The organism is Phyllobacterium sp. OV277, assembly GCF_900104355.1.
Classification (GTDB): Bacteria; Pseudomonadota; Alphaproteobacteria; order Rhizobiales; family Rhizobiaceae; genus Phyllobacterium.
Genome location: NZ_FNIY01000016.1, coordinates 1 through 56742, shown reverse-complemented (window position 1 = coordinate 56742; position 56742 = coordinate 1). Strand labels below are relative to the sequence as shown.

Annotated in this window: 44 protein-coding genes and 1 pseudogene; 21 read left to right on the top strand and 24 right to left on the bottom strand. The window is 54.3% G+C overall.

Translation table 11 applies throughout. The features are described from left to right. Both BLU05_RS25140 and tssH read right to left on the bottom strand, forming a co-directional pair. On the bottom strand, positions 1–92 hold a 92-nt coding region (locus BLU05_RS25140), incomplete at its 3' end, for a type VI secretion system tube protein Hcp (RefSeq protein ID WP_175540726.1). A gap of 81 nt (positions 93–173) precedes the next feature. After that, positions 174–2816, bottom strand: a complete 2643-nt coding sequence (tssH, locus tag BLU05_RS25135) for a type VI secretion system ATPase TssH (RefSeq protein WP_091886560.1) — start codon at positions 2814–2816, stop codon at positions 174–176. Between the two features lie 281 nt (positions 2817–3097). On the opposite strand from tssH, the gene BLU05_RS25130 reads away from it, so the two are divergent. The 8 genes from BLU05_RS25130 (at position 3098) to tssG (ending at position 12016) form a co-directional block, all read left to right on the top strand. Further along, entirely contained in the window at positions 3098–4213 is a 1116-nt protein-coding gene (locus BLU05_RS25130; RefSeq protein ID WP_091886557.1) for a type VI secretion system protein TssA, read from the top strand. A 119-nt stretch (positions 4214–4332) separates the two neighbouring features. Continuing rightward, complete coding sequence (gene tssB / locus BLU05_RS25125) at positions 4333–4854, top strand: type VI secretion system contractile sheath small subunit (protein WP_091886554.1); 522 nt, start codon at positions 4333–4335, stop codon at positions 4852–4854. Next, complete coding sequence (gene tssC, locus BLU05_RS25120; protein ID WP_091886552.1) at positions 4855–6336, top strand: type VI secretion system contractile sheath large subunit; 1482 nt, start codon at positions 4855–4857, stop codon at positions 6334–6336. A 128-nt stretch (positions 6337–6464) separates the two neighbouring features. After that, positions 6465–7913 carry a type VI secretion system contractile sheath large subunit gene (gene tssC, locus BLU05_RS25115; RefSeq protein WP_091886573.1) on the top strand — a complete coding sequence of 483 codons (1449 nt, stop codon included), beginning with the start codon at positions 6465–6467 and terminating at the stop codon, positions 7911–7913. Beyond that, complete coding sequence (locus BLU05_RS25110) at positions 7910–8722, top strand: type VI secretion system accessory protein TagJ (RefSeq protein ID WP_091886549.1); 813 nt, start codon at positions 7910–7912, stop codon at positions 8720–8722. The genes tssC (BLU05_RS25115) and BLU05_RS25110 overlap by 4 nt, the downstream gene beginning before the upstream one ends. A gap of 3 nt (positions 8723–8725) precedes the next feature. Next, positions 8726–9217, top strand: a complete 492-nt coding sequence (gene tssE / locus BLU05_RS25105) for a type VI secretion system baseplate subunit TssE (protein WP_091886546.1) — start codon at positions 8726–8728, stop codon at positions 9215–9217. Continuing rightward, entirely contained in the window at positions 9210–11012 is a 1803-nt protein-coding gene (tssF, locus tag BLU05_RS25100; RefSeq protein WP_091886543.1) for a type VI secretion system baseplate subunit TssF, read from the top strand. The genes tssE and tssF overlap by 8 nt, the downstream gene beginning before the upstream one ends. Next, the gene (gene tssG / locus BLU05_RS25095) at positions 11009–12016 is read left to right on the top strand and encodes a type VI secretion system baseplate subunit TssG (RefSeq protein ID WP_091886540.1); all 1008 of its coding nucleotides are present in this window, start codon (positions 11009–11011) and stop codon (positions 12014–12016) included. The genes tssF and tssG overlap by 4 nt, the downstream gene beginning before the upstream one ends. A 6-nt stretch (positions 12017–12022) precedes the next feature. On the opposite strand, the gene BLU05_RS25090 is transcribed toward tssG, so the two are convergent. Genes BLU05_RS25090 through BLU05_RS25080 form a run of 3 tightly spaced genes read right to left on the bottom strand, consistent with a single transcriptional unit; the run spans position 12023 to position 15235 of the window. Continuing rightward, the gene (locus BLU05_RS25090; RefSeq protein ID WP_091886537.1) at positions 12023–13987 is read right to left on the bottom strand and encodes a serine/threonine-protein kinase; all 1965 of its coding nucleotides are present in this window, start codon (positions 13985–13987) and stop codon (positions 12023–12025) included. Then, positions 13987–14769, bottom strand: a complete 783-nt coding sequence (locus tag BLU05_RS25085) for a PP2C family protein-serine/threonine phosphatase (RefSeq protein ID WP_175540753.1) — start codon at positions 14767–14769, stop codon at positions 13987–13989. Before BLU05_RS25085 ends, BLU05_RS25090 begins: the two co-directional genes overlap by 1 nt. 55 nt (positions 14770–14824) lie before the next feature. Next, positions 14825–15235 (bottom strand): DUF1036 domain-containing protein, encoded by a 411-nt coding sequence (locus tag BLU05_RS25080; protein WP_091886532.1) that lies wholly within the window; start codon positions 15233–15235, stop codon positions 14825–14827. A 158-nt stretch (positions 15236–15393) separates the two neighbouring features. On the opposite strand from BLU05_RS25080, the gene tagH reads away from it, so the two are divergent. Then, positions 15394–16491, top strand: coding sequence for a type VI secretion system-associated FHA domain protein TagH (gene tagH, locus BLU05_RS25075; protein ID WP_175540752.1), 1098 nt, complete (start codon positions 15394–15396; stop codon positions 16489–16491). A gap of 15 nt (positions 16492–16506) precedes the next feature. On the opposite strand, the gene BLU05_RS25070 is transcribed toward tagH, so the two are convergent. Continuing rightward, positions 16507–18789 carry a peptidoglycan DD-metalloendopeptidase family protein gene (locus tag BLU05_RS25070; protein WP_091886527.1) on the bottom strand — a complete coding sequence of 761 codons (2283 nt, stop codon included), beginning with the start codon at positions 18787–18789 and terminating at the stop codon, positions 16507–16509. A 74-nt stretch (positions 18790–18863) separates the two neighbouring features. Then, positions 18864–20264: a caspase family protein gene (locus tag BLU05_RS25065; protein ID WP_091886524.1), complete on the bottom strand. Its 1401-nt coding sequence runs from the start codon at positions 20262–20264 to the stop codon at positions 18864–18866. Positions 20265–20490: 226 nt separating this feature from the next. Here BLU05_RS25065 and BLU05_RS25060 point away from each other — a divergent pair, with 226 nt between their 5' ends. From BLU05_RS25060 to tagF, 6 genes are all read left to right on the top strand, one after another. Continuing rightward, positions 20491–21846: a type VI secretion system-associated FHA domain protein gene (locus BLU05_RS25060; protein WP_091886521.1), complete on the top strand. Its 1356-nt coding sequence runs from the start codon at positions 20491–20493 to the stop codon at positions 21844–21846. Between the two features lie 111 nt (positions 21847–21957). Further along, positions 21958–22476, top strand: coding sequence for a type VI secretion system lipoprotein TssJ (tssJ, locus tag BLU05_RS25055; RefSeq protein WP_091886517.1), 519 nt, complete (start codon positions 21958–21960; stop codon positions 22474–22476). 18 nt (positions 22477–22494) lie between these two features. After that, positions 22495–23832: a type VI secretion system baseplate subunit TssK gene (gene tssK / locus BLU05_RS25050; protein ID WP_091886514.1), complete on the top strand. Its 1338-nt coding sequence runs from the start codon at positions 22495–22497 to the stop codon at positions 23830–23832. 4 nt (positions 23833–23836) lie between these two features. Continuing rightward, positions 23837–25216 carry a type VI secretion system protein TssL, long form gene (tssL, locus tag BLU05_RS25045; protein WP_091886511.1) on the top strand — a complete coding sequence of 460 codons (1380 nt, stop codon included), beginning with the start codon at positions 23837–23839 and terminating at the stop codon, positions 25214–25216. Further along, positions 25213–28791, top strand: coding sequence for a type VI secretion system membrane subunit TssM (tssM, locus tag BLU05_RS25040; RefSeq protein ID WP_091886508.1), 3579 nt, complete (start codon positions 25213–25215; stop codon positions 28789–28791). Before tssL ends, tssM begins: the two co-directional genes overlap by 4 nt. An 80-nt stretch (positions 28792–28871) precedes the next feature. After that, positions 28872–30269: a type VI secretion system-associated protein TagF gene (tagF, locus tag BLU05_RS25035; RefSeq protein ID WP_175540751.1), complete on the top strand. Its 1398-nt coding sequence runs from the start codon at positions 28872–28874 to the stop codon at positions 30267–30269. Positions 30270–30326: 57 nt separating this feature from the next. On the opposite strand, the gene BLU05_RS25030 is transcribed toward tagF, so the two are convergent. Then, the gene (locus tag BLU05_RS25030; protein WP_091886502.1) at positions 30327–31145 is read right to left on the bottom strand and encodes a hypothetical protein; all 819 of its coding nucleotides are present in this window, start codon (positions 31143–31145) and stop codon (positions 30327–30329) included. Beyond that, positions 31142–32278, bottom strand: a complete 1137-nt coding sequence (locus BLU05_RS25025) for a LysM peptidoglycan-binding domain-containing protein (RefSeq protein WP_091886500.1) — start codon at positions 32276–32278, stop codon at positions 31142–31144. Before BLU05_RS25025 ends, BLU05_RS25030 begins: the two co-directional genes overlap by 4 nt. A gap of 227 nt (positions 32279–32505) precedes the next feature. Here BLU05_RS25025 and BLU05_RS25020 point away from each other — a divergent pair, with 227 nt between their 5' ends. Next, positions 32506–32877: a DUF3592 domain-containing protein gene (locus tag BLU05_RS25020; RefSeq protein ID WP_091886497.1), complete on the top strand. Its 372-nt coding sequence runs from the start codon at positions 32506–32508 to the stop codon at positions 32875–32877. Between the two features lie 227 nt (positions 32878–33104). Here the strand turns inward: BLU05_RS25020 and BLU05_RS25015 are convergent, their stop codons facing one another. From BLU05_RS25015 to BLU05_RS24985, 7 genes are all read right to left on the bottom strand, one after another. Further along, positions 33105–34091 carry a bifunctional helix-turn-helix transcriptional regulator/GNAT family N-acetyltransferase gene (locus BLU05_RS25015; RefSeq protein WP_091886494.1) on the bottom strand — a complete coding sequence of 329 codons (987 nt, stop codon included), beginning with the start codon at positions 34089–34091 and terminating at the stop codon, positions 33105–33107. Positions 34092–34202: 111 nt separating this feature from the next. Continuing rightward, positions 34203–36218: a putative 2-aminoethylphosphonate ABC transporter permease subunit gene (locus BLU05_RS25010; RefSeq protein ID WP_091886491.1), complete on the bottom strand. Its 2016-nt coding sequence runs from the start codon at positions 36216–36218 to the stop codon at positions 34203–34205. After that, a complete protein-coding gene (locus tag BLU05_RS25005; RefSeq protein ID WP_091886488.1) occupies positions 36202–37317 on the bottom strand; it encodes a putative 2-aminoethylphosphonate ABC transporter ATP-binding protein in 1116 nt (371 codons plus the stop codon). The genes BLU05_RS25010 and BLU05_RS25005 overlap by 17 nt, the downstream gene beginning before the upstream one ends. Positions 37318–37440: 123 nt before the next feature. Beyond that, positions 37441–38463 carry a putative 2-aminoethylphosphonate ABC transporter substrate-binding protein gene (locus tag BLU05_RS25000; protein ID WP_091886570.1) on the bottom strand — a complete coding sequence of 341 codons (1023 nt, stop codon included), beginning with the start codon at positions 38461–38463 and terminating at the stop codon, positions 37441–37443. 272 nt (positions 38464–38735) lie between these two features. Continuing rightward, the gene (phnY, locus tag BLU05_RS24995) at positions 38736–40193 is read right to left on the bottom strand and encodes a phosphonoacetaldehyde dehydrogenase (protein WP_091886485.1); all 1458 of its coding nucleotides are present in this window, start codon (positions 40191–40193) and stop codon (positions 38736–38738) included. Between the two features lie 18 nt (positions 40194–40211). Next, positions 40212–41468, bottom strand: coding sequence for a phosphonoacetate hydrolase (gene phnA / locus BLU05_RS24990; RefSeq protein ID WP_091886482.1), 1257 nt, complete (start codon positions 41466–41468; stop codon positions 40212–40214). A 27-nt stretch (positions 41469–41495) separates the two neighbouring features. Beyond that, a complete protein-coding gene (locus tag BLU05_RS24985) occupies positions 41496–42695 on the bottom strand; it encodes a 2-aminoethylphosphonate--pyruvate transaminase (RefSeq protein ID WP_091886480.1) in 1200 nt (399 codons plus the stop codon). Positions 42696–42861: 166 nt separating this feature from the next. On the opposite strand from BLU05_RS24985, the gene BLU05_RS24980 reads away from it, so the two are divergent. Then, complete coding sequence (locus BLU05_RS24980; RefSeq protein ID WP_091886477.1) at positions 42862–43734, top strand: LysR substrate-binding domain-containing protein; 873 nt, start codon at positions 42862–42864, stop codon at positions 43732–43734. Here BLU05_RS24980 and BLU05_RS24975 read toward each other — a convergent pair. The 8 genes from BLU05_RS24975 to BLU05_RS24940 form a co-directional block, all read right to left on the bottom strand. Further along, entirely contained in the window at positions 43731–46208 is a 2478-nt protein-coding gene (locus BLU05_RS24975) for a GcvT family protein (protein WP_091886474.1), read from the bottom strand. The two genes, BLU05_RS24980 and BLU05_RS24975, sit on opposite strands and share 4 nt — an antisense overlap. Before the next feature lie 86 nt (positions 46209–46294). Beyond that, positions 46295–47089 carry a DeoR/GlpR family DNA-binding transcription regulator gene (locus BLU05_RS24970; RefSeq protein WP_091886565.1) on the bottom strand — a complete coding sequence of 265 codons (795 nt, stop codon included), beginning with the start codon at positions 47087–47089 and terminating at the stop codon, positions 46295–46297. Positions 47090–47204: 115 nt separating this feature from the next. Next, positions 47205–48278: an ABC transporter ATP-binding protein gene (gene ugpC, locus BLU05_RS24965; protein ID WP_091886471.1), complete on the bottom strand. Its 1074-nt coding sequence runs from the start codon at positions 48276–48278 to the stop codon at positions 47205–47207. Positions 48279–48286: 8 nt separating this feature from the next. Continuing rightward, complete coding sequence (locus tag BLU05_RS24960) at positions 48287–49099, bottom strand: carbohydrate ABC transporter permease (RefSeq protein WP_244518548.1); 813 nt, start codon at positions 49097–49099, stop codon at positions 48287–48289. Positions 49100–49110: 11 nt separating this feature from the next. Next, the gene (locus tag BLU05_RS24955) at positions 49111–50013 is read right to left on the bottom strand and encodes a carbohydrate ABC transporter permease (RefSeq protein WP_091886468.1); all 903 of its coding nucleotides are present in this window, start codon (positions 50011–50013) and stop codon (positions 49111–49113) included. Between the two features lie 66 nt (positions 50014–50079). After that, entirely contained in the window at positions 50080–51291 is a 1212-nt protein-coding gene (locus BLU05_RS24950) for an ABC transporter substrate-binding protein (RefSeq protein WP_091886465.1), read from the bottom strand. A 121-nt stretch (positions 51292–51412) separates the two neighbouring features. After that, positions 51413–52309 carry a sugar phosphate isomerase/epimerase family protein gene (locus tag BLU05_RS24945; protein ID WP_091886463.1) on the bottom strand — a complete coding sequence of 299 codons (897 nt, stop codon included), beginning with the start codon at positions 52307–52309 and terminating at the stop codon, positions 51413–51415. Between the two features lie 11 nt (positions 52310–52320). Further along, positions 52321–53343: a Gfo/Idh/MocA family protein gene (locus BLU05_RS24940; protein WP_091886460.1), complete on the bottom strand. Its 1023-nt coding sequence runs from the start codon at positions 53341–53343 to the stop codon at positions 52321–52323. A gap of 164 nt (positions 53344–53507) precedes the next feature. On the opposite strand from BLU05_RS24940, the gene BLU05_RS24935 reads away from it, so the two are divergent. The 4 genes and pseudogenes from BLU05_RS24935 to BLU05_RS26355 all read left to right on the top strand — a co-directional run. Then, the gene (locus BLU05_RS24935; RefSeq protein ID WP_091886457.1) at positions 53508–54536 is read left to right on the top strand and encodes a LacI family DNA-binding transcriptional regulator; all 1029 of its coding nucleotides are present in this window, start codon (positions 53508–53510) and stop codon (positions 54534–54536) included. A 508-nt stretch (positions 54537–55044) separates the two neighbouring features. Next, positions 55045–55221: a DUF4167 domain-containing protein gene (locus tag BLU05_RS24930; protein ID WP_348271777.1), complete on the top strand. Its 177-nt coding sequence runs from the start codon at positions 55045–55047 to the stop codon at positions 55219–55221. 469 nt (positions 55222–55690) lie between these two features. After that, positions 55691–55999: a hypothetical protein gene (locus tag BLU05_RS24925; RefSeq protein ID WP_175540750.1), complete on the top strand. Its 309-nt coding sequence runs from the start codon at positions 55691–55693 to the stop codon at positions 55997–55999. Positions 56000–56509: 510 nt separating this feature from the next. Then, a pseudogene (locus BLU05_RS26355) lies at positions 56510–56742 on the top strand (hybrid sensor histidine kinase/response regulator); the annotation flags it as partial.

The following is a 56742-nucleotide window of genomic DNA, read 5'->3' as shown; positions in this document are numbered from 1 at the left end:
TTAAAATGAATGGCTTCGATATCCATCCACTGTTTATGCGTTTCCTGGGTCGCATCACCCTTGATTCCGTCAATCTGCAAGTAAATCGGCATTGTCTAAGCTCCTTGAGTCAGTAGGACTTGCGGGATATACCCTCTCTCTGGAATTGCCCAAGTAGAACACGGGCAACATATTCACCCCCTACCATCCTTTTGTGACGGATGTTCAGGCGGATCCTGCAATAGTTTCACCGGGTCAATGGAAACAAGAAACCCCCCGGCATCATCTGTATCTACATGTACAACTTCCGGATGTAAATTCTCCAGTGTCAATTCCAATATATTGCGAGAAAGTTTTGGAAGCAACTCACGTGATATTGTTGATTCAATCGCTCTCGCACCAGTTTCCACAGCCTTGGAACGCGCAATGAGCGCCTCTGTCGCTTTGTCGGAAATGGAAAGCTCTGCCTTGTAAGAATCACGCAAGCGCTTGCGGACCTTGTTGATCTGCAATTTCGCAATCATGGCGAGAACTTTATCATCCAGAGGCTTATACGGCACGATTGTTACCCGGCCAAGAAATGCCGGCTTGAACTGCCCAAGTAACTCAGGCTGCAACATATCAACCAAAGCTTGGCCTTCCGGCATCGTATCGGGATCAGCGGCAAGAGCTGTCAAAGTATTCGTGCCTGTATTGGCTGTCATCAGGATGGTCGTATTCTTGAAATCGATGTCCCGGCCTTCACCGTCCTTCAACATACCCTTGTCGAAGACCTGATAGAAAATATCCTGAACACCCGGATGTGCCTTGTCGATCTCATCGAGAAGCAAGACACCATACGGCCGTTTGCGCACGGCTTCGGTGAGTATGCCGCCCTCTCCATAACCCACATAGCCGGGCGGCGAGCCAAGAAGAAGTGAAACTTTATGCTCTTCCTTGAACTCCGACATGTTGATGATCGTCAGATTCTGGTCACCGCCATAAAGCATCGTGGCAAGCGCAAGAGCTGTTTCAGTTTTACCAACACCTGACGTTCCGACCATCAGGAAGACACCTGGCGGGCGCCTGTCGTCACCAAGATTGGCGCGCGCTGTGATCATTGCATCCGAAATGAGGGCAATAGCCTGATCCTGCCCGACGACGCGCTCCTGAAGGCGCGCTTCAAGTGTCTGCACGGCTTCAACAAGACTGCGCACAAGGCGGCCCACGGGAATGCCGGTCCAACGGGCAGTCACGGCTGCAACCGTTTCGCGGTCAACCACGCGATGGATCAGCGGTGACTCTCCCTGCAGCAAGCGCAGTTCCTTCTCCAGCAACCCAAGCTTTGGCCTGTTTCCCGGCTCGTCAAAGGCATTTTCGACCTTGTCGGCGACATCAACGAGAGATTTTTCCTGCTCCAGCCGCGTGGTAAAGGCCTTGGCTGTGGCCTCCAATGTCGCAAGCTGGGTCTCAATCTCCACAAGACGTTCACGACCGGTCGTTGTTTCCGGTTCAAGCTCTAACCGCTGTTTCTCAAGATTCAGCAGATCAATCACCCGATTCGCGTCCTCGATCTGGGCTGGCACAGTGGCACGGGAGATAGAGACCGCTGCGGCAGCCGTATCGATCAAACTAACCGCTTTATCAGGCAACTGCCGCCCTTGAATATAACGCATGGACAGCGAAACAGCCGCCCTTATCGCCTCATCGCGGATTTTTACCTGATGGTGCTTTTCAAGCGCAGGTACGAGACTGCGGACCATGCGCACCGCCGTCTCTTCGTCAGGCTCATCAACCTTGACGACCTGAAACCGGCGGGTCAGCGCCGCATCGCGCTCGAAATACTTCTTGTATTCTGCCCATGTTGTTGCAGCGACAGTGCGAAGCTCGCCGCGTGCCAGCGCAGGTTTCAACAGGTTGGCAGCATCGCCCTGCCCTGCCTGACCGCCCGCACCAACCAGACTATGTGCCTCATCGATAAAGAGAATCACAGGAACAGGCGAGGACTTGACCTCTTCGATAACGCCCTTCAACCGGCGCTCAAACTCACCTTTGACACCGGCGCCCGCTTGCAGGAGACCGAGATCAAGCGTCAGCAATCGAATATCACGCAGCATTTCTGGAACGTTGCCAGCGACCACCTCAAGGGCGAATGCCTCAACGATTGCTGTCTTGCCCACACCTGCTTCGCCAACGAGAATGGGATTGTTCTGTCTGCGGCGAACCAGAATATCGATCAACTGGCGCAATTCTGCCTCGCGGCCAACAACCGCATCAATTTCGCCGTTGCGGGCCTGTTCCGTCAGATCAATGGTGAAGGCTGACAGGAACTCTTCGTCTCCACCACGCGCCTGTGCCGTGTCTCCGGACTGGGCTTTTGGTGCCAGCGGCTGCTCTGCGCCGCGCTCTTCCATCTGGCGTTCCAGCTCGCCAAGCCTGATATCTCGGGCCGAGGGCAAGGAATTGATGGTCGTGGCACGCAACGTGCTGTCGGACAGCAATGTGTGGAGAAGATCGAGTATCCCGATGCTCGTACGTCCGCTTTGCAGCGATGCGGCAATCCAGGCCTCCCGAATAACGTCAATAATGCTGGTGGAAATGGCAGGAGCAGCGGTGTTGTCTCGCGGATATCGCCCGAGAGCACGATGAGCCTCGGCTTCCAACGACGCCAGATCGCCTCCGCTACGCTGAACAACCTCGCGAAAACGATCGCTCTTGTCATTCAAGGCAAGCAGCCAATGTTCGATCTCGACATTGGAATGATTATTCCTGACCGCAATAGCAACGGCCTCTTCCAGCCCGACAACCATATCGCCATCGAGCTTTTGAACCAGCCGCCTCAGATCCAGTTTTGGCATGAATTACAACCCTGCTCCCGCTTTCGTCGCATGCACAATAGAAAAATCCACAGCAGGAAATCAATCGCCAAAGCGCGATAACTGGAAATGCCAACCATGAAATAACAATGCCCCACGATATATGACATATCCATATCACTAGTGCATTATTGTTCGCACATCGGCACTATGGGCCTTTGAAACCAGTGGCGATAGCTGTCATATGCCAATGTTCCATTTGACATATTCTTCCCTTAAGGTCCAAAACGACGTTACAGAGTTTGTGTATTTGGGTTTTGCGAATGAATAACTATGAAATTCTCGGCGTGGCGTTCGCAGGAGACAATCCTTGCGGAGTTAACTTAAGAACTGACAGTACACTTGTCTCTGTCTATCAAGCCATCCGGGATGCCCGCTCAACAGCCCGCTCCGAAGACAGGACAATCGAAAATCCCGCTATCATCAGCCAGGATGATGAGCGCAATGTGAGAAACGCTGCACCTTTTGTCCATAAGCCGTCGAGCCAATGGCGCAACGTCCATGACCTCTCTTTCGAAGCCTTATCCCTGCATACGAAAGATATCGAAGTATTCTCGTGGCTTATGGAGGCTGCTGTACGCGTCGAAGGGATCAACGCTGTCGCCGAAATACTTGTTGCATTCGACAGGGTGATCAAAGAGCATTTCAGCCAGATCCATTCGATTGACGATGAAGATATATCGGACAAACTCGCCCCATTGACCGGCCTCAACGGCAGTCAGGATGACGGAACGCTTGTGCGCCCGCTGCGGCTGGTTTCGCTGCTTCCAAACGAGAGTTACGGCAGACTCAGCCTTTGGGCATATGATCAGGCATTCCGCGATCTTTCGGGACCCGATTGGGGTGAATTCCGCGACGCGCTCGAACATGTGGATGTGCATGGCTTCAGCCGCAACAAGAACGATGTGCTGCGCTCGCTCGCAGCTCTGGCCTCGATTGATGAATTTCTGACGCAGGAAAGCGGCAGCAATGTCGGCGCATTTTCCGTTTCCAGGATACAGTCGGTTCTGGACTCTATCAGTGGAGCTTATCACGAGATGGAAAAGTTCATCACGCAAGCGATCCCAAGTACACCCGCGGTTCCAGAGGTCACGAATTCAGCGCAGCCGGTCAAATCCGGCGTACAAGCACAGGCTCCTGTCGCTGTCGGCGTCATTCAAAACCGCGAACAGGCTTTTGATCAGCTCTTGCAGATTGCTTCGTTCTTTCGCACGAGCGAGCCAAATTCAGCTATTCCGCTTGCCCTGGAGACACTCGTTCGCCGAGGACGGATGGACTTTCTGCGCCTTCTGGAGGAACTTATCCCCCAAGATGACCTGCGTCGCGATGTTCTTCTGCGCGCTGGCATAGACGCCAATCAAAGACGAGAAGGAAATTGATTGGTTAAGCTGTCAAAGTATAAGCCGCATCCATTGGTTGAGAAAATAGTTGCTAACTCGAAATGGTTTGCAATAATCCCCCCACTTCTTAAGAAGCACACATAGGCAGGAGGCATCAATTGGCCAGCGTTCACGACAAACTCGAAAGAGTCCGCAAGCCGAGGGTACACATCAAGTACGAAGTTGAAACCGAAGGTGCCGTTGTCGAAAAGGAACTGCCTTTCGTTGTTGGCGTTCTTGGCGATTTCTCGGGCAATCCATCGGAGCCGCTGAAACCATTCGGCGAGCGCAAATTCGTTCAGATCGATCGCGATAATTTTGACGATGTGATGCGCCGCATGACCCCGGGGCTGAATATCCGCGTGGAAAATACCATCGAAGGCACGGGCCGGGAGATGCCGATCTCGCTCAAGTTCGAAAAACTTGACGATTTTGAGCCCGCTTCCATTGTCGATCAGGTGCCCGCGCTCAAATCCTTGCTGGATGCGCGCAACCAGCTGCGCGATCTTCTGACCAAGGCTGACCGTTCGGAAAACCTGGAAGTTCTGCTTGAACGCATTCTGCAGAACCAGGCGGATCTGAAAAAACTTGCTGCAGAGCTCGACGAACGTAAGCCTGACAGCGAAAAAGGGGCGAAATAAATGGCGACCTCCAAGAGCGCACCGCAAGGGACGACAACGACCGTTGTGACGGAGAGCCTGCTTGACGAAGCAATCTCCGCAACCAAGCAGACGTCCGCAGATCGCACGGAGCAATTGCTGCGTACCCTGACGAGCGAAGCTTTGAAGGGTACGGTTTCCTACAACCGCAATCTTTCTGTTACGATCAATAACGCGATCAAAAAGATCGACGAACTGCTGTCAACGCAGGTCGCCGAGATCATGCACAATGAGGCTTTTCGCAAACTTGAGGGCAGCTGGCGTGGCTTGCGCTATCTCGTTTACAACAGCGAAACCAGTGCAAATCTCAAGATCCGCGTATTGAACGCCAGCAAGCGTGATCTGTCCCGTGATCTGTCCAAGGCGGTTGAATTTGATCAGAGCAAGATCTTCAAAACCATCTACGAAAGTGAATTCGGCATTGCCGGTGGTGAGCCGTTTGGCGCTCTCATTGGCGATTATGAGTTTGGCAATTCGTTTGAAGATATCGAAACACTGCAGAATATGAGTTCTGTTGCTGCGGCAGCATTTGCTCCGTTCATTGCGGCAGCTGGCCCGACACTTTTTGGCTTCGACGATTTCACGGAACTGTCCAAGCCACGCGATCTGGAAAAGATTTTCCAGACCAAGGAATATATCAAGTGGCGGTCATTCCGCGAGAGCAGCGATTCCCGCTTCGTCACGTTGACGATGCCGCGTGTTCTCACGCGCATGCCTTACGGCCCGGCAACATTGACCATTGATGAATTCGACTTCAACGAAGCCATCAAATTTGGTGACAATGCTATGGACCACGGCAGCTATTGCTGGTCGAACGCCTCCTATATCCTTGGCTCACGTCTTACCGATGCTTTTGCCAAAAATGGCTGGTGTACAGCTATCCGCGGCGCGGAAAATGGCGGCAAGGTCGAATCCCTGCCAGTTCATGTATTCCAAAGCGATGACGGCGACACGGACACAAAATGCCCGACGGAAATCGGCATCACCGACCGTCGTGACGCTGAACTCGGAAAGCTGGGCTTCCTGCCGCTTTGCCATTACAAGAACACTGATTATGCCGTTTTCTTCGGTGCGCAGACGACCCACAAGCCTGCAAAGTATGATCGTCCGGAAGCCACGGAAAATGCTGCGATTTCGGCTCGCCTGCCTTACATGATGGCGACGTCCCGGTTTGCGCATTATCTGAAGGTGATTGGTCGTGACAAGATCGGCTCCTTCATGGAAGCGGAAGATTGCCAGGCATGGCTCAATCGCTGGATCAACAACTACGTGAATGCGAACGACGATGCCGGCCCGGAAAATCGTGCGGCCTACCCGCTGCGTGACGCCCGTGTTGAGGTCAAGCCCGTTGCCGGCAGCCCCGGTTCTTACGAAGCAATCGCATGGCTTCGTCCATGGCTGCAGATGGAAGAGCTGACAACATCGCTGCGCATGGTCGCGCGTATCCCGAAGGCGCGCAACTAAGCAATATCCCGGCGCACACACATTCGCGCCGGGAACCATGGCATTGAATGAATCGGCCGCCTTGCACAAACGGTGTACAGGCGGTCTTTCTTCCCGCACATTTGGAAGAATTCAGGAGTGATGATTTCGTGATATCCGAGAGTCTGACACCGGATTCAAAACGATATGAGACTCGTCAACCATTTTCGGATGCCGCCGCGCCGGTTGCGACCGCTACACCTGATATTCGCTTTCAGATTGACAGCCTGATTGATGCCATCGATCAAACTTTGACCGCGCAGGTCAACCGGATCATCCACCACCCCGAATTTCAACGATTGGAAGCGCTTTGGCGCAACCTCTACCAATTGATTCAGCAGCCAATCGGTATAAGCCCGGTGCAAATCCGGGTTTTTTCCGCCAAATGGAAAGAACTTGCCCGCGATATTGAACGGGCTGCGGATTTTGATCAAAGCCGTTTGTTCGAACTGATCTATTCGCAGGAATTCGACATGCCGGGCGGCCAGCCTTACGGCCTCCTGATCGGGGATTATACGATTGCCGCAGGTATCAATCCAACAACCGGCACTGACGATATCGCCATTATCGAAGGTATTTCCAGTGTCGCCGCTGCCGCGTTTTCTCCATTCATTTGTGCGGCTGATCCATCGCTTCTCGAAATCGAGAGCTTTGCCGATCTCGACCGCCTGCCTGATCTCTCCTTCCTGCTCAAACCGCAACGATCCGCCCGCTGGAATAGGCTGCGCAACGCATCCGACACGCGATTTCTTGGGCTGACATTGCCCCGGATTTTGGTCCGCCGGCCTTATCGGACCAACGATATTACGCGTAAGGATGGGTTTTTCTTTCGTGAGGAGATTGACCCGAAAGGCAATAATCTGCTCTGGGGCAATTCCTCCTTTGCCTTCGCCTCGTTGGTCCTGAGAGAATATGCCTCCTCGGGCTGGTTCGCGGACCTGCGGGGGGTGCGGGAAGATGAGCTCAATGGCGGTCTGGTGGATTCGCTGCCCTACATTTCGTTCCCCACGGACAAGCATGATTTTGCCGCCCAGCCGCCGATCGAGCAGCGCCTCAATGCCGAGCAGGAGCAGATATTAAGTGAAGCCGGCTTCGTGCCGCTTGCCACCGTACCCTACACGCCGCATCTGGTGTTCAATTCCAATCAGTCCGTCCACAAGGCGGCAAGATATGAATCCGAAATTGCCAATCGCAATGCGCGCATAGCTTCCATGTTGCAATATGTGCTGTGTGCCTGCCGTTTCGCCCATTATCTGAAAATGATCATGCGCGAAAACGTCGGCCAGATTGCAACGTCCAACAGTTTGCGCGACACGCTTGAGAAATGGCTGTTTACCTATTGTATCGGCAACGACGATGCCGACAGTGTCGTCAAGGCGCGGCATCCGCTGCGATCAGCCTCCGTTGAAGTCCGGGAAATACCGGGGCGCCCGGGTGTTTACGGCTGCGTTATGCGGCTACAACCGCATTTTCAGCTCGACGACGTAACAGCAAGTTTCCAGCTTCTCGCCGATATGAACAGCAAATCTGACCAGTCCAGTAAGGGTAAAGCACAATGACGAACGCAACAGGAAGCGTTTCCAATCTCATCGAGTCCGGCGACCTTCAAGGCGCGATAAACGTAGCGCTGTCGATCGCCAAAATACGGCCGACGGATGATGCTGCCCGGCGACTTCTGATCGATCTTCTGATCGTAAGCGGCGACTTTGAACGCGCCGATAAGCAAGCTGACATTCTTTCAAAAACGATTCCTGATTTGGCAATGGGACTGGCCCTTCTGCGCGGCCGGCTGCGCGCATCCGATGCACGCGCCGCCTGGTTTGAAACCGGTGCTGTACCAGCGTTCCCCGATGGGCCAAGCGAACATGATCAGCTGGCAATGAAGAATGCACTGGTTCTCGAAAAAAGCATAACGGGGACAAATGGCGAGGCCACCACCCCCTTTCCGGAAAATGTCATCCATGGCTCGGTCAGGATCGATGGCCGCACTGCAACGTCCTTCCGGGACCTTGATGATCGCATTCCGCATGCCATCGAAATTCTCAACACGAACGGCACCTATATGTGGATCGATTTCAACCGGATCAACCGGATCGAATTTCAGCCGGTTCAGAGCGTGCGCGATCTGACGTGGCGACAGGCCTTGTTGACCCTTCGCGATGACTCTCAGTCCGAAGTCATCATGCCAGCAACGTATTTCTCACGCGATGTCAGCGATGCGATGAAGCTTGGACGGGAAACCGACTGGGTGGAAGCCGGGGGCGGCCTGTTTGCGGGCAAGGGTCAGAAATGCCTGCTTGTCGATGATGATGTCATTGGACTGCTTGATATCATGTCGATCGAATTCATTCCTGAGCCGGCGAACTAGAATATGGCCGTAAGCAGCAGGATATCCTTTGAATCTGTTCTCGATCGGCTTATGGATCACGACCCTGATATGACGGTCGATCAACCTTTGACGCCGCGCGAACAGATCAACCGCGTGCGGGAGAATATCCGCCGGGATATCGAAGCGCTGCTGAATGCCCAGCAATGGCCCCGCAGCATTGAAAAGGAATTCGAAGAGCTTCAGACCAGCCTTCTGCGTTTTGGCACGCCGGGATTCCATGGACTTATGCTGGCAACGACCCAGCAGCGTCTGCATCTTGCCGAAGCGATCAGAAAAGTCATCGTTGCTTTTGATCCGCGATTGGCGCGGGTGCGCGTCGGTCTCGGCAAGAGCCGCGGCGATCAGGATCGGGTTCTCGATTTGCGCATAGAAGCGGAGATGCTGCTTCCTGACGGTGTGGAAGCCATTGTTTTTGACACGTCGCTTGATCCGGCCACGCGGCATTTCCTGATTGGCGGCGCACATCATGGCTAACCGCTTTCTCAATTGGTACAACAGTGAACTTGGTTCCCTGCGCAAACGTGCAGCAAGATTTGCACAGCAACATCCAAAGGTGGCCGGCCGCCTGCGTCTCACACCCGAGGCTGTTGACGATCCGCATGTGGAACGCCTTATTCAAGGCTTTGCCTATACCGCAGCCCGTATCCGGCAGAAGATTGATGATGACTTTCCGGAACTGACCGAAACGCTGCTTGAAGCCCTGTATCCGCATTATCTGGCGCAGCTTCCTTCAATGTCGATTCTGAAATTTGACCCTTCCGCTCAACAGGATGAGTCAATTGTTCTGCCGCGGGCGATGGTCGTCGATTCTGAACCGGTTCGGGGGGATACCTGCCGCTTTTCCACGACACAGGAACTGACGCTGAGCCCCGTCGCAATAACCGATTGCAAGCTTGCGCAACCACCATATGTTGCACCGCCCGTGCAAGATCTGTCTCCCATGTCATGCCTGTCAATCAGCGTAGCGACAACGGGACCGGTGGATAGCGTTGCAAGCCTTGATCTGGACCGGCTGACATTCTTTATCCGGGCGCCTTTTGCGACGGGGGCCGCTCTTTACGAACTGTTGTTCAACCACACCATAGGCATAGCAGTCGGACGACATCGCGAAGACAAAGCAGCCTTGCGCCTACCTCCCAACGCTCTGAAGCCAATCAGCTTTGATTACGACAAACGGATGCTTCCCTATTCCAAACGAAGCTTTCCGGGTTTCCGATTGCTGGCCGAATTCTTTGCCCTGCCTGAGAAATTCCTGTTTTTTGAGCTGAGTGGATTGAAGTCTTTTCTCGGCAGTATACCGGGGAAAGAGTTTCACCTCTTTTTTTACCTCGATACATCGGCAAATACGCTTGTTAATGCGGTGGATTCGACGAGTTTTGATCTGCACTGCACACCCGTGATAAATCTGTTCGAGCAGCGTGCTGAACCAATTTCTGTCAACCATATGCTTGACGAATATGATGTGCTGCCTGACGCCCGCTACAATTCAACCCGCGAGATATACGCCATTGAGCGCGTTGACATTGCTGACCAGAAGGGCCAGCGCAAGGAGGTCCCCCCCTTCTTCGGCCGCAAGAAACAAACCAATGAAAGCCGGGCAGACATATTCTGGCAGTATAAACGCGACATTGGCGAGGACAATAAATCGTTCAAGGCAAAGCTGCGGTTTGTCGATATGAACCTCAACCCGGCTATGCCGGAGGATCATCTCGTCGCCTCCGTCGATACGCTGTGTATCAATCGCGGTTTGCCCGAGCTTCTGCCATTTGGCGGCGGACAACCCTATTTCAAGACGCAGGCAACAATCAGCGAAATCGGCAAGATCAATTGCCTGCTTCCTCCGACGCATACACACCGGTTTGAATCAGAGGGTGAATCCTACTGGAAACTCATATCGCATCTATCCCTCAATCATCTTCCGCTCACCAGCGGTGATCCGGAAATCCTGAAGAGCATGTTGCGGCTCTATGATTTCAGGCATGCCCCTGAAATGCGCTCGATGATCGAGGCGATATCCTCTGTGACCAGCCAGAAGGCAACCGCACGCCTGAAGGACGGGACCATTGCCAGCGGCGTCGACGTGACGATCGAATTCAACGAGGCCCTGATGGATCGCGGTGTCGCCTATCTTTTCGGATCAGTCCTGTCGCACTTTTTCGGGCTCTACGCATCAATCAACACATTTGCACGACTGACGGTGCGGCTCACCGGTCTTGCATTGCCTGTTGTTCGCTTCCCGCCCCGCACAGCCGATGAGGTGCTGTTGTGACAGACGCACAACCGGGATCTCTTCTTGATCGGCTGAAAGCAGATCCACATCTTTTTGACCCAGATGCGGCGCATCTGCTTCTCGAATTGGCGGGCGAGAAAGCCACGTCCACAATCTCGCTGACATCCCACGCAACCCATAATCATGCCGCAACGGCACTTTCGGGGGCTGAAAGCCGGGGCGAAACAGTGAGTATTCATGCAAACTATATCGGACTGGTTGGTCCGGTAGCAGCATTGCCATCGGTCTATACAGACCGGGCTCTTGACGAGAAGCGCCGACGCAGTTCGAGCTATTTCGATTTTCTCGAGGTTTTTGCGGCCGAGCTGCGCGGCATGTTCTTTGCCAGTTCGAGAAAATACCGGCTTTCCAGCCTGATCCAGCTCTTTGGTATCGGTTCGAAAAACAAGGTTACACGAAGCATTTACTCGCTTCTGGGGCTTGCAGCGCCAAAGCTGATCGAAGGGTTAAAGATTGAACCCGAAGTACCGCTATATTTCTCCGGTTTCTTTGCCAATCAGCGGCGAACAGCGGTCAATCTCAGACTTATGCTGTCCGAATTCCTTGGCTACGAAGTTGCCGTTCATCAATTTCAAAAGCGTTGGCTTGCAGTTGACCCCTCGGAGCAAACGCAATTAGGCAGCAACAGCCGGGATAATGCCCTGCTGGGCATCACAGCAATTGCTGGTTCTTCCTATGCGGACCGCAGAAGTGCGATCCGGATTTCCATTGGTCCGTTGCGATACGGCGAATATCTCTCGCTTATGCCAGCCCGGAAGAAGTTTGCCGAATTGACTGAATTGGTGCGCCTGTATTGCGGACCTTCCCTGTCATTCGAAATTCAGCTTATTCTGGCCAAAGAGGATATTCCCGAGGCACGCTTGCAAGACGGATCACCGGTTGGCCGGCTTGGATGGGATTTGTGGGTCAGACAGGCCCCGGCCGCCAAAGACAGCGCAGATGCAGTATTTGATCCTGATAAAACCCTCCAGGCATCAGCCTGATACGGCTCATCCCTGCTGGCGGAAATATTTTACAGTCACAGCAGGCTTTCCGGATTGTTGTTGCAACTTCGCCGCAAGCCCCTTGAACGTATCCTTGCCACCGATCAAGTCGAGCTTCTCATCGGATTGAATCGCAATGAGCATATAGGGAACGGAGGCGTCCTTTTGCGGCGCAGCGAGATTGAGATTGATGACCGTATTATCGCCGCGACGCGTTGTGTTGATTGTATCAACAGTACCGTCTTGGCGCACGAGAAGCACCTGAACGTTTTTCTGCTCGATTCCGCCAAGGGTTGCGGCTAACGGATCAGCAGGCCCCAGAACCTCGTTTTTAAGGACGAAGGCCGCTTTGCCCGCATTGACAGGCACGGCAGCCAGAAATGCCAAGGCATCACATTGTGCATCCGCAATCTGCCGCACATTGATTGTCGGCTCGTAACCAAACTTGCTGATGAAAGCGCGCTCCATCTCGACGAATGGACCAACCCTCTGAGCAAAACCTTCAATATTTATTGTTCGGGGTGCGGTAACTGTGCCGTGGGCAAAGAAGCAGGGGCCACCGGCAAACTGTTTTATCCAGTCCGCCTCCGTCATGGCGCGTTGCGGCTGCGAGCCACCGCTGTCTGGTGGTGGTTCGTCATGCTTTTGCTGCTCACCGGACGCCAAATTTTCTGGCTTTTGCCCCGCTTCAGGAAGCGTGTTAACTGGCTTTTCGTCGCCCGCATTCTTTACATCCGGCTTGGCTTCCACTGTAGCCGTTGGCGGTTTTTCCATCGTGGTTCCAATTGGAGCTTCCGGCTCTTTTACAGGTTTCACCTGATCGGCTTGTGGTTCCGGTTTAGGTTTGACGCTGTTTGGATCGGCATCAAGCTTGAATTCGGATTTGCCTGACGGCGTTGCAGGCTTGCTCGTCTTCTGCGCCGATAAATAGGCTTTGATTTTCTCCTGATAGACAAAGCTGTACCAGCCTGCGCCACCCAAGGCGACCAGCAGGCAAGCAAGAACAACCCATTTACCGGAGGTCCCTTTGGCACCGGACTGGCCGGATGGAGTTTGTCCACGTCCGTCTCTCAACGATGCTGAAATCTGTGAGCGCCGTGAGTAGGTATCTTTTGTTGTTGGAATCATCGGTCGCAACGCGTCGATGATTTCATCCTTCTTGGGTCTGAGCGCGGGGCTTGGCTGCAACATACGTTGAATGATGGACCGCGCCGCCGGGTGGATTGTCGAAAGATCCGGAACCGATTGACGTTTTCTGACCACATCGGCATGGGTACCGCTCATATCGAGCGGGGTGCCACGAAGGGCCGCAGCAAAGACCAGTCCCAGACTGTAGATATCACTCGGCTCGTGTACATCACCGCCGAACAATCCCAACTGCTCGGGCGAAACGTAATTGTACTTTCCGGCAAAGCTCCCGGCCAGAAGCGTGCGGTCTCCACCAATGCCGAGCCTGGCAATACCGAAATCGATGAGTTTGGCGCCCTCGACATTCCCGCCAGACAAAATGATGTTGTCGCAGGAGATATCGCGGTGAATGACGCCGCGTTCATGGGCAACTTTGAGGCCCGATGTGATCCGACTGATCAGCTTCGCAGCTTCAGCCAGGCTCAAGGGCCGATCCCTTATGCGCTCATACAGGGAGGGCCCCTCCACGAGTTCCATCGTGAGATAGGCGGTATTGGAAAGCCGATCAATCGAGAAAACGTGATAGCGAACAATTGCATCATGCCCCAGAGAATTGAGAATAGAGGCTTCCTGCTTGAAGAGCGAAATAACCTGCTCGTCACTGGCAAGGTGTGGCAGAATAACCTTGATGGCGACCTCGTCGAGTGTCTGGATGTTATGGCCTTTATAGACCTCTGACATGCCACCGACTGCGAGAAGTTCTGTCACCTCGTAGATATCATTCAGCCGCGTTCCGGGCTTGATGCTTCCGGATTTTTGACCGGATTCGGTTTGTTCACGCATTATGGCCGACCATCATGGGCTGGGGCTACGCGATAATTGACAACCACCACCGTAACATTGTCGCTCCCTCCCCGCTCGAGCGCACTGTTTATCAGTGAATTGCATGCAGTTTCTGGCTCTTGCGACAGGATGATGTCCTGAATTTCCAACGCGGAGAGATGCGCAGTAAGGCCGTCGCTGCAAAGGATGAATGTATCTCCATCCTTCAATTCACCACTGAGCAAATCAAGATGAGGAAGCTCGTGAACACCTATGGCATGCAGAATGACATTCTTGCGTTTGAAACTGGCAGCCGCCGCTGGATCAAGCGTACCATCGTCGATCATCTGTTGTACTTCCGTATGATCCTTGGAGATCTGGGTCATCCGGTTGCCGCGGTTGAGATAAAGACGGCTGTCACCTGACCATACGACCGAAAAATGCTGGCCCGTAACAAGCAATGCAACCAGCGTCGATCCCATGACACCCAGTCCATGCTCGCGTGCCAGATTGCGGATATCCTGATTGACACTAAAAATGTGATCGTGGAAATCCTGAACTTTTGCCTCGTGGACTGCATGATGCCCGACGCGTCCAGCCGCTTGCACGATCATTGACGCCGCGACATCGCCGTGGGAGTGGCCACCCATGCCGTCGGCAACAAGCCATACCCCGTTTAGTGGCTTTGAAAGAAAGCGATCTTCATTGACCGGCCGCACGCGACCCGTATGGGACATCGCATGGGAATCAAACCACCCGGCTGAATCCTTTGCTTTGGTCTTGTTGCGCGTTGGAATGGTCATGTCTCTCGCTTGATAGCAGGTCATGGGTTAAAGGGCATTCTACCAATAATTTCTTCTAGGGCCGGTCAGTCAGAAACAATGTCCAGTTATCAGATGATTGGGTATCAACTTCCTTGAATACGCCTCGCAAATGATTGCGCTGCCAGCAAGCGTCTTTACCGGTAATCTGAAACTTTTTCGTATCAACACACAGAGTAACGGCGCCGTCCAGAATGGGCCTGCCCTGAACATCAATGGCATGAACATAGATATAGCGGTTTGAAAGTTTTGACTTTATGACATCAGCACAGCGATTGGCGGCTATGGCCCACCAGCCTTCTGTCCGCATATCCCCGCCCACCTGCTCGCCGATTGCAACATTGGCAACGTCGGCAGTCTGGTTGCACACGGTGAAAGCCGCTTGCGCAGCTCTGGGGGCTGCGAGTAACAATGGGGCAGTCAAAAATACAACAAACCAACTCGTCATTCCGAGATTGAAACGATGTATTCCTTTGCTCTTGCCGCAACCACCGTATCGAATTTGGTCTATCATCAAAAAAGATCCGCATCCAAATCGCTATACTCTTGGTATCCAACACTTTATTTGAATAGTCTATGGCCAGACAACAAATGCCGGAGAAGCGGATGCGACTTGTGCTGAGGTTGGAGAATCGTTCCCTGCATGGAGACGATATTATTCCGGAGTTCATAACAGACCAGCGCTCCTTCATCATCGGTCGTTCGGAAGATGCTGACTGGTCCCTGCCTGACAGAAGCCGTTTCGTTTCGACGAAACATTGTCAGATCTTTTACGACGACAATGCGTACTGGGTAGAAGATCTGTCGGCGAACGGCCTTTTGGTCAATGGCGACGAGCTGCAGAAGGGTGCGCGGCGCATCCTGTTAGCGGGTGATCTTGTTGAAATCGGAGCCTACCAGCTCCGCGTATTTCTTGAGCAACCACGGCCTTCCGAGCCATTGCTTACAGCGGAACAAACCGTCTTTATTCCCCGGGGCGCCGAAAGTCCGCTGCGTGAGATGGAAGATCGAACCATGTTTCTTGGGGCTGTGCAAAGTCCACCCACACAGCCAACCCGTTCAGTTCAGGCCGTTCGCGAGCCTCCAGCCCCCGTCAAACCGCGACCATCCACCGGGCCCTCCCATTCGCGCGAACGGTTTATCGAACATTTTGCCATTGGAGCAGGAATTGATCCCGATGTGCTCGCAGGCCGCCATGATGACGAATTTGCCGAACAATTGGGCCAAATTTTCCGGGCTGTGGTACCCGGCCTCACCCAGTTGCTCACCGCTCGCGCCCAAATGCGTGCCTTGATCCGCAGCACCAAGCAGACCGTTCTGAAATCCGACGGCAACAATGCGCTGAAGTTCATTCCCGAAACGTCGGCCGCACTGGCCGCTTTGTTTGCAGCAAACAAACGTGAATATCTGGATGCAACGAATAGCTTCAGCGAGGCCGTTGACGATCTCAAGCAGCATGAACAGGCGGTATTCCAGGCCATGCAAACCGCGCTCTTCCGCTTGCTGAACGAGCTGTCACCCGACGCAATCGAAGCATCAGGGAAAAGCTCGTTTCTCTCAGGGAAAGGTGCCCGTTGGACCCGCTATGTCAACGCCTGGAACGAACGGAACGAGCCTTACGAGAATGGCATTCTCGATGTTTTCCTGCATTATTTCGGTGAGGCCTATGACGAGAAAATCGGCAAACAGAGAACAACCGACTGAATAGCGAATGCCATCTCAACCTTGCAGCTTGGCAAGCATCTCATTAATCCCTGAACTATAGGAACGGAAGCGCGATGCCTTGATCCGTGCTTCCCGATAAACTGGCGAAGCCTGTGCGCCTCCCTGGCCAGACATCTTCCGGTTGGACCACTCAACAATCCATCCAGCGGTCTTGCCATAAAGGAAGGGGTTGGCACCGAAAACCGATGTATCCAACAGGGAACTGAGCTGCGTGTCAGGCGAGGCTGACAGCACCGATACGGCACCGCCACCGCCAAGAAAGTGAGCGAGATAGAGATTACCGGCAGTACCGGCAATGCCTGAGGCTTTCAGCGTTGCTTCGTTCTCATTGGCAAGGTTCATCACCATTTCCGTTGCCAGAGTCGGGTCCGACTTCAGGGCCAGTAACTCACTTACGCTCATTTTCGAAACGAGATCCGCCCTGTAGGAACTCATCATGCGCAACCAGGTGCTATTGATGAACTGCCCCAGACCGCTGGCGGATGATAATGGGTTAGCAGCGTTGGGATTGCCGCCGCTTTCCACATGAATAATCCGCTGTACGAGTTTTTCCGCTTCGCCATCCAGACCGATTTCGCTGTAGCCATAGCCCAGCGGGTCTACAAGCCCGCCATTTGCCAGCAACTCGAAATGCAGATGCGGTCCGGTGCTGAGGCCCGTCGAGCCCACAAATCCGATGGTCTGCCCTGCTTTGACAGCCTTGCCGACGGCAATCCCATTCGCAAACCCCTGAAGATGCGCATAATGCGTCTCCCGATTTCCCGCATGGCTGATCTTGATGAAATTGCCAAAGTTTCCATTGGTACCGGCAAAACTGATTGTGCCGTCAAAGGAAGCGTAAACCGGCGTCCCTGCAGGCGCCGACCAATCCACGCCTTCGTGGAACTTGACCGATCCAAGGATGGGATGAACGCGTGGGCCAAAGCCCGAGCGGAAAACGCCCTTGACCGGCAGGATGAAACCTTCAGCACCTCCCAATCCGGACGTGGTATCGCCCTCGGTCATACAGGCGTAATCGCCACCGCGCTCCGGGCGCATCAAATAGCATTCCAGATTTTCGCCACCGCGTCGGACCGACACATACAAAACACGTCCGCTCTCGCTGGCCTTGTCACGCGGCGTTTCGGAATAAAGCAAGGATACTTTGTCCTCCGGAGAAATGAATTTCCCCAGATCATAGAGCCGTGACATCCGCATGATGGTCTCAGTGATGACATTGATCGGAATATCATTGCGGATACCAGCACTATAGATGCCGTCCATAATGCGGAAGTTTTGATCGAGCTTTGATCCGTCTCCACCATTGGTCAGATCGTTCCAGCTCTCACCCTTCCAAGGATCGTCGATCTTCACATAGTTGCCGTCATCGGCACGGGCTAGACTCCCGATCAACCCTTCGCTGCCATAAAGCGATATCTGGACTGGTGCTGTCGCTCCATTCAGTGAATCAACGAGCGCCGTTCGCCAGACCGCAAGATAACCCGGACGAAGCACCTGAATATTCAGCGATCTCGCTACCGCCTCGGCGACGCGCGCTGTTTCGGCTTGCGTTGTGTGCCCATCCGCAAGAACATCCTTCACATTGCGTTCCGCAAGGACCTTGATTACGAATTGCTGATTCTGCGGCGGGCGTTTCTTCTCGCTGATAATGTCGACGCTGTTTGAACTGCCCGGGGATGAAGCACCAATCTGGGCTGTCTCACTGGGTGAAACGCCGCCCTCCCACCCAGCGTCCGATGACGCGGTATCGCTTGAAGGAACGGGTTGTTCGGGAGCTTGCGGCACAACTGGCGGTGTCGTCGATATCTCGGGCGCGGATTGCATAAGAGCAAAGTCCTGCGGGGTGGCGGGTAGCGCCGTCATTAATCTTACGGAACTCGACAGCATTGTGTCCGATACAAAATAGACCGAACCGTCAATTTCAGAACCGCTATTGTTCTTCTGAAAACGTATTTCGCTTTTGTGCGGCCTTGGTTTTTCATTGTTCACAGACTGAAGCAGAAGCGCATCACGCCGGTCATCTGTCGCCGACAATTCAAACTCGCCATCCTTGCCGGGCAGTTGAACTTCACCCTCAGGGATAACCAATGTCTCGTTTGTCAGGTCATCGGGCATACCAAGAAACTTTGGCAGGTAAAGAAACGCTCCGACTGCCACCCCGGCGAAGGCGACAAGAGCAAGCCCTTGCCATATGCGGCGCCTATTGCGACGCTGCCGTGCCAGTTTCTTGGCGCGCTTGAAATCCTGACTTAGCGTATGGAGCTCTTCTCCACGCATGGATCAACAACAAACGGAACAGGGTACCCGATATGCGGGCTGGGCTCCCCGATCTTTGACGTCGAGTTCAAACATCAGCGATAGACACCACCAATAAGACTTCCACGCAGGCTTTTCTTAGGAGGAGCGGCAGGTTCGACAGGTTTAAAAACGCGTTGCGGCTCGGGATCAGAGTCCGCTACGACACGGGCTGCGCGCGGTTTGACCGGAATCCTTGGACCGGGCTTGGCCGGAGCGACAGCCTGACGCGGCGGCTCGTAGACACAGACGGACGATGGTTCGCGCTTCACGTTTTCATAGAGAAATTGAGTGGGGCCTGTATCGGCGGTCTTCATCTTTTTGGTTGCCCAATAGCGCTGCGCTGCTTCGCGTGAGCTTCCGCCCCACACGCCATCAGGATCAGACGTGTAGCAGCCTACCCGTTGCAATTCGTTCTGAAGCGTAAAAACAAAATCTTCCTGACCGAAGATTTCAACGGGCGCCTCCGGCATAATGATGATGGGATTCATACCGGTCTGCGGATTGATAGCGGACGGATATCCGGGATCAGGTGTAAGATTAGCTGCCGGGCCCCGTGTCGCATCGCCTAAATCGGTCCGGCGTGTCAATCCCTGATCAGCCTGCGAGCCTGACTGGTCCAATGCTGCAACTTGCTGTTGACCTTCACCTTTGACGCCGCCCGATGGCTCCGAAAAATAGAACTGCTGCTGCAGCGAAGACTGTTCCCAGGGAATTTGCTTATCAAGCGTTGCCATCTTCACATCATTTCGAACCTTGATCATAAGGTCGGAGATGCTAAGGCCTGGTGTCTTGATGTGATCAACCAGCGCCTTGGTAAATGGGCTGTATGAACTTTTGCCATCGTAACTGATGTTGCCGGGCTGGGTGGCAAAGGCCACATACACACCTGCACCCGCTGTAACCTGAGCCAGACCGGCATTCACCGATCCACCGTCGGGAAGAGGATTGTTGCGGCATGCGTCAAGGAAAACAAGTGTCTGGCGCGTGCGTTGCTGGATTTCACCAATCACTTTGTCCAAGCTGATTGTTTCATCCAGAATCCGGGATCTGTCATTCAGGCGAGCATCAACAGGCACCAGATAGTTGACGCCATTCAATTGAAACCCGTGTCCGGAGAAATACACAAGCGCGACATCCGCTGTTTCGGCCTGCGTCTTGAATTCATTGAATATCCGGTCAAATTCATCGCGCGTCGTGTCGTTTGCGGGAAAAACGTCAAACCCCTCATCGCGCAATGCAGCCGAAATTGCCTGAGAATCATTGGCCGGATTGACCAGCTTCTCGACATATTGATAGTTTGTATTACCGACAACGAGCGCGATGCGCTTGTGCCCGCTAACAGCGATTATCTCAGCGCGCGCAATCTGCGTAACGAAAAGAAACGCAAGGCAAGCCAAAACCACACGCAAAGCGTGCGGAAAAAAACTGCGTGGGGTTGGCGCATAAGGCGTCAATCGACTATCTCTTCAGCTCATTGGGCTTGACCGGACGGGCTTTGTCCAGCTTACTCCGGTTGCTGATCTGATCACTTGCAGATCGTTCTGGATACGCAAAAATAGCCTATTTCCTGCTATACTTGCAACTATGTTGTGTTGGAAACTAAAATTGCAAGGCTTCAATATTTGCTAGTGATCGGGCAAATAGAGCGAATACTGTGATGGCTACCTGCAGGAATAAACCATGCGAATTGAACTTCAAGCCCTGAGCAATCCCAACGATACGTCATTCAGCGGTTCAATGGTGGTTCAGGATGCGCGATTTACCATCGGCCGGGGTGAAAATTGCAGCTGGGTAATCAAGGACAGTCGCCGCGTCGTCTCCAAACATCATTGCACGCTGGAGCAGCGCGACGATGGTGTTTTTCTGATCGACAAGAGCACCAACGGGGTCAGTGTTGGCGGTATTGCCGTCGACCGCCAGTACGGACAGCGGCTTTCGGATGGCGACACCATTGAAATCGCCGATTATCGTTTTCGCATAGCAATCCAGAAGGCCGGGGCGGTTCGGCCCCAACAACAGACAAATAGTGCGGATCTCCTGTCCGGACCGAGCCTGACATCTATCCTGTCTGATATTGCGCCGGGCGGCGTTAGTGCCACGAGTAAACTCCCCGGCGAAAGTCACGACGAACTTTTTGATGGTCCGGCAAAACCAACGTCGCGCGAAGCGCTTGGCGCGGTCGACATAGGGTGGGATGGCCCTCCCGTTACCGAAGTCGACATTGTCAAGCCATATCGTGCTAGCCGTCCATCCGCGCTCGCGGATCGAATCGAACAGACGCCAACGGCCAATTCGCTGTTTGATCTGCCGATTGTTCGTCCGATCCTCCCCGATAATTGGGACAGTGATGACGAGGAGCCTCTTTCCACCGCACCCGTGACGCCTCCGGCTTCGCATACTGCACCTCAGCAACAATTCGTGCCTGCTCCCGTCGAGAAGCCGGTTTATGCGGTTCAAATCGAACCACAACCGATACCCTATTCCGATTCCAAACTTGTGACCGCGTTTCTTGAAGGTGCGGGGCTCGACACAGCCTCCCTGCCAGATATCGACCACGAGCAGCTGATGAGAAAAGCTGGTGCAGTGCTCAAGATAGCGTTTGTTGAGCTTTATGAGATGCATGTCGGGAAAAACGCCTCGGCGGCACGTCTGGAGCTGGAAGGCATTGTCGGGGAAACGCCATGGATTTTCTCATTGGCGGGACAAAAGAATGATCAGCTGATGGACGGTATTATCGAGTTTATCGGTGAAGCGGAGCCAGCCGATATGAAGCTCATCGAGCGGGATTTCCAATCGATTATCAATTATCAGACCGCCCTTTCAGCTGCAGTTCTCGACTTTATTGGCGAGATACAACAGGCCATCGATCCCGCGGCGCTTTCCACCAAAGCAAAGGCAAAAGCCATTCCAGCACTGCGCAAAGCCGCACTCTGGGACGAGTTTCTGGCATCTTCCACTCTTTTTGAGGGCCAGCAGTCAGGCAAGCCAAAGCCCGCCCTGATGAAACTTCTGCGTAAGTTCTTTCCCCAACCGTGAATCTTCACGATCAAGATTACGTTGACGTGATGCTGTGTTATCTGCAAGTTACAGCAGGTTCACAACCTTGGATTGGGCAAATGTCCAACTATAGAGCATTGGGAGATTAGTATGCGTTTTGAAGCGCTTGAGGCACTCACAAATTTCCGCAGTCACTCGATGTTTCAACGCCGTATTTTTCAGGCAGCAACCATAGGGATGGGCCTATTTCTGGCAGCCTGCACATCCACCCCCGAAGCAAGCGGGCCGAAATATCAGGACCCCATTTCGACGACCGTGTCGGCCAGCGCAACCGCAAATCCGTCTCCGTCAGGCTCGCCTACTCCGACAGCGGTCGAGATTTTCGTTTTGAAATCACCCGGACGCTTTCAATCCATGGATTACTTCCAGCTGAAGGGCGGTAGCGCACTTGGAGATGATCTGGTTGAACGCAAGACGGTTTCGGTGCGGCCGGGACAGTCGACGGAACTGACTGTCAATCCGGGCACTGAGGGTGCATATGTTGGGGTGATTGCCGGGTTCCGTGATATCGAGAACGCACGCTGGCGTGCGCTGACACCGATTTCCGGCGCAAGCCGATTGACTGTTTCGGTTGGCAAGCTCTCCGTCAGCGCGTCCGCAGGCCATTAACCAGTACGGTGTTTATTGATGGAACATGACAATCGCGTCGTCTGGTCGGAAGGCATGTTCCTTCGGGTACAGCATTTTCAACAGCAGGACCGCTGGACTGAAAGGCTTGTCAAATCGGTCGTTCGTGAACTCGTCAAATTCCCTTGGGGTATTTCGCGTATCACGATCAACGAGCAGCTCCTCGGCAATGGAATGTTCGCGCTGTCGAGCGTGCGCGGTGTCATGCCCGATGGAAGCGTGTTCGAAGCGCCCGGCCCCGTAGACCTTCCCCCGGCATTGAGACTGGAGGAAGGCACGAAGAATGTCTTCGTCTATCTTTGTCTGCCCATGCAGCAGCCGGGACTTGCTGAAATTGGTGGTGAAACCGCCCCCGGACGCAACGTCCGTTATGCGCGCCAGAAATACGAGGTGCAGGATACGAACGAGGGCAGCTCCATTGCGGCGCTTCTGGACGTCGGTCGTTTTCGTTTGAGTTTTCTTTTGTCCGATGAAGAACTGGCTGGATACGACCGTATCGCTGTCGCGCGGATCGTCGAGGTCCGGCAGGATCAATCCGTTGTCCTTGATGACACCTTTATCGCACCATCGATCAATTGCGCAGCGCAGCTTCAGCTTGAGAATATTGTTACCGAGCTTCTGGGCATTATGTCTCATAGGGCGGAAGCAATCGCCGACCGCATGGGCGATCCATCAATCCGCGGTACGGCAGAAGTCTCGGATTTCCAGTTTCTTCAGGTACTTAACCGGAACGAGGCAGTCTTTCGCCACCATCGCGAGAATTTGAGCTCCCTGCATCCCGAGACACTCTATGTACTATGTGCACAGCTTGCAGGTGAGCTTTCAACATTCACCAAAGAGCGGCGTCGCGGATCGGTGTTTCCGGGATATCGCCATCTCGACCTGCGCGGTTCATTTGATCCGGTTTTGTTTGATCTGCGTGAATCGCTTTCCTCTGTTCTGGAACGGTCAGCAATCGAAATTCCTCTCGACGAGCGCAAACACGGCGTGCGGGTCGGTACGATCACTGATCGCAGTCTTCTGGTCGGCAGCGGCTTCGTATTGGCGGTGCGTTGTGACATGCCATCGGAGGCTCTGCGCAGCACCCTGCCCCGGCAGATCAAGGTCGGCCCGGTTGAACGGATCGCAGAACTCGTCAATGTCGCCCTGCCGGGTATAGCGGTTCGCCCGCTGCCGGTTGCACCGCGCCAATTGCCCTATCGCCCCGGAACAAGCTATTTCGAACTCGACCGCGATGGCGCCTTGTGGAAGCAACTCAGCACGTCCGGCGCTATCGCAATGCATCTTGCCGGTGATTTTCCGGCCATTGAATTTGAACTCTGGGCAATAAAGTCGTGATGCCATGAGCGACGATAAATTCTGGCGCAGTGAGCCAACGATCATCAAACCCAAGCCGGGCGGTGAGCGTGGACGTGCGGCACAGGCTGGCTCGAGCGATGCTGACGGCAACGAAACAACGACACTCCAGTCAGCGCTGCGTGAAGGCGGCGTGGATACAATCGATACCAGCCCGAAAGGGTTGCCATTTCTTGTCGCTGCCGCTCGCCCGCAGCTTAACTTGCTTTACCACCTTCGCGGACTTCACGCAGAGCCTGATGCCGAACAGCTTCGCACGGCCGTGATCGACGAAATGCGGGCTTATGAGCGTAAGGTCGCAAATGCCAATGTGGACACGCAACATGCCCGCGTGGCGCACTACGCTCTCTGCGCCACCATTGATGACGTCGTTCTGAGCACACGCTGGGGCGGCGCCAGCAATTGGGCGAGCAACAGTATTGTCTCGACATTTCACCGCGACGTTCAGGGCGGTGAACGCTTTTTCGAATTGCTTGAGCATTTTCACAAGGACCCGGGTCGCAATCGCGATATCCTGTTGTTGCTCTATCTTTGCCTGTCTCTTGGTTTCAAAGGAAGGCTGCGCGTCAGTGCCCGCGGCGCTCTCGAACTCTCGCAGATAAGGGATAGTCTCTATCGTACCCTCCAGTCATCCATGGGTGACATTGAACGGGAAGTATCGCCGCATTGGCGTGGTATCAATGCGCGCTTCTCCAAGGCACGGTTCAAGAACCTTTATCCAGCACTGCTCGGAATGCTCGTTCTTCTTTGTGCCTTCGGCTATGTGGGCATCCTGCGCCTTCTCAATACGGAGTCGGACGGCATTATGATTGCGATGGCCGCCGCTCCGCCGCAAGGCAACCCATCAATCAAGGTTGAGCAACCCGCACCACAACCGGTTGAACAGGTGGACAGGCTGCGCGACTTCCTCACTTTCCTCCAGCCGGAGGTGGATCGGGGCCTATTAACCACAGCGCGAGACGGAAATCGCGTGCTTGTGCGGTTCCGCAATACCGGGTTTTTCGCGTCGGCAAGCGCGGACGTCAACCCGCAATTCCAGGGCCTGATTGATCGGATTGGCCGTGCCATCGCAGACGAAAAATTCTCTGCGCTTGTCGTGGGCCATACCGACAATCGTCCCATCCGCGGGATACGCTTTCCGTCGAACTATGATCTATCCCGGGCTCGCGCCGAATCGGTAGCCACCATTATCGGCAATTATGTGCCTGATAACCAGATTCGCTTCGAGGGGCGCGGCGAATCCGAACCAATCGACACCAACGATACCGAAGAGGGCCAGACCGCGAACAGGCGAACAGAGATTATCGTCACCGCAAATCCGCGGTCTGAAAAAGACACGACAACCGGCGCAGGCAATCAACAGTGAATATCCTCAACTGGATCTATACGATCCGCTCCTACATTGAGAGCTATCTGGGCTTCCTGAAGGGCGGCCGGTTCTGGTCATTGATCTGGGTCGTCGCTATCGCCGTGATGATCTGGTTCTATGGCGATAGCATCGCCTTTGGCAAATGGCGCCCGCTTGAGTCGCAGTACAACCGCATCATCGCAATCGGCGTGGTTGTTCTCGTCTGGCTGATCTATGCAATTGTTTCGGCTGTCCGCCGCCGCCGTGCCGAAGCTGCAATGATCGACGCGGTCGCCGAGGATGGCACCGATTCCGAAACAGAAGCAAAGGAAGAAGTTGCACTGCTCAGGCAGCGCCTGAAGGACGCTCTCCTGCGCTTGAAGTCGATCAGCAAAAAGCGGTTCGGCTATATCTATGATTTCCCCTGGTATATGATCATCGGAGCGCCTGGCTCCGGCAAAACGACTGCTCTCGTCAATTCCGGACTGTCGTTCCCCTTTGCTGAAGAGATGGACGAACACAGCATTCGTGGCGTCGGCGGTACCCGCAGTTGCGACTGGTGGTTTACCGACGAAGCCGTGCTGATCGACACGGCGGGCCGCTACACAACCCAAGACAGTGATGTTACCGTCGACAGCACGGCGTGGCAGAGTTTCCTTGGCCTGCTCAAACGGCATCGACCTTTGAAGCCGATCAATGGCGTGCTGGTCACCATCAGTATGGAAGACATACTGACCCAGAGCGCACAGGCCCGCTTCAAGGAAATCAGAATCATCAAGCAGCGCCTGCGTGATCTGGAAGACAATCTGAAGGTCCGGCTGCCGGTCTATCTGATCTTCACCAAGGTGGACATGCTTGCAGGTTTCGGCGAATTTTTCGACAACTTCAACAAGTTCGATCGCGAACAGGTTCTCGGTGTTACGTTCCCTCTCGGTGTCAGCCAGTCAAAAGGCAAGATTGCCGAAGCTTTTTCCGGCGAGGTCGATCTTCTTCTCGAACGCATGCACCGCATACTCCTCGAGCGCATGCAGCAGGAACCTGATGATCTCCGACGCAGCAGTGTGTTCAGGTTCCCTGCACAATTTGCGTCAATCAAGGGCGTTCTCGTCGAGCAAATCGGCGAGCTTACGGCAAGTTCCAAACTGGTCAGCGCGCCACTCCTGCGCGGTGTCTATTTCGTCTCGGCCACCCAGACCGGCGCTGTTTATGACAAGGTCGGGCGTTCGACATCCGAACGTTTCTCGTTTTTGCAGGAACCCAACACGACTGGCACAGTCTCGCAGAAGGCATTCTTCCTGTCGCGATTGTTCAATGAGGTGGTGTTTGGTGAAGCCAATCTTGTTACCACCGATATCAAGGTGCAGCGCCGCAAGCGCATCATGTCCACCATATTCTATCTTGTGCCATTGATCATTGCCGGCGGGCTTTTTGCAGGCTGGTCCCATGCCTATTTCACCAATCAGAGCACGATGAGCGCGGTCAATGAGCGCATCGCCTCCTATAATCGTGAAGCCACCTCGATTGCTATCGAAGACATTACAACCGATGATCTGAACCGGATACTCTCGCCGCTCAACACGTTGCGCAGTGCCATCACCGACGACATTGCCGGTAAAAGTCGCTGGTATCACTTCGGCACGGATCAGGAAGCCAAGCTAAGCGAAAGCATGCAGGCGACCTATGCCCGGGCGCTGAACGGTTTTCTTCTCCCTCGCCTGCTTGTCCATCTGCAGAACCGGATGAATGATCCCCAGATCACAACCGGACAGCTTTATGATACGCTAAAGCTCTATGCGATGCTTGGTGGTCTTGGACCGCTGGACGAGCAGTTTGCCGCACAAACCTTGAAGGCAAATTTCGATGCTTCCTTGCCCGGTGCAGGGCGCGCGCAGGCGCGGGAAAGCCTGCTTGCACACAGCCGTGCGCTCCTGTCCCGGCCATTGATTACGGTCAGCCTTGACGAAAATCTCATCAAGAAGGCACGCGCAAAAATCAATGCCATTCCGCGTTCGCAGCAACTCTTCGAACTACTGCTTACCTCTCCGGATGCCATGGCATTACCGGAGTGGCGGCCTGTAGACAAAGCGGGCTCGGGGGCGGAACTCCTGTTTGCCCGCGAAAGTGGCACGGATCTTCGCCAAGGCATACCGGGGGTTTTCACCCGGGATGGCTATTTCAACTATTTCCTGCCTCGCCTGGCCCAGATGTCGGAACAGTTCGCACAGGAGGGCTGGGTCATTGGTGAAGACAAGGCGCAGGCGGAATCCAGCGACAATCTGAAGACCGATGTCCTGCGCATATATTTCAACGCCAATCGCCAACGATGGGCAGCGCTGCTGAATGACATGGGCATACGTCCGGCTCCTGATCTCATTCAGGCTGCCGACATTGTCCGAATCCTGGCGTCTGCTGATAATCCACTGCGGACCTTTGCGACTGCCGTAGCCGAGGCTACCAATCTGGACCCCCAGCAGTTCTCCGCGCCAGCCGCCGCCGCCAAACCGTCCCAGAAGGAAGGCGACGTTGACGAGGCGCAACGCAAAGCGGCCGAGGAACTGGCCAAGGTGAATGCAGAGCGCGTTCAATCCATGCAGGCTTTGACCGACGGCTTTGAGACCACAATGCTTGACCCTTATGCCGCGCTGCGCAAATCCCTGCAGCCTCCGGAAGGGCAGAAGTCTCAGTTTACCGATCTTTCTCCCGTTCTTGAGGAACTGTCGCTGCAGCTCAGCCGCGCTGCCACCAATGCCGGTGAGGTCAACACGATTTTTGGCGTCGAGAGCAAGCTGGTATCGGCCAATCAGATGCTGGTAACACAAGCACAACGTTTGCCCGAGCCTGTCAGCCGTTGGATCGGACGTCTTGCCACCGACATCGCCCGATTATCTGCAACGGGAGCACGACGGTCCATTTCTGATTTGTGGCAGAGCAACAGCGGACGCTTCTGCAAGCTCGCCATTGCAGGACGTTATCCCTTTGACCCGAATGCCAATAATGACGTTGCCATCAATGACTTTATCCGGATGTTTAGCCCATCTGGTGATTTTGCAACGTTCTTCCAGTTTCAGCTCAAGCCATTCGTCGATATTTCGCAAACACCGTGGCGTCTGGTCGGTATGAATGGTGCTGAAGCGATTGCGAGCGACGCCCTTGTGCAGTTTGAGAATGCCCAAACCATCCAGACAGCTTTTTTCTCAAAAGGCGGCAACGACCTGAGCCTTGATCTCGATATCACGCCCAATGATCTCGACAGCAATTCGACCTCCGTAGCGCTCGATATCAACGGTGAAGCGATCAATTATGATCACGGGCCAGTTCAGACCAAATCATTCAAGTGGCCCGGCCAAGGCAATCGTTCCGCCCGCATCGCCTTCAATCCACCAGGCCCAAATTCAAGCGTCAGCAAGACGGGACCTTGGGCGATGTTCCGGCTGTTCGACCTTGCCCAGAAAAAAGTATCAAGTGAGGATCAGTTTACTGCCTCGTTCCGCATGGGCAGCCGTACCGCAAGCTTTGATGTTCGGGTTGGTTCCGTGCTCAATCCGTTCGCTTTGAAGGCACTGCGCTCGTTCCGCTGCCCTGAAGGGCTTTAGAGCATGAATTTCAAGGAACCATCGCAGCAACAGGATAGCATCCGTCACCGTTGGACATACGACCGGAAGGGATGAACCCGATGCAAGCAAGAGATACGGTTCTGGCCGGTTATTTCGGCAAGGTACCGTCCAAAGGGGATTTCATCAGCCGGCGGCTCGACCGGGATGTCCGCTTGCAACTCGACCAATGGCTGCAACCCGCACTTCAGTCGAGTCGCGAGATGTTGGCGGATGAGTGGATGGACCTCTATCTCAACGCTCCGATCTGGCGCTTCTACCTTGAAGCTAGCATTTGCGGCCCTTACCCCGTTGTCGGCATGATGATCCCGAGTGTTGACAAGGCCGGGCGCTATTTCCCTTTTCTTGTTGCCGCTCAGATACCGGACTTTCCCCTTTCCGTTGTGTCCATTGCTCGTGCCGATGAATGGCTGCACTCGCTGGAAGACGTTCTGCTGAGTGTTCTGGAAGACGAGTTCGATATCGATTATTTTGATCATCAACTGGCAAAGAAAGCGTTTGATCTTGAGGTTCTTCCTGCAAACCTGAACCCGCTGGGTGAACCGTCAGCGGACGCGGGAGCCTTTGCGCCCTTGGCGGCTGCTTTGGCTGGCAGAAATTCAAAACCGCAATCGGTGTGGTGGACATCGGGGTCGGACCGCCGCAAGCCGGGTATGTCCTTATACCCCGGTTGGCCTGCTGTGACGGCCTTCGCATCGTTCTTCAAGGACGACACGGCATCGTCTGCTTTCAATGATGAATTTGCCCGGGCACGGCAGAGCGGCCAGTCCCTGCACAATAACGGTATGTTCTCCGAAGCCCAGACCGTTGGAGATATTTCTGTAGCTGGTCGCTCCCATCGTGGCACGCTTGCTGAGCAAAACACGGAGAGTTTTGTCTTCAAACTTGATAAAGGTCTCATATCCGTCGCCGATGGCACATTTGGCCTGAGCCGCAGCGCCACCATTTCGCGCTTTCTGCTCGCCTCGCTCGACAGCATCCCGTTGCCCGACAATGTCGAAGATGCACTTGAGCTTTTGGCGGAGCGCCTTGAAGGAGCCAAGCGCGCCTTGACGGAACGTCTCGACATTGCCGTTGCGGGGCTTGCATTACAGGCTGGTTCGCTGAGCCTTGTCTTCCGTCAGAACAGGTTCGGCCTGCTTGTACAGGGAAACGTGCATTGCCTTTTGCTGCGCGATGGCACGTTTACGGAACTGACGGACACCGCCCTTAGCAAACGCTCCAGCTCGACACTCAAACTGCAATTGCGTGCAACATCGGTCATGATCACAGGCGATCTTGAGCCCGGAGACCGCTTTCTTCTAATGACAGCAAATATTGCGCAGGCGGCGCTCGAAAACAGCGTTGCAAGCTTTTTCAGCACCAATCGAGTTGAGGCCATCATTGACAGGCTCGTTGACGACAGCCTGATCAATGGCGCGCAAGATAATCTCACGGTTGTGGCCATGGCCGTCGATTAGAGCATCGCACAGACCAAGCAGATATTAGAACCGGATCATTTGCACGTCACAGCGCTACTAGTCAGCCGTTATTTCAAGCAAGCCCATCCTTGAAAAGGTCTCGTGAAGGCGCGGATCAATTTCCATATACGCCTTGAGGACAAGATTGAGCTTTTTCGCGACCAAGGGCACTTTGCTGGCCATATCCTTCATGCGCGCGGGATCAGAAAAAATGACCTCCGCATAGGTATTGAAATCATTCTCCGCCGTTGTCGCCCCGTAAGCCGACAAGAAGCCTGTTTCTATGGGTGGATTAACGCCCTGACCGCGCGCAACCTGATCAGCTGCATCGTTCTCAAATCGCCAATCAGCTGGCTCCTGTGCTTTGAAAGCAGCCTGAAGCGGCGAATTTCGCCACCACACGAATGAGCTTGTCTCGTGATGGACATCGAGTTCGGCGGTAAGCTGGCGCGTTTCATCAGGAAGATTGCGCGGCGATGCGACGAATATCCAATCCTGGCCATAGGTACCGCCAACCTCCGCACCGTTGATAACAATCTTTCCCGCAATAAAAATCGCCTTGATAATCCGGCCAAGGCACTTTTCCGGATAGGCCTCAAAAGCCTTGGCAAGGCCTTTCAATGACGCAGCGACCATAGCGCGATCAACGGGTTCAAAGGCAACACCCTGTATCTGCGCATCGGCAGCAATATAGGGAGGCATAAAAAAGGTATTGGGATCGCCAAAACCAATGGTCAATCCCTGCTGCTCGCCAAGCTTGCGTGCAAAGCCTTCAAGATCATCATTCTCGCTGCCGGTCGGCCTGTTGAGCAGATAGACCCCACCACCCGCCATCGCCAAAGCGGCGACCAGAACGACACGCCGCGAGAGTCTCAATGCGCAAGCTCGAAGGAGTTGCGCATCACAAAGCTGGCAGGTGCAACGGCGGGAAGCACCGCTGTTGCTCGGGAAAAGCCAGCCAGACCACGCGTAAATAAAGCGGCTGCGGCGGCAAATGACGCTGGATCATCGGCAATGCCCGCGCCCGCTGTAAAGAAATCCTCTACAACCGTGGCCACGACAATCACCCCGGCTGCGGTGATCAGACCAACCCCGACCACTTTCCCCCAGTTCGTACCGGATTCGGGTCGGGCCTGCGGAACCGGTGACGGCAATGGCAACATGCGTGGTGAAGGTCCCGTGGGCGGCTGGGGCTTCGGCGTGACGAGGATGACAAACTTGACGTCAACAGCGGTGTAGAGAAAGCCGTTGATGCGGCCGGTAAGTTTCGGCAGCCTCAATTCAAAGCGCAATTTAGGGACTGGATTGAGCGGGCTCAATTCGAAACCGACCGCCGTGGCGACAGTCGATACACCGGGTGAATTGCTCTGGCTGACAAGCATCGAGCGCACAGTGCATTCATTTTTCTTCGGGTCAAAAATGAAACGGTTATCACTGACGAGTTCACCGAAAGCGTGATGCATCGTGGATGTCATCTTGAGTTCGGTTTTCTGATCACTGATGTTGTAACTAAGCGCCGCATTTGTACTGGCCATCAGAAAAACATCACCGGTCAGCTGGAACTCAACCGTCGCAGTGGGCGTCTCAAGCGTTTGTTGCTGTTTCAATGTATATTTAAGAGCCGCTGGCAGTTTGATATCCTTCAACGTGCTCTTCAGATTTCCACCATCAGCCGATGAGGGCGCGGCCGGTGATGGAGTGGTCGGTGATGAATGCCTTGGGCTCTTAGGCGTTGGAACAGGCGGCGTTGATGGCAATACGGGATGTGCAGGCGCGGTTCGCGTGTCAGCAGTCCGCACAGGTCGTTGGCTTGGCAGAACCGGAATAAGAATGGTGCGCCCGGCATGAATGAGATCAGGATCAGGTATGCCATGACCGGTACTGCGAACCACTTCACGTCGGTTGTTATAACGCCAGATCCGCGGCCACTGCCCACCGCCACCTAACTGGTCGCGAGCAATAGACCACAATGTATCACCAGATTTAATTACGTATCGCGTGCCGATCATCTGCGTTCCCCCCGCCTTTTAAAGGCTGAAAAAGACTTGCCGTCCGGAGTAAAGAAGTCAACATGTTTTGACTACAAAGCTGTGACACTTTGGGAGAGTTGCAAACTAATTCTGACTTGGCCAGGAGAGTGCTTCCTTTTGGATATACTCTGATTGCCACGCGCCATCTTGAAAAGGTGGCATTCTGCGCACTATGATTTCCGGCTTGGCCGACTGAAGGGGCGTTCATGACCAAAATGACTATTATCACGATAATCGGGGTAGCATTTTCGGTTGCCGCCGCAATATCAACGGGAATGACGCTCCGTTTCATCAGGTCCAGCATTGTGGTTCCCGCCGATGTCGTGGCACTCAATGCAGGCGGAAGTCATCCGCAGATTGCCTTCGTCACCCGAAATGGGGAGCAGATTTCCTACCCGCAGGGCGGACTGGTTTTCGGCGCGAAAGTCGGAGATCATGTGGAGGTCCGCTATCTCGCAGACAGCCCCAAGCAAAGTGCCACGCTCAATCAATTTGGCGCGATCTGGTCATTGACCATCCTGCTTGCGGGTTTGGGAGTGGGGTTTGTCTTTACCGGTTTGTCGAACCTGCTGTCCTGATAATCCAATAAATGAGCGGGTGGCGGTCGTGATAGCCGTGCGTATGGCAGCGTTGCGCATCACCCGCGCATGCAAACGATACTGATCCACCATCTCAGGCGTTATTGATAATGCTGCATTCCCATGGCTGCGATCAGGAATATTGTCCCAGACTTTATCGCACTCAGCCCCCTCACTCGTCGCGTCCGCTGCGCTCGCAAAACGATCCGGCAGTGCAGCGGGCTCTTTCATCTGGCACCAGCCGTCTGCCCGGTGGATTGAACTGCCTTCGCTCGGCGAACGAACCGCTGTTCGGTGACTTCGCCGCCCCATTGCAGACCTACATATTCCTCTTTAAGTTCGAAACCAAATGCCTCATAAAGCCGCCGTGCTGCATCCAATCCCTTGAACGTCCAGAGCTGGATTTCGGAAAATCCTTCCCGGTCACAAAAGGAAACTGCTTCACCAAGCAATCTGCGTCCTACACCGCTGCCGCGTCGTCCATCTTCCACGATGAACCATCGCAAATGCGCACAATCGTCTCCAAGGTCTTCGCCGTCGATTGCAACAGTACCGACGATATTGCCTGCCTCAATTGCGGTCCATAATTGATTAGACGATCTATCAAGGCGTCCGGAGAATTCTGCCAATCCTGACGCAACCTTGCTTTCGAAGAATTGCCCGAAGCCGACCGTGCGTGCGTAATATCGCCCGTGCATTTCGGTGGCGCGGCCAATCACGCCCGGACGATAGCCGGTCTCAATGGTGATCGGATGAGCCACCAATGACTTGACACCCGTTCGACTGGATTCCAATGCATTGGCATAGAATGCAAGCCCATCCCGAACTGTCGCATGGCTATCCGGGGACAGATTGCTCAGCGCAGCATTGACTTGCTCTTGCGCGAAAGTGTCGATCGCCGCCAAAGTCTGCCGCCCTTTCGCGGTGAGCGACAAAGGTTTTATGCGGCTGTCAGCATCACTTACGCTTTCCATCAGCTCGCCTGCATCCACAAGTTTGCGCACGAGCCGGCTCACACTGGACTTTTCCAGATTGAGAACGTCACTCAGTTCACCTGATGTCAACGAACCCCTGCCGCCAATTTCAATCAACGTATGGACAGCGGAAGCAGAAAACTCGGTTCCAGCAAGAGTGGGCTTCATGAAACCCAGTTCGCGCACGAGCCTGCGCGATGCATCACGGATCGGTGTCACGGTGTCATCAAGCTTGGTCATTCAAGACAGGTCCATATAGTTGTATCATACAACAATATGGACCTGCATTGACGTTTTGACAACAGGTGGACAAGAATTTTCTCAACAACCGATGCAGTGAATTGAAAACAGTCAGCCGCGCCTGCGCCACGCCTGCGTTCGGGCAAGCACTGTCCGCGACAGACCTGCGTGAACAAGGCGCGCCAGAAGATTGGTGTAGAAGATCATCATGCCCATAGCCGCCGCTGGCGCGATGTCCCCGGCGTCATCCATATTCAGCACCGCAACGGAGGCGAGCGCCGTATCAGCCGAATAGATGAAAACCACGGCAGAAACCGTCGTCATCGCGTTGACGAAGAGGTAGATCGAGATGTCGAGAATAGCTGGAAGACAAACCGGCACGGTGACACGCGCGAATAGTTTGTAGAAGGGCTGCTTCAGGGAAGCGGCAACAGATTCAAACTCCTGATCGATCTGCTTGAGCGCCGTCAAAGCCGTGAGATGACCGACGGTGTAGAAGTGCGTGATGGTACAAACGACCAGAATGGCCATGGTGCCGTAGATCGAATGGAGCGGATTGGCCGGATTATTGAAGAAGAAGATATAGGCAAGACCGAGAACCAGACCCGGCACAGCCATCGGCAACATCGCCAAAAAATGAAACAGAGCCCTGCCCTTCTGGAACCCTTCCGTCTTTTCCACCATATAAGCGCCGGTGAAAACGATGATCGTGCCGAATATGGCCGTCAAAGCTGCCAGCTGGATCGAGTTTTTGTATGAACCCCATCCGCCGCCATCCATATGATTGAAGGCGAAATTCTTCAGGCTGAGACTGAGATCATAGGGCCAGAATTTCACCAGCGCCGCCATTTGGCAGACCAGCATGATACCGATAATAAAAGCTGCCACGAGGCTACACCATGCAAGGCACATCGTATCGAACCGCCGGTTCGGTTTGGGCTCGTAGGGCACGGAGCGGGCGGAAAGCAATGCCACCTGTTTCTTTTGCACCAGCCGGTCAACCACAAAGGCTGCGAGCGCCGGCACAAGCAGGATCACCGAGACAACCGCCCCCATTTCAAAATTCTGCTGACCGATGACCTGTTTATAAATATCGACGGCAAGCACATTGTATTGACCACCGATTACTTTCGGTAGGCCAAAGTCGGTGATCACAAGCGTAAAGACAACAAATGCCGCCGAAATCAGCCCGTAGCGGGCGCCGGGTACAGTGACAACCCAGAAAGTGCGCCAACGGCTGGCGCGCAAGGATGCAGCGGCTTCGTAATGACGCTGATCGGAAATGGCGAGTGCAGTGGAAATGATAATCAACGCATGGGGAAAGGTGAAAAACACCGAACCGATGATAATCCCCAGAGGTCCATAAATCGACGCTCCTAAAAGCACATCCCGGATCATTCCCTGATTGCCGAAAAGGTAGATCAGCGCAATGCCGGGCAAGAGCGATGGCACGAGAATGGGGGCCATCGCGATCATACGGAATGTGCCTTTGAATCGCATGCAACTCCGGCTGATCGCATAGGCAAAACCGAAGGCAATCGAGACGGTCAGAACAGTGCTGATAACGGCGATGAACAGCGAATTCTCGATCGAGCGGAACAGTGACGGCGTCGAGAAATAGCTGACATAATTATCAAGCCCCGTAGACGCTGTGGATCGCAGCATGACGCGCCGGAACGTATTGGAATCCACTTCCTGCCATGCGGTGCCACGATGCATGTCCGATCCGATCAAATAGACCGTGCCATCGGTTGTTCCGCGTATCCGGTATTTGACCAGACTGCGAAAACTGAACTCGGGAAAGAAACTTGTCGCCGCCAGCCTGCCATCGGCATTGGTTGCAAGCTTGTCTTTGGGAACCACCAACAGCCGGTCGTTAAGCACGGCGGCGCTGACCGTTTCGCCAAATTGCCCGGAGGGACCGCTGACCTGAAATTCGTAGGTACTCAAATCAAAGCTATATGTCGAAAAGGACTTTGACAGCATCACATAGAGTGGTGCAGCCAATGACACGATCAGATAAAGCGAGATAACGACCATGAGACCGCGCTTGATAATATCGTCGCGGTCGAGCCGTTGTCGCGGAATGCGGCCTGATGGCATCATCGTCTCAGTGACCGCTGCCATGATAGCCTCCCTGCGGAAACACCAGAAGGCGGTCAGCCGGTAGTTCCACAGTCAACGCACCACCTTCTGTCAGGCCAAGGCGGCGGGTGGCATTGATCGAGAAATCGGCAATCAGCACTTCATTGCCAAGTTTTTCGCCGCGCAGGCGGGTGCGCCAGAAAGATCCGAGAAACTCCATCTCGCCGATCACAACATCGAGCAAGTTGCGCGTATCGACGGACTTGGAACCTATTTCATGCGGGATCACATCTTCGGGCCGGATCGCGGCAATAACGGCTTCGCCAGAGCCAAAACTATGCGCCGCGCAGCGCAGTTCGCCCGTACCAAATGCCACACTGCTTTCACCTGTCACGCGGGCTTGCAGCTTGTTGGTTTCCCCGATGAAGTCGGCAACGAAAAGGGTCCGGGGATGCCGGTAAATTTCCGTGGGCGTGCCGACCTGCTCGATGACACCATGGTTCATAACGACGATACGATCCGCCATGGACAGCGCTTCTTCCTGATCGTGCGTGACCATAATCGTTGTGACACCAAGCTTGCGCTGCAATTCCTTGATTTCATGCCGCAGATGCACCCGTACTTTTGCGTCAAGCGCTGACAGCGGTTCATCAAGCAGCAACAGCCCGGGGGAGATCGCAATCGCCCGGGCAAGCGCGATACGCTGTTGCTGGCCACCGGAAAGTTGCGATGGATATTTGTCGGCCTGATCGGAGAGCCCGACGAGTGCCAGCAGCTCTTTTACACGCGCATCAATTTCGGCCCGTGGTCGCCTGATGTTCTCAAGCCCGAAAGCAATATTTCTGGCAATCGTCAGATTGGGGAACAGTGCATAGGACTGAAAGACGATACCATAATCACGCTTTGAAGGTGGCAAGGTGGAAATATCCCTGCCACCCTGACGAAGCGTGCCGCTGCTTTGCAGATCAAGCCCGGCAATGGCCCGCAGAAGGGTGGTTTTCCCGCAGCCGGATGGTCCGAGGAAACAGATGAACTCGCCCTGATTGATATCGAGAGAGACATCTTTCAATGCGTGGAACGCGCCAAATGCTTTCCACAAATTCGTGATCTGCAGATAGGCTGGGTCACTGGCTGATGGCATTGCGTGCACCTCAGTGGGCATTGCCGCAGAACGAGCAGGAATTTCGTGTCTCATCGGGGCACCTCGCAAGGGAGTGGTGAAAGGCACCGCCGAGGCGGTGCCCGGTTCAATTGCCAGTCGCCCTTAGCTCTTTGGTTCCGATTTGGAATCGTACCGCGTATTCCATTCCTTGAGGATGGCGTTGCGATGGGATGCCGCCCACTCGAAATCATTCTTGATCATCTTGGAGGCAACGTCGGCTGGCAGATTTTCCACCTGCTTTGCAACACCCGGCATTGCCACGACGGCATAGCCGACATTGTACATCTCATTGGCCTTTTTGCTGATCGACCAGTCCAGCAACACTTTTGCCGCATCGATCTTGGACGTTCCGGCCATGATCGCCGCAGCTTCCGCTTCCCAACCCGACCCCTCTTCAGGGAAAATAATATCGATGGGAGCACCGGCAGACTTGGCTTTGGCGCCGGGGAATTCGAAGGAAACCCCGATCACCGTCTCGCCAGCGCCAGCCATCTTACAGGGTTTGGAACCGGAATGGGTATAGCTGGAAATGTTCTGATGCAGTCCATCCATAAAGGACCAGGCGTCTTTTTCACCGAACATCTGCATCCATGCGGACACATCAAGGAAACCGGTGCCTGAAGAGGCCGGGTTCGGCATAACGATATGGCCCTTATATTCGGGCTTCGTTAGGTCTTTCCAGCTTTTCGGCGGCGTCAGTCCGAGCTTCTTGGCCTCGACGGTGTTGTAGCAAAGCGCCGCGACATAGGCGTCCATACCAACCCAGCTTGGCGGTGTGGAACTATCGACAAATTTCGGATCGAGCTTCTCGACACCAGCAGGTGCATAGGGCTCCAGCATCCCCTCACCCTTCAGCAGAAGCAGTGACGATGCGGCAACGCCCCAGACCACATCGGCCTGCGGATTGTTCTTCTCCGCAAGCAGTTTTGCGGTCATGACACCGGTGGAATCGCGCACCCAGTTGATCTTGATATCCGGGTGATCAGCGTTGAACGTATCCGCATAGCGCTGCAGGTCCACCGCCTCAAAGGCGGTATAGACGGTAAGCTGTGTCTCGGCATAGGCAGCCGATGAAAATAGCGTAAAGGCAAAGGCGGCCAGCGCCGCGGCTTTGTGCGTGTTCATGATTTTGGTTCCCATCTTTTGAGGTCGGCTTATGCGCTTTTTGCTTGGGAAAGGTTCGCCGCCGCCAATTGAGAATGCCTCAGCTTGGGGTCACACGCCCGGTCCATACTGCGATAGTGGGGAACGGCGATCGATAAGTAAAATCTATTTATCTTATATTATCATTGGAAAAGTCGATGATGTGACGAAGATGATTCACGCTGGAAATGCCCATTGAATATGAGAAAAGGGAGCCTTGAAGCTCCCTTTTTCAAGCAGCGTGATGCGTTTGTTCAGGACCAGGGAAGTGAATAGGTTTTCACATTCGTGTAGCTCTTCATGGCTTCGGATACACCCTCTTTGTAACCATTGCCGGAATCCTTGATCCCGCCGAAGGGCGACATTTCGATCCGGTAACCCGGCACTTCCCATATGTTGACCGTGCCAACCTGAAGACCGGCAATATATTTCTGCATGCGGCGAAAATCATTGGTGCACACACCGGATGAAAGGCCAAAGGCAGTAGAGTTGGAAAGCGCAATCAAAGCGTCGTCATCATCAGGCGCGCGGATGATCGGAATGATCGGCCCGAACGTTTCTTCCATAACCAGTTCCGATGCGTGCGGCACATGATCGATAACAATGGGCGGCAACAACGCGCCCTGACGACCGGGATTATAAAGAATATCAGCCCCCTGTTCTGCCGCCATATGCACGCGGGCTTCGAACAGGGTGGCGGCCTTCTCGTGTACCACCGTTCCAAGATCAGTTGAGCGATCCATCGGATCGCCAAACCGCAGCTTTTTGGCCCGCTCCAGCACCAGCGGCACGAAACGGTCGGCGACTTTTTCCTGACAGAGAATGCGTTTGACCGCCGTGCAGCGTTGGCCGGAATTCTTGGTGGCCCCGGCAACCGCCAGATCAGCCGCCTTGGCCAGATCGTCATCACTCAAATCATTGAGAATGATCAGGGGATCATTGCCGCCAAGTTCAAGCACGGCGCGCTTGTAACCGGCCGTATTGGCAATCATCTTGCCGACAGGCACACCACCGGTGAAGGTGATGAGCTCGATGTTCGGATTGGTGATCATTTCCATGCCGATATCCGCTGGCCAACCGGTGACAACCGACAACATCTCGGGCGGAAGGCCCGCCTCATAGAGAATGTCAGCCAGCACCAGCGCCGTCATCGGTGTCAATTCCGTCGGCTTGCAGACGACGCAATTGTTGGTGGCAATGGCAGGCGCAATCTTGTGCGACACCATGTTGAGCGGATGGTTGAACGGCGTGATTGCCGAGATCGCCCTTAGCGGTTCGCGCATGGTGAAAATCTTGCGCGCTTTGCCATGCGGGGTCAGATCGCAGGAGAAAATCTGGCCGTCATCCTGAATGCACATCTGCGCTGACAGGGTGAACACGTCATAGGCGCGGCCGACTTCATAAAGGGAATCGGCTTTGGAAATGCCAAGCTCCAGCGTGATCAGATCGGCGATCTCTTCCCGGCGGCTGGCAAGCGCTTCGGCAGTGCGGAACAATATCTGCTGACGCTCGTAGCGCGTCAGTTTCGGCTTGTAATTCGCTGCAATCTCAAAAGCCTGCCGCGCGTGTTCCGTGCGACCGGCTGGCACTGTCCCCACCACCGCGTTGGTATAGGGGTAATGAACGTCGATGACGTCATCCGCATCGACTTTCCGTCCTGCGATACGCATCGGCTCGTGCCGCACTTTGAATTCCGCTTCTGCCTTGACCATGACCCTGTTCTCCGCCGCCTAAACCAGCGCCGCGGCCATCGCCGCATAATGGAAGGCATCGAAATTGCGCAGTTCCGGCGCGTTGGGCAGATCAGGCAATTTTCTGTTGACGATGAATGGAACCACCTGTTCCGTCAGCCCGCCATGCGAGCGCAATGGCTCATTGAGCGCGGCCAGATCATGCCGGTGTTCACTGGTGCCAAGTGTCTTGTTTTCCGTGGAGAGGAAAACGATGTCGCCAATACGATCATTCGGCAGTTCGAAGCGCTCGCAGGCGGCGGCATTATCCAGAACCACGTCGATCCCTTCAATTTTTGCCAGCCGCGCCATGATATCAGCCTGATCCGCACCCTCTGGAAGATAAGCGGTTGCAAACGACCCAAGCGCACCGTGATGCACCACATAGGGGTCGGTGATCGGCAGGATGACACGGGCCGCATCCTTGCCCAGCCACTCATCAAGCAGGTCCTGAACATAGATCACATCGGGCGACCCATCGGCCTTGTGCTTGGGCTTCATGCCATGATCGGCGGTGACAACAATAGCTGCGCCCAGCGCATCAAGCTGTGCCAGATATTTGTCGAACATTTCATAGAATGCATTGGCCTCAGGAACACCCGGCGCATATTTGTGCTGCACATAATCGGTCGTGGTGAGGTACATCACATCCGGTCTGAACGTCTCAAGCAGCTTGACACCGGCAGCAAACACGAACTCCGACAGTTCAGCCGAATAGACTTCCGGCACCGGTCTGCCCAGCCAAGCGGACGCATTGTCGATGCCGTGCTCCGCTTTGGTTGACGTATCTGATTTCTCCGAGGAGAAGCAGATCGCGCGATCTTCATCGAATGACAGACCGTGGCCAAGCAAAGCGCGCAGCTTGTCCTTGGCTGTCACCACAGCGATGCGGGCGCCAGCATCGTAATAGGCCTTGAAGATGGTCGGTGCGCGCAGGAAGCGCGGATCGTTCATCATCACTTCCTTGCCTGTCTCGCGTTCATAGAGATAGTTGCCGCAAATGCCGTGAACTGACGGCGGGCGTCCTGTCGCAATCGACATATTGTTGGGATTGGTGAAGCTTGGAATAACACTATGCGCCATGCGCACCGTGCCCTTTTCCTTGATCTTCACCAGAGCGGGCATCAGACCAGCCTTGATCGCCTCATCGAGATAGGCTGGTTCGCAGCCGTCAAGGCAGATTGCAATGGCCGTCACGCGCGGCCAGGCATAATTGCGGCCATTGACGCTGACATTGACAGGAGACATCTGGTTCATCGGGGTATTCCTTGTTTACGGAGCGGCTCAAGCCGCAAGTTTGGCGCGTTCAGCGATGGCAGCAGCGGGAGGTGCAGCGGTATCGACACCCATCTCGCGCAGGGATTCTCCGGCCGCCTTGACCACACGGCGCATGACATGCTCGTCCATGCGGCCGATGCAGCCGACACGGAAACTGTCAACGACGGTCAATTTGCCGGGATAGATGATGAAACCCTTGTCCTTCATCAGCCCATAGAAGCGGTCGAATGCAAAGTTCGGATGAGCAGGGTTGAAGAAGGTGACGATGATGGGCGAAAGCCAGTGATCCTTGAGCAACGTTTCAAACCCAAGCTCACGCATTCCGGCGACCATGACATCGCGGTTATGGGCATAGCGCCCGCCCCGTCCGGCCACACCACCTTCGATTTCGTGCTGGCGCAGCGCGACAAGGAATGCCGCAACCACATGGGTTGGCGGCGTATAGCGCCATTGCCCTGTTTTGTTGAGATGCGCCCACTGGGCATGTACATCGAGGCTGAGCGAATGGCTGCGGCCCTTGGCGGCTTCCAGCTCACTCTTGCGCGCAATGATGAAACCAAAACCCGGCACGCCTTCAATGCATTTATTGGCCGATGACACCATGGCCTCATAGCGGATTTCGTTCACATCCAGCGATATGGCTCCGAAGGCACTCATGGAGTCGATCAGCAGCTTGCGACCCTTGGCATAAACTGCTTCCGAGATTTCGTGCACCGGATTGAGAATGCCTGAACTTGTCTCGCAGTGGACAATAATAACATGGGTAATCGCCGGATCAGCATCCAGCGCAGCGGCAACTTCCAACCCACGTGGCGGCATATAATCGCCCTTGTCGATGACCGAATGGGCTCGGCCAAGATAGTCAAGCGTCTGCACGATACGCTGACCATAGGCGCCGTTCACAAGAACCAGTGTCTTGCTGTCACGCGGCAGAAGGCTGCCCAGCATCGCCTCAACGGCAAAGGTGCCGCTGCCCTGCATCGGCACGCAATCGAATTCATCCTTTGTATCGCCTGTCAGGGAGAGAAGATGGCGGCGAAGCTCGGCAGTCATGGCGCGGAAATCACCATCCCATGAACCCCAGTCGCGCAGCATCGCTTCCTTGACTGCATAGGATGTAGTGAGAGGACCGGGTGTCAGGAGATAGGGTTCACCAAGCGCTGGTTCATCGAATGGCGCTGTCACAATCTGATTTCCGGCCAACATTGTCATTTCCTCCTGACTGGCATGGTCTGCTCTTGCCCGCCATTTCACACGCGTGCGATATATATGTAAAATCGTTATTTTGTATTGATCTATAAGCTGAGACGATACATTCTAAAGGAGTTCGGCAACCCTGATATGACAAGGCAGGCCGTCAAAGGAGATATTCATGCGCTACGTTCAGCTTCGCGCATTTCATCATGTGGCGGTTTGCGGCGGCTTTTCGCGGGCCGCGGAGATGCTTTTCCTGACCCAGCCCGCCATCTCGGATCAGGTCCGCAAGCTGGAAGAAGAATATGATATTCTGCTGTTCAACCGCCACAAGAAGCAGGTCACGTTGACGGAAGCCGGGCAGCGGCTGCTTGAAATAACCCACCGTATGTTCGATACCGAACAACAGGCTCTGGAACTGCTTTCGGAATCACGCGCTTTACGCGCGGGCACCCTGCGCATTGTCGCCGATGCGGCGCACCATCTCCTGCATATTCTGGGCACGTTCCGCGAAAAATATCCCGGCATTCAGGTGTCGGTGCGTGCAGGCAATACGGAAACCGTTATCAGCAGTCTCTACAGCTATGAGGCTGATATCGGCGTTCTCGGCGAAATTCCAACCGGACGTGATTTCGAGATATTGAAGCTCAATTCCACGCCGATTGTTGCCTTCGTTTCCAATGAGCACCCATTGGCAACAGCCCAATCTTTGACATTGGAAGAATTGACACGCCTTCCACTGGTCATGCGCGAACGCGGTTCGAAGACACGGCAAAAACTACAGGACCATGCCGCAAGTCAGGGCTTTGAACTCAAGTCGTCAATTGAAGCGGAAGGCCGCGAGGCTGTCCGTGAAATCGTCGCCTCGGGCGCCGGTGTCGGTTTCGTCTCATCCGCAGAATTCGGTCAGGACACACGACTTGTGCAAATTCCGATTGCCGGTCCTGAAGTGCTTATGGACGAAGCGCTGATCTGCCTGCGCGAGCGAAGCGCAGGCAAACTCGTGCGCGTGTTTCTGGACATCGCAAAATCAATGGCACCGGCAGGTTAAGCTGCCGCCTGCACCTTGATTGCATCGGCCTTCACGCGGTCCGACTTTGGATCATACGGACTGCGCAAATGGGCGGTTGCCGGATAAAGCGCGCCAGCCAGATCGATAGCAAAATCTCCGCTATCGATGAATTCCTTGCTCACGCCTTCCGCATTCTCGATCAGCGCCAGCGCAACCGAACGGCCAAGGGTGTGCCCATAGGCAGCCGAGCGCACCTCGCCCACCGGCTTGCCATTGCGCAGGATCAGTTCACCGCCCCACAGCATCGGCTCGCCATCATCAACGGTGAACTGCACAATCTTGCGATGCGGCACACCTGTTTGCTTCGCTTTAACGAGCGCTTCCTTGCCAATGAACGCACTCGATTTATCGAACGAAACCGCAAATGCCAGACCCGCTTCAAAAGGATTGATATCGGGGGTAAGCTCGCGGCTCCAGGCGCGGAACCCTTTTTCAAGACGCAGCGCCTCCAGCGCATAATATCCAGCATCGATAAGACCGAGATCGCGCCCCGCTTCATGCAGGGTCTCATAGACACCGACGGCAAATTCTGTCGGGACAATCAGTTCCCAGCCGAGTTCCCCCACATAGGTCATGCGGTTGGCGTAGGCTGTGGCATAGCCAATATCGATCTCGCGGATCGTTGCAAAAGGAAAGCCCTCATTCGACAAATCCGCCGAGGTAACCTTGCTCAGAATATCCCGCGAATTGGGACCCATCAGCGCGAGAACGGAATAGGCTGATGTCACATCGGTCAGCGAAGCGTGCCAATCAGCGGGCGTATTCTTGCGGATCCAGTCGGCATCATGCACCGCCTGCGCGGAACCTGTCACAATCAGGAACCTGTCGGCAGCAAGCCGCATGACGGTCAGATCGGTTTCATATCCACCACGCTCATTGAGCATACCTGTGTAGACGGAGCGGCCAATGCCCACATCCACATCCGTAGCGCAGAGACGGTTAAGCAGTGTGCAGGCGTCCTGCCCCTGAATGAGCAATTTTGCAAACGATGTCTGGTCGAAAAGCGCTGCGGTTTCACGCGTCGCTTTCATTTCGCGCTTCACCGCGTCGTGCCAGTTCTGCCGACCAAAGGCGTATTGCGTTTCCGGCTTTTCGCCAGATATTGCGAACCAGTTGGCACGCTCCCACCCCATTTTCGAGCCAAAGCATGCACCCTTGGCAGCGAGCCGGTCATAAAGCGGTGAACGGCGGAATGGACGTGCTGTGTCCAACTCGCGGTTGGGCCACGGCATGGCATAGTGCAGGCCAAGCGTTTCCTTCACACGATCATGCAGCCAGCGCGGATTATTGTTGAAGGAAGCAAAGCGTCTGATATCCACGGGCCAAAGATCCATGGTTGGTTCGCCGTTGACGATCCATTCGGCAAGCGCCCTGCCCGCACCGCCCGCACTGGCGATACCCATGGAATTGAATCCCGCTCCAACAAAGAAATTCTTCAGCTCGGGTGCCTCGCCCAGAATGAAATTGTTATCGGGTGTGAAGCTTTCGGGTCCATTATAAAACTTGCGCACTTCCGCATGTTCGAGCTGTGGAACACGGATAAGCGCATTCTGCATCAATATCTCGAACTGATCCCAATCGTCAGGCAGCAGTGCAAATTCGAAATTCTCCGGGATGCCCTTCATACCCCACGGCTTGGCCTCCGGCTCAAAACCGCCCATGACCAGACCACCGACTTCTTCCTTGAAATAAATATAGCCATCAGGATCACGTAAGACGGGAAGATCAGGATGAACACCCTCGATCTTTCCAGTCACGATATACATATGCTCCGCCGAATGCAGCGGAACGGACACGCCGCACATCAATCCGACTTGCCGCGCCCACTGCCCCGCACAATTGACGACAATCTCCGCAGTTATATTCCCTTGGTCGGTTTCAACACCGCAGGCCGCGCCGTTTTTGACGGTAATACCCGTCACCTTGACGCGCTCGATGACGCGGGCACCGCGATTGCGGGCACCCTTGGCCAGCGACTGTGTCAGATCAGTTGGATTGGCTTTGCCATCTCCCGGAAGCCAGACTGCGCCGACGAGATCGTCGGATGCCATTACCGGCCAGATATTCGCGGCCTCTTCAGGCGAGATCACATCAACATCAACGCCCTGCGCACGCGCTGACGCCGCTGTCCGCTTGAGAACTGTCATGCGATCTTGCGTGCGGGCAACAGCGAGAGAGCCGCAATTTTTCCAGCCTGTCGCCAGCCCGGTTTCAGCTTCAAGTTCGCTGTAAAGCTTGGTCGAGTATTTGATCAGCCCGGTCATGTTGGCATGGCTGCGAAGCTGGCCCACGAGACCCGCCGCATGCCATGTCGTACCACCGCTAAGCTGACCTTGTTCCAGAAGGACGACATCAGTCCAGCCGAGCTTGGTCAGATGATAGGCGACCGAGCAGCCAATTATGCCCCCGCCAATAATGACGACACGCGCCTGTGTTGGAAAAGCTTTTGCCATGACGATCCACCCATCTGTAAGAGATGGCCGCCACCATAATCGGCAAGTTGCAACAAATCAACAATAAATATCACATTATGCAACATTCAATAGGTCGGTATGAAGACCTCCATACCCTTGGCCGAGAGCACAGCGGTCAGAATATCATTGGGGTTCCGGTCCGTGATTATTCCCGTCGCATCGTGTGAATTTGGTATTTTGAGTGGCGTTGAGCGGCCAAATTTGGAACTATCGATGACAAAATACGCCGTTCGCGCCATGGAAATCATGCGGGACCGCAACAAAGTGCCGCCTTTGGTGAAATCGGTTATATCGCCTTCAGATGTAACAGCACCTGCGCCCAGAAACGCCACATCAATCCGGAAATCTTCTGCGGCCTGAAGCACATCCATACCGGAGGCGGCTTCTTCCTCGGGATTGATCTCACCGCCGAATACATGGGTGCGGACATTGGGCAGATGGCATGTGAAAAGTGCGATAGCCAGACTGGATGTACAGATTGTCAGGGTTTTGCGGGTTGCAGCCAGCGCGTGCGCTACAGCCAGGGTCGTGGTTCCCGAGTCGAGGAAAACAACCATTCCCTCCTCAACCATATCAGCCGCGAGTTTCCCGATAATGGCCTTGCCCTGCGCATTTTCGCGCGAACGCTCACTTAATCCCGGCTCCACCGCGTCGGATCGTGCAGCGCCGCCGTGGATAAGCTCGAACAGCCCTTTATCGGCAAGCACTTTTAGATCACGGCGGATGGTTTCGCGCGAGACATCAAAAAATCTCGCCAGTTCTGCAATGCTTACAGAACCATCAGCTGCGACGCGCTTGAGGATTTCATCATGCCGACGAGGAGCAAGAGCCCGCGCCGCTGGGGTGGTTGATTCAGACATGGGTTCAATGTGTCTGAGCGCGGCCAATGTTGCAAGATGTTGCATCAAGTACATCGACTAAAATGGTAGCAAGATGCCCGCTTACGGTAATCAGCTATCTTGCGCACCCCAATTATCACCGAATGGCAAGTTCCGTTTCAGCGTCGAACAGATGAACATTGTTTGGCGAGATATAGAAGATGATCTCGTTGTTTCTTCCAACACTGGGCCGACCACTATGGGCGGCAACAACCTGCTGCGATGCAACCGATGCAGTGACAAATGTCATGCTACCAGTGGACTCGACGGCTTCCACGACAACCTTGATCGCGAGATCTCCCGGTTCGCCCAAAAACGCAAGATGCTCGGGACGCAAACCGGCCAGCAACCGCGCACCGGGAACCAGCTTCCGGCCAAGCGGCAACGATTGGCTCTGATCCTTCTCAAGTACAAGTCTGTCACCCTCAGGACTGACGGTGACTGGTACGAAATTCATCGCGGGTGAACCGATGAAGCCGGCGACGAACTTGTTTGTAGGGCGGTCATAGAGTTCGAGCGGACTGCCCTGCTGTTCGATCACTCCGGCACGCATAACCACAATATGGTCGGCCATTGTCATGGCTTCGACCTGATCATGCGTCACGTAGACCGATGTCGCTTTCAAACGTTCATGCAGCTTGCGGATCTCGCTGCGCATATGAACCCGGAGCGCTGCGTCAAGGTTGGACAGAGGCTCATCAAAGAGGAATACTTTTGGATTGCGGACGATCGCACGGCCCATGGCAACACGCTGGCGCTGACCGCCGGACAGGGCTTTTGGCAACCTGCCGAGCAGCGCACCGAGACCAAGTGTTTCCGCCGCGACACGTGTTCTGTCCGCGATCTCCTGTTTGGGACGACGCTTCAGGCGCATCGAATAGTTCATATTATGCTCGACATCCATGTGTGGATAGAGCGCATAGGACTGGAAGACCATCGCCACATCCCGCTCGCGCGGCGGTTTGTTGACCACGCTTTCTCCGGCAATGCGCAAATCTCCCGAACTTGTCTTCTCAAGCCCGGCAAGGGTGCGCAGCAAAGTGGATTTGCCGCAGCCCGAGGGACCCACCAGCGCGACAAACGCGCCCTGCTCGATAGCAATGTTGATATCTTTCAGCGCGTGAAATCCGCCATAATGCTTGTTCAGGTGGTCGATTTCGATCTGAAGCATGGTTCACCTCATTTCAGCGCGCCAGCGGTAAGTCCGCTGACGATGCGCCGTTGCAGCAGCATGAATACGAAAAGGATGGGCGTTACGTAGATCGCCGCATAGGTCATGATCCCGTTCCAGTCGCTGGCATCTGGCCCCATGAATGTCTGCAAGCCGACCGTCGCTACCTGCAGCTCATTCTTGGCAATCAACGACCGGGCATAGACATACTCGCCAAAGGATTGCAGGAAGATCAGCACCGATGTGACAAGGATACCATTGCGCGCCAGAGGCAGCATGATGTTGAAGAACGCTCCGATGCGCGACGAGCCATCGACAAGCGCTGCATCTTCCAACTCGCGCGGGACCTGCACAAAGGTGGCCCGGCAAAGCACAATATAGAGCGGCAGCATCTTGGCGGTTTGCGCCAGAATGACCGCGACACGCGGGCTTGCCAGAAGACCGACTTGATTGAACATCACAAAGATTGGCGTCACCATCAGTGATGAAGGCAATACCTGCATCATGAGGATGGCAAAAAGAGCCATATCCATCCAGATATTGCGCACGCGGGACAAAACATAGGCGCATCCCGTTCCCATGAACGTGACGAGAATGGTAACGCCCACCGCAATCAGCAGCGAATTCCAGATATACCGCCCCATGCCACGGCTCTGCCACACATCGACAAAACTCCATTGCGGATCGGTTGGCCAGAATGTTGGCGGATACTGAAAAATCTCGGAGCTTCCTTTGAAGGCCGTGAGATACATCCAGTACAGTGGAAAGAGATAGACCGCCGTAAACACAAGGCCAATCGCGAGGAGAATGTAACGTTTCACCGGCTCTCTCCTCAGTAGCTGTGTTCATGACGGGTGGAACGGACATAGACGGCGGCAACAATGATCACGAAGAGGATCATCATGACCGAGACCGCACTCCCCAGCGATATTTCGTAGGTCTGGAAGGACAATTGCCATGACCAATATTGCGCGACATTCGAACTATCGGCCGGCCCGCCTTGGGTCAGCGCGGCGATGAGATCAAATTGCTGCAGGGTGAAGATCACCCCGAGCGAAATGACGGCGCCGAGTTGCGCGCGCATGAGAGGCAGCGTGATTGACCAGAAACGTTCGAAGGGTCCCGCGCCGTCAAGTTCCGCCGCCTCATAAACATCACGCGGAATACTTGCGAGCCCCACGGAAAGCAGGATCATGTTGAAGGGGATGCCGAGCCACACATTGGCAATGATCACCGCATAGAGCGCAACATTCGGATCTGACAACCAGAAGACACGCTCGTCGGCAACACCAAGCGACATCAATACGTAATTGATGACCCCGAAATCCCCGGCAAACAGCCACTTCCAGATCGCGCCCACCACAAGTGCAGGCATGATCCAGCCTGCCAGAAACAGGCCGCGCAGATAGGTAGCACCCGGAAAGTCCTGCTGGAAGAACAGCGCCAGCCCAAAGCCGATCGACAATTGAAAGACAATCGACAGAACCACGAATTTAACCGTGTTCCAAAACACAGCCATCGCAATCGGTTGTGACAGCACATCATAGTAATTCTGCAAGCCGACAAAGGGGCGGTTGAATGATGTCACCGTGAACATGTCTACCGTCTGCAACGACATGATGATGTTGTAGACGATTGGAAATGCGGAAAACGCAATGAGATAAAGCAGGGCCAGTCCGAGCAGCAGAATATCAAAGCCGCTTCCATCCCTGATGGTCCTGATAATGCCCTGCATAGTGCCCTCCCGCGCCATGTGGTTGTTGGCTGCCCTCGCCAACAGAAAGCGAGGGCAATGTGCGATCTACTTTTTCAGAACCACGTCGATCTGCTTCTGCGCCGTTGCCAGAGCCGTCTTTGGATCGCTCTTATGCGTCAGCGCCGACTGGATGGCGGTGTAGATAGCTTTGGAGATTTTCGGCCATTCCGGATGCGGGCCGCGATTGCGTGCATACTTCATGCTCTCTTCAAAGACAGCATAGATAGCCGGTATTTTGGGATTGTTGGACTGAATCTTGGATGCTGGAAGAAACCCAAAACGGTTCCAGACATCAGGCATTTTGCCATAGAGGAATTCGAGCAGGATGAAGGCTTCTTTCGGGTGCTTGCTCGTGGCAAGAATAACGTTATCACCCTCACCAAGAGCAGAAGCGCGTGTCGCACCTTCTTGCGGGATGGGCAGAAGTGCGGCGCGGAAATCGAACTTCGCTTCCTTGGTCATACGCGGTAATTCCCAAGGTCCCGAGATAGCCATGCCGGCATTGCCAGCATTGAACGTACCGGTTGAGTCATACTGACTACGGATGAGCGTATCGGGCGAAGCAAGCTTTTCGTCGAGCAACCTGCTCCAGAATTCGAGAACTTTCACACCGCCTTCCGTGTCAACCTTGTTGTAGTCGCCTCCCGCCATCTGCAACCATGGCAGGAACTGGAACGTCCCCTCCTCCGTTGCTACAGCGGAAAAGGCCATACCATAAACATTCTTCGCCGGATCATTCAGCTTTTTGGCGGCAGCGTAAAGCTCATCCCACGTCTTGGGTGGATTGTCAGGATCAAGGCCCTTTGCCTTGAACATATCCGCATTGTAGTAGAGTGCCAGCGTATTGGCGCCGCGCGGAACGCCGTAAATCTTGCCATCCCATGTCACTGATGAAAGCGGACCGGGGAAAATATCGTCCTTCTTGATGACCTTTGATTCCGCCAGCATTGGTGAAAGATCAAGGAGCAAACCGCGCGAGGCAAAGAGTGCCACCTCAGGATTGTCGATATAAGTGACATCAGGCGATTCACCTGTCGCTGTGGCGCGTGCAAGGTCATTGACCATATCGCGAAACTGAACGGTTTTGACATTCAGCTTGATATCAGGGTGCGCCTGTTCGAATTCATCCTTCAGAAGATAAATATACTGATCAGGCCGGTCGATGGTCCAGATATCAAGCGTTACCGGCTCGGCATGAGCCGCAGCACCAGACAGCATCAGCGTAGCGGCGGCAATCCAATGCGAAATGCGTTTCATAGGTTTCCTCCTCGTGTTGCTCGACACCCGCAGTGCGCTTCTTGGCGGCGCATATTGCGTGGTCGGTTGAATCTCCATCATCGCCGGAACTCCCGTCCGGAGGCGGGCCCATCAGGGGAAATCAGGGATTGGCGACGAAATCGCCGCCACGGCTTTGCTTCAGATAATTCAGGGAATGCACCTGCCCGGTCATCTCAAGATCATCGCGATAAACGGGGTCGTGCCAACCTTCGATATCGATGGATCCAGACCAGCCAGCGAGACGCAGTTCTGATATGATATCTGTCCAATTGGTATCGCCAAATCCCGGCGAGCGCATGAAGACGAACTTCTCCTTGCCGAAGACGCCATGCTCACGGATGACTTCCCAGCGGATCGTCGCGTCCTTGCCATGGACGTGGAAAATCTTCGGCGCCCATTTACGGATCTGCGGCAGCGGATCAATGAGATAAACCATCTGGTGGCAGGGTTCCCATTCAAGCCCGAGATTGTCAGCCGGAACCTCGTTGAACATCATTTCCCAGGCATCGGGTGTGTGGGCAATATTCCAGTCACCGGTCGCCCAGTTGCCATCCATGGCACAGTTCTCAAAGGCCAGCTTGACGCCCTTATCGGCCGCTCGCCGGGAAAGCTCACTCCAGACCTTTTTGAACTGGGGCAAACTGTCTTCAATCCGCTTGCCGCGAATACGGCCAGTGAAACCGGCAATGGTCGTCGCGCCAAAGAGATGCGCATTGTCGATCAATGCTTCCCAGCCCTTCAATGTCTCGCGATCGATTTCGGTATCTTCCAACGGATTGCCAAACATGCCGAGGGTCGAGATCGTGATGTCGGCGTCGCCGATCGCATCTTTCAACTGGGACGCCAGCGTTGGCAAATCCTTGTTCATTACCTGCCAGAAGAACGGCTCGATACTCTCAAAGCCATGCGGCTGGAGATTTTTGACATAGGTGGCCGGATCCGGAGCATTGGCTCGGATCATGGTGCCGATGCGGATCGATTTTGCCGGGTTGCTCATCTCGAATTCCCTCAGATCGTAATTTCAATGCGCCGGCCAGTTTCGGCGCTTTGGATTGCACCAAACACCATGGCGAGGCTCTTTATATTCTCGTTTCCAGCAGTCTCCGGTGCGGAGCCGCCGCGGGTAGCAGCAATAAAATCCTGCATCACTCCGAGGTGACCGCCAATGCGGTGGGACGCATCAAGGGGAGGTATCTCGACGGCGGTCACCCCGGAGAACAGGCCATCTTTGCCGGAGGTGACGGCTTCGGCCCGTATGTCATCATGTCCGTCCCAGACAATCGTTCCTTTGCTGCCGACAATGCGCCATGCACTTTCCCAGCTTGTACGCATGCCGTCAGCACACCAGCTGCCGCGATAGGTGAAAATCGCACCGTTGGAAAACTCAAAGATCGCCGCCGCCGACGAGCCTTGGCTGTACCAGGAATTGCCGGGCTCCCATTCCCGGGCATAAACGGCATTGGCAGCTTCCCCGGCGAGAAAGCGCGCAGCATCGAACGTATGAATAGCCATATCCAGAAACAGCACATGGCGCATATCTTCACGAAATCCGCCAAAATGCGGACCGAGAAAGAAGTCACAATGCAGACTGGTTACATCGCCAATGGCACCAGACGCGACAAGCTGACGAATACGCCGGATCTGGGCGAGATAGCGTCTGTTCTGCACCACCGCATGGATACGCCCTGCGGCTTTGGCACGCCCGACAAGATCCCTCGCCTCATCCATTGTTTCTGCCATCGGCTTTTCCGAAAGCACATGGCAACCGGCTGCAAGCCCCGCGGCAACAGTCGCATGGCGGGCCGCCGGAACGACGATATCGAACAGGATATCAGGACTTGTCTTTGAGAGAATGTCGGCAAGATTATCGGATGCGAGTGCCGAAACCAGACCAAATTCCGCAATGCGCGCCTCTGCACGTTCCTTTGCCAGATCGACAACGCCAACGATGTCAATTTCGCCAATGGTACGGGCTGCCTCAAACCATGCTTTGCTCATGGCTCCGCAGCCGACTAAAACGGCACGCTGCATTTCCTCTCCTCCCAACGAAATTCACCAGAAACCGCTTAAATCGGTTGCAAATGGCTTCCGTAAACGTTTACGATTTCATATCGGCAAATTATTTTTGTCAATCCCCCTTTCAATGTTTTAAGAACGAATGGGAGTAAGTGCCGAGTCGCACAGGGAGAAAACGCGTGAGCATTCGGGACCTTGCCCGCCATCTTGATATCTCGATCGGAACGGTTTCCCGTGCCCTTAACGGGAAGACTGACGTCAATCAGGAAACGCGCGAACGCGTACTCGAAGCGGCCAAACGTCTCGGCTATGTGCCCAACCAATCAGGTCGCAGTCTTCGGCAGGGCACCACCAATACGATCGGCTTCATGATCGAGTCGACCATTGAGACGGTTGACACCGGCGGTGGCTTTTTCATGCCAGTCTTCGAAGGCGTGCAATCCGTGTTCCGGCGCCATCACCTCGATCTTGTTGCCCTTCTATGCGGCACCGACGAAGAGCCCGCCGAATATCTCAATCGCGTGGTTGCACGCCGTTTTGTCGATGGGCTGATTATTTCGGCAACGACACGACACGATCCACGCATTGATTTTCTGCTGGAACGCAAAATTCCCTTCATTGCTCTTGGCCGTAGCGAGACGGCTGGCGACTATCCGTGGATTGATCTTGATTTTGAGGGTGTTGCGGCAACTGCGGTCAACCGGCTTGTCGGATTGGGCCATAGCCGTATCGCCATCGCAGTACCGGCGAGCGACATTAACCTCGGCTACGTTTTTCTCGACGGATATAAACGTGCGCTCGCCAATAAAGGGATTGCCTTCAATCCGGATTATGTATTCCGGTCCTATGCGAATGAAGAAGGCGGCTATCAGATTGCCAGCGCTGTCCTTGCCCAAAAGCCAACACCAACAGCCATTGTACTGGTCAATGAAAATATGGCCCTCGGCTTGTACAGGCGCTTCTACGAGTCAGATATCCGTCCAGGCCGTGACATTGCCGTGATAGGTTTCCGGGAAAGCACACAGAGCCGGTTTCTTTCGCCCACGCTGACCTGTTTCAGAATTTCCCTGCGCGATCTCGGTATCAAATTGGCCGAATCCTTGCTTTCAACCATGCCAGCCTTTGAGGATCACTACCCGCATGAGAAAGTGGAACTTATCTGGCCTATGGAGCTGGTCGCCGGCGAAAGCGATCAGGGCAAATTGTAGAATAGGCTCCTCATTTCATACTGGCCTTGAAATAGCCGCACAGCATGATCATATATGTATCAAGCCGATGAAAATATCTCGGCTGTCTTTGGAGCTCCCTGATGAGCTCGCGTTTTTCCCCATGAGAATGACAACATTTGCTGTGGCTGAATCTGCGGCTCGTTATGACAGTTTCCAAAAGACCTATTTTAACAGAAACGCTGCGCGACTTTATCGCGGCAGCCATGGACCAATATGCAAGAAATGATTCAAACGAAGGCCACAATCTTGCGGCCTGTACCAATGCACTTGATTAGCAACGATCAATCCGAAGGCAAAATCGCCAAACGCCGGGAAGTTACCACTTCAGGGCTCACGCGCGAGGAACTGCGCCGGATTGTAGCTGATCAAATCGATTGACCGGATTCCGGATTTATAGATCGAACAGGAGAGAGCCGCTTATGGCTCCAACACAACAATGAATATGAACCAAACAAAATCAAACCCATCGCGCGCTCGATCAGTACAAATGCCTAGGAACTCTGCTACTTCGCAGTCTGCAAATGACCAAAAGGCACAGCTCAGTTACGAGCGCTACCTCGTTCAAGCACGCGCAGCAGCGCTTGTTGGCAATCAGGTCGAGGCAGAAAACTACTATCAGCATGCCGAACACTATTTCCGTTCAATCCATGCGGACAGCAACTAGAAGCGCTCATAGGCCAAACAACCGCTGACAGATCGCTCTGTATAGCAATCATATAATAAACTCATCAACTAGGTGGAACTACGGATTTTCAAACCGTGAAAGCTTGATAAAGTGGCACTTGAAGATTTGATCTTCATGTAGTGCTCCTTTTTCAATGACCTATTGATTTAAGTTATTCAAACACCGGTCTGCTCCCAGACCGGTGTTTTTTATTGTCGATTTCTGATTGATCGATGCGCGGCGAGGTTCATTGCCGTCTGCCACATGACAGGTAACCGCTGCAGCTCAGCCCTCAACAGCCACGCGTCGGCTCTTCAATTTGACTAATTCTTGGAAATTTACCGCAAAACAAGAATATTTTTGAGTTTAGCAATAGCTAATATTCACTACACGAACTTCATTGACGCTGAGTTACTCCGTAATCTAGGGAAATAAAAGTATTAATTGCATATCGCAATCGGGGGAACTTATGAGAAATATAGTATTTATCAGCTGCATCGCTTTGATGCTGGCTGGGTGTCAGACTGCCCAGGAATCAGCCGTCGAAGCAAAAAACACATGCGACGCAGCAGGGTTAAAGCCCGGTTCAAAGGCGCATCGTCGCTGCGTTACAGCGAGCTATGACCAGAACCGGCGGCAGTCCAACGAGGCGGGCAACGCAGCCGCTCTCGGCGCTGCGGTGGGCGTTCTGGGCGGTGTCGCGCTGGGAGCCGCTGTCGAGCGAAACAATTATCCGGGATACTATCGGCGTTGCGGCCCCTGGGGGTGCTATTACTGAGAACGAATACTTTGAAAACCGAGTGCAACCACCATCGTTCAGTCAATCTGGATGACGGGGGTTGTACTTGCTGGACGATTTGGGCACAGCACAATCTGTGCGGGGTTAAAAAGTAAAATCCCGCACATTGTCATCACACCTTTTTTTATTTTAAATCTATACGCAATTCTCAGAAAACCACTTTTCGATAATCAAGATCGATATAAAGGGTCACCGGTTCTTATGGAAAGGAACGCCACTTTGGTAAACATACCCGCCAGATTCAGCGGGTTGTTTCAGCGTTATAAGCGGAAAGAGCAGGACACCGAACGCGCACAAGCTGTCGTTCGGCTTATCATCATCCCATTTTTTGTCAGTTATCTTGTGTATGTGGGACTATCTCAGGAGTTTTCCTCCCAATTCAGGGCGATATACGTGTCCTATTGGGTGTATTATGTGATTTCATCGGCAGTCCTGTTCTTGTGTATCGTTGCCTGGCCGGGGACGTACTTACTGCGCCGCATTTTTTCAATGTCGCATGACTATCTGGCGATGACATTTGCAATGTCCGCAGGCGGCGAGACTGCCCTACCAGTATATGCCATATTGTTATGGGTTACTGTCGGCAACGGGTTGCGGTATGGGCCGGGCTATCTGATAGCGGCCACTGCGGTTGCGCTGGTTGCCTTGGCAGCCACCACCTATTTCAACAGTTTCTGGCGCAGTGAACCCTATGTTGTCGTCACCCTTGTGATGACCGCCAT

What these genes read in the sequence shown, in the direction of transcription:
- BLU05_RS25085 (WP_175540753.1), bottom strand. Translation starts at nt 14,769, where the DNA reads ATGACCATTCCAACGCGCAACAAGACCAAAGCAAAGGATTCAGCCGGG.
- BLU05_RS25025 (WP_091886500.1), bottom strand. Translation starts at nt 32,278, where the DNA reads ATGATCGGCACGCGATACGTAATTAAATCTGGTGATACATTGTGGTCT.
- tssE (WP_091886546.1), top strand. Translation starts at nt 8,726, where the DNA reads ATGGCCGTAAGCAGCAGGATATCCTTTGAATCTGTTCTCGATCGGCTT.
- phnA (WP_091886482.1), bottom strand. Translation starts at nt 41,468, where the DNA reads ATGAACCAGATGTCTCCTGTCAATGTCAGCGTCAATGGCCGCAATTAT.
- tssL (WP_091886511.1), top strand. Translation starts at nt 23,837, where the DNA reads ATGAGCGACGATAAATTCTGGCGCAGTGAGCCAACGATCATCAAACCC.
- phnY (WP_091886485.1), bottom strand. Translation starts at nt 40,193, where the DNA reads ATGGTCAAGGCAGAAGCGGAATTCAAAGTGCGGCACGAGCCGATGCGT.
- tssC (WP_091886552.1), top strand. Translation starts at nt 4,855, where the DNA reads ATGGCGACCTCCAAGAGCGCACCGCAAGGGACGACAACGACCGTTGTG.
- ugpC (WP_091886471.1), bottom strand. Translation starts at nt 48,278, where the DNA reads ATGCTTCAGATCGAAATCGACCACCTGAACAAGCATTATGGCGGATTT.
- BLU05_RS24940 (WP_091886460.1), bottom strand. Translation starts at nt 53,343, where the DNA reads ATGCAGCGTGCCGTTTTAGTCGGCTGCGGAGCCATGAGCAAAGCATGG.
- BLU05_RS25000 (WP_091886570.1), bottom strand. Translation starts at nt 38,463, where the DNA reads ATGAACACGCACAAAGCCGCGGCGCTGGCCGCCTTTGCCTTTACGCTA.
- BLU05_RS24970 (WP_091886565.1), bottom strand. Translation starts at nt 47,089, where the DNA reads ATGTCTGAATCAACCACCCCAGCGGCGCGGGCTCTTGCTCCTCGTCGG.
- BLU05_RS24945 (WP_091886463.1), bottom strand. Translation starts at nt 52,309, where the DNA reads ATGAGCAACCCGGCAAAATCGATCCGCATCGGCACCATGATCCGAGCC.
- tssH (WP_091886560.1), bottom strand. Translation starts at nt 2,816, where the DNA reads ATGCCAAAACTGGATCTGAGGCGGCTGGTTCAAAAGCTCGATGGCGAT.
- BLU05_RS25110 (WP_091886549.1), top strand. Translation starts at nt 7,910, where the DNA reads ATGACGAACGCAACAGGAAGCGTTTCCAATCTCATCGAGTCCGGCGAC.
- BLU05_RS25080 (WP_091886532.1), bottom strand. Translation starts at nt 15,235, where the DNA reads ATGACGAGTTGGTTTGTTGTATTTTTGACTGCCCCATTGTTACTCGCA.
- BLU05_RS25130 (WP_091886557.1), top strand. Translation starts at nt 3,098, where the DNA reads ATGAATAACTATGAAATTCTCGGCGTGGCGTTCGCAGGAGACAATCCT.
- BLU05_RS24980 (WP_091886477.1), top strand. Translation starts at nt 42,862, where the DNA reads ATGCGCTACGTTCAGCTTCGCGCATTTCATCATGTGGCGGTTTGCGGC.
- BLU05_RS24975 (WP_091886474.1), bottom strand. Translation starts at nt 46,208, where the DNA reads ATGGCAAAAGCTTTTCCAACACAGGCGCGTGTCGTCATTATTGGCGGG.
- BLU05_RS24950 (WP_091886465.1), bottom strand. Translation starts at nt 51,291, where the DNA reads ATGAAACGCATTTCGCATTGGATTGCCGCCGCTACGCTGATGCTGTCT.
- BLU05_RS25020 (WP_091886497.1), top strand. Translation starts at nt 32,506, where the DNA reads ATGACCAAAATGACTATTATCACGATAATCGGGGTAGCATTTTCGGTT.
- BLU05_RS25060 (WP_091886521.1), top strand. Translation starts at nt 20,491, where the DNA reads ATGCGAATTGAACTTCAAGCCCTGAGCAATCCCAACGATACGTCATTC.
- tssF (WP_091886543.1), top strand. Translation starts at nt 9,210, where the DNA reads ATGGCTAACCGCTTTCTCAATTGGTACAACAGTGAACTTGGTTCCCTG.
- tssK (WP_091886514.1), top strand. Translation starts at nt 22,495, where the DNA reads ATGGAACATGACAATCGCGTCGTCTGGTCGGAAGGCATGTTCCTTCGG.
- BLU05_RS25010 (WP_091886491.1), bottom strand. Translation starts at nt 36,218, where the DNA reads ATGGCAGCGGTCACTGAGACGATGATGCCATCAGGCCGCATTCCGCGA.
- BLU05_RS25090 (WP_091886537.1), bottom strand. Translation starts at nt 13,987, where the DNA reads ATGCGTGAACAAACCGAATCCGGTCAAAAATCCGGAAGCATCAAGCCC.
- BLU05_RS25015 (WP_091886494.1), bottom strand. Translation starts at nt 34,091, where the DNA reads ATGACCAAGCTTGATGACACCGTGACACCGATCCGTGATGCATCGCGC.
- BLU05_RS24925 (WP_175540750.1), top strand. Translation starts at nt 55,691, where the DNA reads ATGAGAAATATAGTATTTATCAGCTGCATCGCTTTGATGCTGGCTGGG.
- BLU05_RS24985 (WP_091886480.1), bottom strand. Translation starts at nt 42,695, where the DNA reads ATGTTGGCCGGAAATCAGATTGTGACAGCGCCATTCGATGAACCAGCG.
- tagF (WP_175540751.1), top strand. Translation starts at nt 28,872, where the DNA reads ATGCAAGCAAGAGATACGGTTCTGGCCGGTTATTTCGGCAAGGTACCG.
- BLU05_RS24930 (WP_348271777.1), top strand. Translation starts at nt 55,045, where the DNA reads ATGCCTAGGAACTCTGCTACTTCGCAGTCTGCAAATGACCAAAAGGCA.
- BLU05_RS25005 (WP_091886488.1), bottom strand. Translation starts at nt 37,317, where the DNA reads ATGCCATCAGCCAGTGACCCAGCCTATCTGCAGATCACGAATTTGTGG.
- tagH (WP_175540752.1), top strand. Translation starts at nt 15,394, where the DNA reads ATGCGACTTGTGCTGAGGTTGGAGAATCGTTCCCTGCATGGAGACGAT.
- BLU05_RS25070 (WP_091886527.1), bottom strand. Translation starts at nt 18,789, where the DNA reads ATGCGTGGAGAAGAGCTCCATACGCTAAGTCAGGATTTCAAGCGCGCC.
- BLU05_RS24955 (WP_091886468.1), bottom strand. Translation starts at nt 50,013, where the DNA reads ATGCAGGGCATTATCAGGACCATCAGGGATGGAAGCGGCTTTGATATT.
- tssJ (WP_091886517.1), top strand. Translation starts at nt 21,958, where the DNA reads ATGCGTTTTGAAGCGCTTGAGGCACTCACAAATTTCCGCAGTCACTCG.